Source organism: Arthrobacter sp. AOP36-C1-22 (assembly GCF_052377515.1).
Lineage (GTDB): Bacteria > Actinomycetota > Actinomycetes > Actinomycetales > Micrococcaceae > Arthrobacter_H.
In genome coordinates, this window is record NZ_JBQSWW010000001.1 from 169,645 (window position 1) to 225,048 (window position 55,404).

Consider the following 55,404-nt stretch of genomic DNA (forward strand, 5'->3'; position numbering starts at 1 on the left):
CACCGCGAGAAGCTCATCACCGTGATCGAGGATGCCTTCAGCGCCTATGCCCCGGCCGACCTGCTGGAGAAGCTGAACGAGGCAGGGGTCCCCGCCGGGAAGGTCAGGACCCTGGACGAGGTCTACGCCTGGGACCAGGTCGAATCCCAGGGCCTGCTGGTCGACGTCGACCATCCGGTGCTCGGGACGATCCAGTTGCCCGGCCCGCCGCTGCGCTTCTTCGACGCGGCCACCGCCGAGGAGACGACCCGCACCACCCATACGTCCCCTCCCCTGCTCAATGCCGACGCGGAGTCCATCCGCTCCTGGCTCGAGGAGGAGAACCCTGCCTCGTCGACCGGGGACTAGGAAGCAGTGGCCCCGGCCGCCTGTCCCGGCGGGGCAGGCGGCCGGGCCGGTCGGCCTATAACCGGCTGAAGGCCCGGTCGAGATCGGCGATCAGGTCCTCGACGTCCTCGATCCCGCAGGACAGGCGCAGCAGGTTCACCGGAACCTCCAGCTCGGTGCCCTTGACCGAGGCGTGGGTCATCTCCGACGGGTAGTTCATCAACGATTCGATGCCGCCCAGCGATTCGGCCAGGGTGAAGACCCGGGTGGACTCGGCGATCTTCCGGGCCGCGGCCTCGCCGCCGGTGAACTGCACCGAGACCATCCCCCCGAAGCCACTCATCTGGCGCGCCGCCAACTCGTGGCCCGGATGCTCCGCCAGACCCGGATAGAGGACCTTTTCCACCTCTGGTCGGCCCTGCAGCCATTCGGCGACGGCCTGGGCGTTGTGGCAATGCCGATCCATCCGCACGCCCAGGGTCTTCAGCCCACGGGTGGTCAGGAACGCATCCAGCGGACCGTTGACCGCGCCGGCCGCGAACTGCAGGAAGCCGATCTTCTCCGCCAGCCCGGCCTCCTTGACGATGACCGCCCCACCCCCGACGTCGGAGTGGCCCCCGATGTATTTGGTGGTCGAGTGGACCACCACGTCCGCACCCAGGTCCAACGGCTGCTGCAGGTAGGGCGATGCAAAGGTGTTGTCCACCACCAGCAGGGCCCCGGCGTCGTGCGTGGCCCGGGCGACGGCGGCGATGTCGGTGATCTTCATCATCGGGTTCGAGGGCGTTTCCAACCACACCAGTGCCGTCCGATGCGCGGCGATCGCGGTGGCCAGTGCCTGCGGGTCCGCCATGTCCACGGCGGTGTTGCCGATGCCCCAGTCCCCGAAGATGCCCGAGATCAGCCGGTAGGTGCCGCCATAGGCGTCGTTGCCCAACACGATGTGGTCCCCGGGGCGGGTGAGCGCACGGATCAGCGAATCCTCGGCGGCCAGACCGGAGGCGAACGTCAAGGCATGGGTTCCGTTTTCCACGGCCGCCAGCTGTTCCTGCAGCGCATCGCGGGTCGGGTTGGTGCCGCGGCCGTATTCGTAGCCGTCACGCAACCCGCCGATGCCGTCCTGGGCATAGGTGGTGGAGAAATGCACGGGGGGCACGACGGCGCCGGTGCGCGGTTCGAAGGCCTGTCCCGCGTGGATGGCACGGGTATTGAAGCCGCTCGTCGGGCTGCTCATGGGGGTTCTACCTTTCGCTGGGATGGGCTGGGTCAGTGGTTCAGGTGGTTCAGCAGGTCCTGCCGGGTCAGCACCCCCGCGGGGGCCCCATGGTGGGTGACCAGCAGGGCGTTGGCCTCCTGGAGTCGGGTTCGGGCCGCTCCGATCGTCTCTCCGGCCCCGATCAGGGGCATGGGGGCGCCCATATGCCCGGCGACGGCCTCGGTCAGGGCCGCTTCGCCGGAGAAGAGCAGTGCGGTGAGTTCACGTTCGTCGACGCTGCCGACGACCTCGCCCAGGCGCACGGGGGGCTCGGCGGTGAGCACGGGCAGCACCGAGACCCCGTATTCGTTCATGATGTCGATGACGTCGCGCACCGACTCCCCCGGGTGGGTATGGATCAGCTCCGGCAGGGCGCCGGTCTTGCCGGCCAGCACCTGCGCCACGGTCCCCTCCTCGCCGTCGGTGATGAATCCATAGGACTTCATCCAGGAGTCGTTGAAGATCTTCGCCAGGTAGCCGCGTCCGCCGTCGGGCAGGATGGCCACCACGACGGCGTCCTCGTCCAGGTCCTTCGCCGCTTCCAGGGCCGCCACCACCGCCATGCCGGAGGAGCCCCCGACCAGCAGGCCCTCCTCCCGGGCCAACCGGCGGGTCATCGCGAACGAATCCGCGTCGTCCACGGCGATGACCTCGTCGGGAATCGAGGGGTCGTAGTTGCCCGGCCACATGTCCTCCCCGACGCCTTCGACGAAATAGGGCCGTCCGGTGCCCCCGGAATAGACGGAGCCGTCGGGGTCGGCGGCGATGACCTTGACCTGTCCGGTGGCCCGATCCGCCGACACCTCCTTGAGGTAGCGACCGGTACCGGTGATGGTGCCCCCGGTACCGGCGCCGATGACCACATGGGTCAGCTTCCCGTCGGTGTCCTTCCAGATCTCGGGGCCGGTGGAGGCGTAATGGCTGGCGGGGGCGGCGGGGTTGGAGAACTGGTCGGGTTTATAGGCCCCGGGGATCTCCCGGACCAGCCGGTCGGAGACCCCGTAATAGGATTCGGGTGATTCCGGTGCCACCGCGGTCGGGGTCACCACGACCTCGGCGCCGTAGGCGCGCAGCACATCGAGCTTTTCGGCACCGACCTTGTCGGGGGCCACGGAGATCGTCTGGTAGCCCTTGGCCTGGGCCACCAGGGCCAGTCCGACGCCGGTGTTCCCCGACGTCGGTTCGACCACCGTCCCCCCGGGGGCCAGTTCCCCGGATTCCTCCGCGTCCTCGATCATCTTCAACGCGATCCGGTCCTTGATGGAGCCCCCCGGGTTCAGGTACTCCACCTTCACCAGGATGGTGGCCCGGAGGCCGTCGGTGACCTTGGACAGTTTCACCAACGGGGTGTTGCCGATCAGTTCCAGAACGGATTCCGCGTATTTCATAGGCCGACTCTACCGCCGGGCCCACGGGGCCCCCGGGTCCGGCGCAACCCGGAGTCATGGAGTGCGCCCGGGCCTTCGGCTGGGTCCTGGGGCGTCCGGGTGGGATCATCGGGGGATGACCTCCACCCCTGCTGCGGGCCTCCCGACGTCGGCAGCCCTGCTGCGTCCCACCGGCCCGGTGGACGCCCCGGATGCCCACCGGCGGTGGTCCGCCCCGGCCGGATATGACCTGGCAACGACGCTCGGAGTCCTCCAGCGTGGCACCCACGATCCGTGCACCCGTGTGGGACCGGGTCTGGCCTGGCTGTGCTTCGAGACCGGCCAGGGCCCCGCCACCTTGCTGGTGATGCGGGACCGTGGAAGCCCCCTGGAATCCGGTGGCCACGGCCCCGGACCGGAATTCTCCGTGCGGGCCTGGGGGCCCGGGGCCCAGCAGGCCGTGCTCTGCGCTCCGGCACTGCTGGGCGCAGCCGATGACTGGTCGGGCTTCGACGCCGGGGCCCGGCATGAGCTTCCACACTGGATCGCCGAGGCACGACGGCGGAACCCTGGCTTGCGCCTGCCCTCGACCGGCCGGGTCTTCGATGCCCTGGTGCCGGTCATCCTGGAACAGAAGGTCACCACCATCGAAGCACGCCACGCCTGGCGGTATCTGGTCTCGCGTTTCGGCGAACCGGCTCCCGGTCCGGCGCCCGAGGGCCTGGCCATCGCCCCCGGAGCCCACCGGCTGCGCCTGATCGGCGGCTGGGACTGGCATCGGGCCCGGGTGGATGACTCACGCCGTCGCACCGTTCTGCGGGCCGCCGAAGCGGCCGCCGGAATCAACCGGCTCGGTGCCGTGGAGCTCGCCCGCAACCCGGGCTCCACGCTGCAGTCGGTTCCCGGAATCGGCCCGTGGACCACCGCCGAGACCCTGCAGCGCAGCCATGGGCACCCCGATGCGGTATCCGTCGGCGATTTCCATCTGGCCGCCTACATCGGCCATGCCCTGGCCGGGAAGTCCACCGACGACGCCGGGATGCTCCGGTTGCTGGCCCCCTTCGCCGGGCATCGCCAACGCGTGGTCCGGCTGATCGGGCTGTCCGGATTCCGCAAACCGTCCTTCGGGCCCCGGCTGGCCCCGATGGACCACCGGGGCCGCTGAGCCGGGTCGGCGCGGCTAGTCCCCGGCCACCATCCGGATCGCTTCCTGGCGCATCTCCACCTTGCGGATCTTCCCCGAGATCGTCATCGGGAAGCTGCTGCGGATCTGCACGTAGCGGGGGATCTTATAGTGGGCGATCTGACCGGTGCAGTATTCGCGGACCGTTTCCAGGGTCATCTCCTGCGCCCCTTCATGCAGGATGATGCAGGCCATGATCTCCTCCCCGTACTTCTGGTCGGGCACCCCGATCACCTGGACGTCCTGGACATCCGGATGGCGGTAGAGGAACTCCTCGATCTCCCGGGGCGAGACGTTCTCGCCGCCGCGGATGATCAGATCCTTGATGCGCCCTTCGACGCGGACGTAGCCGTCCTGGTCCATCGAGGCCAGGTCCCCGGTGTGCATCCACCCGTCCGGATCGATGGCTGCGGCGGTCTTCTCCGGTTCGTTCCAGTAGCCCTTCATGACCGCGTAGCCGCGGGTGCACAACTCACCGGTCGATCCCCGGGGAACCACGTCCCCCGACACCGGGTCGACGATCTTGGATTCGAGCTGCGGCATGGTCCGGCCCACGGTTTGCGTGCGGCGTTCGAGGGAATCATCGGTGCGGGTCATCGTGGAGACCGGGGAGGTTTCGGTCATGCCGTAGCAGATGGCCACTTCGGCCATGTTCATCTCGGAGATCACCCGTTCCATGACCTCCTCCGGGCAGGTCGCCCCGGCCATCACCCCGGTGCGCAGGGTGCCCAGGTCGTAGTCGGCGAAGTCGGGAAGGGCGAGTTCGGCGATGAACATCGTCGGTACCCCATATAGGCTGGTGCCTCCGTGGTCCTGCACGGCCTGCAGGGTTTCATCCGGTTTGAAGGCCCGGCCCGGCAGGACGGTGGCCGCCCCGTGGGAGAGGGCCCCCAGGTTGCCGATGACCATCCCGAAGCAGTGGAAGAACGGGACCGGAAGCACCACCCGGTCGTTCTCGGTGTAGCCGAGCAGCTCGGCGATATGGAAGCCGTTGTTCAGGATGTTGTGGTGGCTCAGGGTCGCACCCTTGGGGAATCCCGTGGTCCCCGAGGTGTACTGCAGGTTGATCGCCTCATGGGGGTCCAGCGATTCCAGGATCGTTTCCAGGTGCGCCTGCGGTGTTTGGCCGGCCATTTCCAGCAAGGAATCCCAGGTGAATTCCCGTCCGGGGTTCCGGGCGGCATCCGCCGCGGGGTCTCCGCCGCGCGGTTCCATGCCCTCGGGGCGCGGCAGGTGGATCAGTTCCTGCAGGGGGTTGTCCTGTCCGGCCACGGTCCGGGCCATCGAGGTGTAGTCACTGCTCTGGTCCGACGGGGCGACGGCCAGGGCCCGCATGCCGCATTGGCCCACGACGAAGGAGAGTTCCTCCAGCCGGTAGGCCGGGTTCACGTTCACCAGGATGATCCCGGCCTTGGCGGTCGCGTATTGCAGCAACGTCCATTCGGCGCAGTTCGGACTCCAGATACCCAACCGGTCGCCGACGCCGATGCCCGCGGAGATCAGGGCCCGGGCGAGCTGGTCGGTGGCCCGGTCCATCTGGGCATAGGTCCAGCTGCGTCCGGTCGAGGCTTCCAGGACCGCCGGATGATCCGGGAACCGGGCCGCCACGGATCTGAAGTTCTCCCCGATACTCTGTTCCAGGACCGCGGGGGTGTTCCCCCCGTGGGTGTAGGAATCGGCGCTGGCTGGGTTGTCGGTATCCATCATCGACGGCACCTTTCAGGGGTTGCGGTCCAAACATCTGTGATCCACAACATATCAGCCCCGAACGGTGGCCCGACGCCCCGCGGAGGGCCGTCGCGGTGCTACTGGCCGGGGGTCTGCTCGGCGAGCTGGGCATGGACTTCCTGCATGTCGATGCCCTTGACCGCCTCGATCAGGTCATCGAACTGGGAGGACCCGATGGCCCCGGGCTGGGAGAACACCAGCACCCGGTCCCGGAAGGCCATCAGCGTGGGGATCGAGGTGATTCCCGCTGCCGCGGCCAGCCCCTGCTCGGCTTCGGTATCCACCTTGGCGAAGGTGATGCCCTCGTGCTTTTCCGAAGCCGCCGCGAAGATCGGGGCGAACTGCTTGCAGGGCCCGCACCAGGAAGCCCAGAAATCAACGAAGACAATATCGTTGTCCTGGATGGTCTGCTGGAACTGGTCTTCGGTGATGTCGATGGTAGCCATGCCTCCACGGTAGCCTTCCCCCCTGCCGCATGTCTGCCCCGGCGCCGTTCCGTGGTGGGTTTTCCACAGCCCGGGGTCCCCCCCTGTTCCGGGCCGTTGCCGCTCCCTAGGCTTGCCCCACTATGGAACCGGCGCCAAGGAAGGAACGCATATGCCACGGTGCACGCTGCTGTTCGTGATCGAAGGTGAACTCCTGCGGGAGTCCATCCGGGCCAGCTGCGAACTGGCCGACGAGTACCAACGCCTCATGCCCCAGGTGATGGAGGTGTCCAAGTCCGAGATCTTTGCCGTCGGTGAAGCCCCGAGGATCCAGCGGCGCATGCGCCTTCCGCGCCCGTTGGACGACTGCTCCTCGGCGGCCACCAGCGCCGGCCCGATCCACGCCCTCTGGTCCCCCGCCGGATGGCGGACCCCCGGCGATTGTCCTCCCGCGCCCCCGGATTCCAATGGGGCGACCGCTTGGCAATGGGCCCATTATGCGACCGTGATGAACGCCAGCCGGGAGGCCCACCTGATCCTGTGGGACCTCTATCTCAGGCACGTCGGCAACGAGCTGGCCGCCTGACGCCGTCCGGTCGGGCCACCGGAGGGAAGACCCGGCCCCGGACATGAGAAGACCCCGGACTCATGTGTCCGGGGTCTTCAGCGGTCCTGGCCGGGACCGTGGGTGGCAGATACTGGATTCGAACCAGTGAAAGCGATGCTAGCTGATTTACAGTCAGCCCCCTTTGGCCACTCGGGAAATCTGCCCGAAGTTCCGTAACGGAACGAGAAGAAACTTTACCGAAGTTCCTGCCAAGAATCGAATCGGGCCCCAAACCGGGCCCCGCCGGCCGGGCGGGCCCGCCCCCGGGGCCCGACAGGGTGCCCCGGATGGCCCCTGCCGATAGGCTGGAGGCCAATGCAGGGAAACCAACTTGAGGAGGACTTGTGGCCAGTGAATCCACATTCGATGTCGTGAGCAAGGTCGACAGCCAGGAAGTCTCGAACGCAATGAACCAGGCCCAGAAGGAAATCTCGCAGCGCTACGACTTCAAGGGCGTCGGAGCCGAGCTGGACTACAGCGGCGAGAACATCCTGCTGAAGGCCAGCTCGGAGGAACGCGTCAAGGCAGTGCTGGATGTCTTCCAGTCCAAGCTGGTCAAGCGCAAGATCTCGCTGAAGTCCCTGGATGCCGGAGAGCCCTACGCCTCGGGCAAGGAATACCGGATCGATGCCTCCATCAAGGAGGGGATCGCCCAGGACATCGCCAAGAAGATCAATAAGCAGATCCGCGACGAGGCCCCCAAGGGAGTGAAATCCACCATCCAGGGGGATGAACTGCGTGTCTCCTCGAAGTCCCGCGACGACCTGCAGGCCACCATGGAACTGCTGCGTAAATTCGAGGAAGTCGACCTGCAGTTCGTGAATTTCCGCTAGATCGTCACCTCATGGATCCCCGCGGGGCCGTAGTCCGCCACGGACTGCGGCCCCGCGGCGTTTCCGCAGCCCCTAGGTCTCGAACAGTCCCTGGCCGAGGTAGCCATCCGGCTCGGTGACCCCCGGGGGCACCGCGAAGAGCCCCGAGCCCGTATGTTTCAGGTACTCCACGAGCAGATCGTTCTTGGCCATCGCCATCTGCATCGGCACATAGTGGGTGCGCGGATCAACCACGTAGGCAATGAAGAACAATCCGGCGTCGAGCCGTCCCAACCCATCGGAACCGTCGGTGTAGTTGAATCCACGACGCAACATGCGCACCCCGGCGTTCCGGCTCGGATGGGCCAGTGCGACATGCGAATCCCCCGCAATCAGCGGTCCCGCGGAGCCCTTGAGCTCGAAGTCGGGTTCGTCGAATTCCCCGCCACCTGACAGGGGCGCCCCTTCGCGTTTGGTCCGTCCGATGTCCAGTTCCTGTTCACGCAGCGAGGTGCGGTCCCAGGTTTCGATGTGCATCCGGATGCGGCGGGCCACCATGTAGGTGCCCTCGTTCATCCACGCTTCCCCGCCCGTGGCCCCGGAGACCCACACATGCTCGGCGACGGCCTGGGTCTCCTGCGATTTGACGTTCGCGGTCCCGTCCTTGAAACCAAAGAGGTTTCTCGCCGTGACCTGGTCGGTCGAGGTGGAGGACGTGCGCCCGAACCCGATCTGGCTCCACCGCACCCGGGCCCGTCCGAAGGCGATGCGCACCAGGTTGCGGACGGCATGCACCGCAATCTGCGGATCATCGGCGCAGGCCTGGACCACCAGGTCACCATCGCTGCGTTTCTCCTCCAGGGCGTCCCCGGGAAAGTGCGGCAGCTCGATCAGCGCCTCGGGGAGCCGCTCGGACAGGCCGAACCGGCCCTTCCCGTCCTTGGTGAAGAGCGTGCGCCCAAAGCCGATGGTCACCGTCAGATGGCTCGCCGGCAGATCCAACGCCTCCCCGGTGTCTTCCGGCGGGGCATCATAGGCGCCGCCGGTGGCCCCCTCGGGGCCGCCGACCGGCTGCCCTCCGGTCATCGATTCGATGGCGGCAGTCCAATCCTTCAAAAGCGAGATCAGTTCCTCCCGCTCGGTGGTCGTGACATCGAAGGCTGCGGTATGCATCCGGTCCTGTGCTTCGGTCTCGATCCCGGCCTGGTGATCTCCCCGGAAGGGCACGATGTCCTGGTCCGCCTCCGGCGCGGAAACACGCTCCACGGCGGAAGCCCCGGTGGCACCGGCGGCCACACCGACCACCCCGCCGATGCCCGCGGCAGTGAACAGGGTCCGGCGTCGCAGCCCGGGCCGCCGCTCCTGCGGCTCCGGCACCGTTTCTCCCTCGGGCTGTTGTTCCTCCACGACTACTTCACCACCGCGGCGGTCAGCCGGGAGAGCGGTTCGGCCAGGGCGTCGACGGCCGAGGCGAGTTCCTGTTTCTGGGACTCGGTCAGTTCATCGAAGTACACGAATCCGTCACCTCGCTGGTACTGGTCCAGGAGCTTCTGCAGCGCAGTGAAGTTCTTATCGAGGCTGGCGTCGAGCTTCGCGTCGTCGCGATCGAGCAACGGCTTCAGGTCCTCGTAGGCGATGCGGGCCCCATCGACGTTGGCCTGGAAGTCCCACAGATCCGTATGGGACCAGATCTCCTCTTCGCCGGTGACCTTCCCGGTGGCGACCTCGTCCAGGAGTTCCTTGGCCCCGTTGGCCAACGCGTCCGCGGTGAACTCCGTGTCCAGCGTGCGCTCCTTCAGTTCCTGGGTGTCGTCCACCATCTGGTCGGCGATCTCCTGGCGCTGGGCGGAGCTCATGGCCTGGTAGTCGTCCTTCGGCGGCCAGAGGTCCTTCTCCGCACGGTGCCAGCCGGTCCAGTCCTGGCCCGGCTCCAGATCAGCTTCCCGGGCGTCGAGGATCGGGTCCAGGTCCCCGAATGATTCGGCCACCGGTTCGATCCGCTCCCAATGCATACGCGTCGAGGCGTAGAGCTTCCTGGCCTGATCCGTCTCACCGTCGGCAAAGGCCCGGGCGAATTTCTTGGTGCCCGCCAGCAACTGGTCGGTCTGGTCCTTGACGTAGGCGCCGTACTGCGTCGTGGCCGTGTCCTGCAGGGCGGCCCGGTCGGCGCTGATCTCCTGGCCCTCGGGGACCGGTCCCACGGCGAAGTCCGCCCGGATCCCGTCGCCGACCATGCCCGGCTTGCACGCGGTGGCATATTTTCCTTCGGGGGCCACGACCACCAGATCCCGGCTCAGGCCCGGGCCGATGTTCTCCACCTCCCCGACGATGCGCAGGCCGTCGTCGGCTAGCAGGTAGAACTCGGTGACCTGGGACCCCTCGTTCTTCACCGAGAACTTGAGTGTCCCGCCCGGCACGGTATCGGTGCTGACCTCGCAGGTGTCATCGGTGCTGGTCACCGCGATGCTGCCGTCCCCGCCATCGGCGGTCGCATTGTTGTCGGTGCACCCGGCCAGGGCCAGCGCGGCCAGCGCCAGGGCGGCGACGGTGGGTAATGTGCGGTTCGGGGTCATGGGGTTCCTTGGTGGGTCGGGCGGAATCGCGGGGACGGCGGGGGGATTCAGGCGTTCGAGTCGACGACGGTGCCGGCAGAGGCCCCGGTCCGTGCCTCCGGGGTGCCGCGGCGCAGGCCGCGGAAGTAGAGGTAGAACACCGGGATGATGTAGCCGGTCCAGGCGATGGCCTCGAGCCAGGTGGTGGCCGGGGAGAAATTGAAGACCCCCTTGAGCACGGTGCCGTACCAGCTCGAGGGCGGGATGACGTGGGACACGTCGAAGGCCAGCCGATGCAGCCCCGGTAGGATGCCGGCTTCTTGTAGGTCGTGGATGCCATAGGCCAGGACCCCGGCAGCAACGATGATCAGTGCCGCCCCGGTCCAGCTGAAGAACTTGGCGAAGTTGATCTTGACGGCACCGCGGTGGATCAGGGCGCCCAGGACGACGGCGACGGCGAGTCCGAGCCCGGCGCCGGCGATAGGCTCCCAGGTCTCCCCCGTGGCGCGGGCCGCGGCCCAGATGAACAGGGCGGTTTCCAGGCCCTCCCGACCGACGGCCAGGGCAGCCACCAGGACCAGCATCCAGGCCTTCCCGTCGGCGGCACCATCGACCTTATGGCGCAGGTCGGTGGCCATGGACCGCGAGGTCCGGGCCATCCAGAAGATCATCCACGTCACGAATCCGACGGCGACCAGGGACAGGGTTCCTCCGATGGCCTCTTGCGCTTCGAAGGTCAGGCCGCGCGGGCCGAAGGTCAGCAGTGCCCCGAAGGCCAGTGACACGGCGACCGCGACACCGACGCCGGCCATGACCCGCGGCACCAGATGGGTCCGTCCGGTCTTGCCCAGGTAGGCCAATAGGAGCACCACGATCAGGACGGCTTCAAGCCCTTCCCGCAGGCCGATCAGGAAATTCGCGATCATCGTGGAGCTTCCGGGTGGACGTCAAGGTGTCTAGGTAAGCCTTACCTATGCTCATGACGATACGCAAGCCTGACCCAATGACCAAATGGGTGGTGCGCGGCCGCTTCTACTCCAGCGGCCGGCCCGCCATCTTCTCCAGCCGGGAGATGCGGTCCGCCATCGGCGGGTGGGTGGCGAAGAGCTTCTTCGCTCCGCCGAGGAAGGGGTTGGCGATCATCAGGTGGGAGGTGTTGACCAGGCGCTGATCCTCGGGCAAGGGCGCCCGCTGAACGCCGGTTTCGAGTTTGCGCAAGGCCGAAGCCAGGGCCAACGGGTCATTGGTCAGCGTCGCGCCGTCCTCGTCGGCGTCGTATTCACGGGTCCGGCTGATCGCCATCTGGATCAGCGCGGCCGCCAGCGGCGCCAGCAATGCGGTGGCGATCATGGCCAGCGGGTTGGCGTTGCGGCGGTCTCCGCCACCGAAGAAGAGCATGAACTGGGCCACCGAGGTCACCACGCCGGCGACGGCGGCGGCCACGGAGGAGGTGAGGATGTCCCGGTTGTAGACGTGCATGAGTTCATGGCCCAGCACTCCTCGCAGTTCACGCTCGTCGAGCAGGTTCAGGATGCCCTCCGTGCAGCACACGGCGGCGTTGCGCGGGTTCCGTCCCGTCGCGAAGGCGTTGGGGGCCGCGGTCGGGGAAACGAACAGCCGCGGCATCGGTTGACCGGCGCTGATGGAGAGCTGGTTGACGATCCGGTACATCGCCGGTTGTTCCTGTTCGGTGACCGGGTAGGCCCGCATCGAGCGGATGGCGATCTTATCGCTGTTCCAGTACCCGTAGGCGGTGGTCCCCACACCGATCAGGGCGAAGATCCAGATGAACGAGGACCTGCCCGTTCCGGAGGCGATCAGCGATCCGATGACCAACAGCAGGCCGAACAGGCCGCCGAGCAGGGCGGCCGTCTTGAGGCCGTTGTAATGATTGCGCACCGGGTGTGGCTCCTTGCTACTGCCTCTGCCCCTCGACCTGACGGGCGGGATATCTGCTTAACGTCCGCCTCCTGCCCGGGGTTCCGGATGAGCCGCGGATCACGGCGCCGGAGGAACGGACGGGATGGGGCTCCTCGACCCACCATTCTATGGCACGGCCCGGGGCGCCCCCATCCGGACCGGTGGCAGCCGACTTAGTCTGCCCTATCTTGACTTCATCAAAATAGGGAGTTGAATAGGGGTATGGATCACACGGAGCGGCTACACGAATTGGGACTGCGCGTGACACGCCAGCGCCTGGCCGTGCTGCGCTTCCTGGAAACGACTCCGCACTCCTCGGCCGATACGGTGGCCTCCGGAGTGCGTGACGAGTTGCCCGAGGTGTCCATGCAGTCCGTCTACAACGTGCTGAACGACCTCACGGCGCTGGGGATGCTGCGGCGGTTCACTCCGCCCGGTTCCGCGGCCCTGCACGAGACGCGCGTGGACGACAACCACCACCACGCGGTGTGCATGACCTGTGGACGGATCGAGGATGTCGAGTGCGCGGTGGGCCATGCCCCCTGTCTTTCCCCCTCCGATACGCATGGCATGAACATCCAGATCGCTGACGTGGTCTATCAGGGGGTATGCGCTTCCTGCAGGGAATCGGCGCATGCCACCGAGGGTGGCGCTTCCGGGGCCCAGCCCCGGGAGAGCGTTGCCTGAGACCGCCCAGTCATCGACCAGCAAACCATCACCTGAAGGAGAACCTCTTGTCTGAGAACTTCACCACCACACAAAGCGGTGCCCCCGTCCCCAGTGACGCACACTCGCTGACCACCGGCGCCAACGGCGTCACGGCCCTGCACGATCGTTACCTGGTCGAAAAGCTGGCCTCGTTCAACCGCGAACGCGTCCCGGAGCGCAACCCGCACGCCAAGGGCGGCGGAGCCTTCGGCGAACTGACCATCACCGAGGACGTCTCGAAGTACACCCGGGCCGCGGTCTTCCAGCCGGGCGCCAAGTCCGAGACGCTGGCACGCTTCTCCTCCGTCGCCGGCGAGCAGGGCTCCCCCGACACCTGGCGTGACGTGCGTGGTTTCGCCCTGCGTTTCTACACCACCGAAGGCAACTACGACATCGTCGGCAACAACACCCCGGTGTTCTTCATCCGCGATGGCATCAAGTTCCCTGACTTCATCCACTCGCAGAAGCGCCTGAACGGCTCTGCCCTGCGTGATGCCGACATGCAGTGGGATTTCTGGACCCTTTCCCCCGAGTCCGCTCACCAGGTCACCTACGTCATGGGCGATCGTGGCCTGCCGACCTCCTGGCGCGAGATGAACGGCTACGGTTCACACACCTACCAGTGGATCAATGCCGAGGGCGAGCGCTTCTGGGTCCAGTACCACTTCCAGTCCCGCCAGGGCGTCCACAACATGAACAACGACGAGGCGGAAAAGCTCGCCGGCTCCGACGCCGACTTCTACCGTCGCGACCTGTACGAGAACATCGAGGCCGGCAACTTCCCGACCTGGGACGTGTTCGTGCAGATCATGCCGTATGAGGATGCCAAGACCTACCGTTTCAACCCCTTCGACATCACCAAGGTGTGGCCGCACGCCGACTACCCGCTGGTGAAGGTCGGACACTTCACGTTGAACCGCAACCCGCAGAACTTCTTCGCCGAGATCGAGCAGGCCGCCTTCTCACCGTCGAACATGGTTCCGGGCACCGACATCAGCCCCGATAAGATGCTGATGTCCCGCGTGTTCTCCTACCCGGATGCCCAGCGCAACCGCATCGGCACGAACTACAACCAGTTGCCGGTGAACCAGCCGCGCGCTGCCCATGTGAACACGTACATGCACGAAGGCAACATGCAGTACCACTTCAACGACGCCACCACGCGCCCCTACACGCCGAACTCCTACGGTGGAGCGGCAGCCGAGCCGGAGCGTGCCGGCGAAGGCAGCTGGGAAACCGACGGGACGCTCGTCCGCGCCGCACAGACCCTGCGCAGCGAGGACAGCGACTTCGGCCAGGCCGGAACGCTGTACCGCGACGTCTTCAGCGCCGAGTCCAAGGAGCGCTTCCACGACAACCTGCTTGGACAGGTTGCCGGCATCACCCGTGATGACATCCGCGAGCGCTTCTTCCAGTACTGGACGAACGTGGACGAGAACCTCGGTCAGATCCTGCGCGACGGCCATGCTGCGGGCAACCAGGGCACGACCGATGGCGCGTCGGAGCAGTCCGGCAAGGCCTAGGCAGCCCGTCCCCGGCACCCGCCGGTGACCGACAGAAAAGCCCGGGATCCCTTCGAGGGGATCCCGGGCTTTTCCGGTGGCGGCTCCGAACTACGGCTGCTGGGAGATCCGCACCATCTCCTCGCGCTCGACGACCTTGACCCGCTCACGGGATACCGGTCCACGGCTGGTTTCCACGGCACCTGCCGCCTCCCCCAGGGAATGCTCGTGCGCATCCAGGGCGACCCAGCCCTCCCACGTCGTGAAGGCGACTTCGCGTTGCTTGAGCAGGTCGATGATCGCCTGTTCATCGGGATGCACCGCAGCCGGCAGCTCCAGCCGGTCCTCCAGCAGGTTGCCGATGGTCTCGAGGGCATCGCCCTTGGTGCTACCGATCAGGCCCACCGGACCGCGCTTGATCCACCCGGTGGCATAGAGCCCGGGAATCTTCTGCCCGTCATCGTGCAGGACGCGTCCGCCCTCGTTGGGGATCACGCCACGGTTCGGGTCGAAACCGATCTCGGCCAGCTCGGAGCCGAAGTAGCCGATCGCCCGGTAGACGGCCTGGACACCGTAGTCCACCAGCTCCCCGGTCCCGCGCACGTTGCCGGTCCCGTCCAGTTCCTGACGTTCGAACCGGATGGCCTCCACGGACCCGTTGGACCCGGTGATCTCCACCGGGGCGTGCAGGAAGTGCAGATGCAACCGCCGCGAGGCCGGGGTCCGAGTCCCGGCGTCCTCGGCCTCCTCCCGGTCCTCCTGCTCGACCAACCAGTTGGTGAGTGTATTGACCATCGTCTTGGCCTGGTTGTTCGTCTTGATCGCCTCATCGGAGGCATCGTCGAACTCGAAATCCTCCGGGTAGAGGACGATGTCCACATCCCTCGAATGTGAGAGTTCGCGCAACTCCAACGGGGTGAACTTCACCTGGGCGGGGCCCCGCCGGCCGAAGATATGCACATCGGTCACCGGTGAGGCGGCCAGGCCCGCATGGACGTTGTCCGGGATCTCGGTGACCAGCAGGTCCTCGGGATGCTTGGAGAGCATCCGGGCGACGTCCAGGGCGACGTTGCCGTTGCCGATGACCGCGATCTGCTGCGCGTCCAGGGGCCAGGTCCGCGGCACATCGGGGTGCCCGTCGTACCAGGACACGAAGTCCGCGGCCCCGTAGGCGCCCTCGAGGTCCATGCCCGGGATGTTCAGGTCGGCGTCCTTGATCGCCCCGGTGGCGAAGATGACTGCGTCGTACATGTCACGGATGTCGGCCAGGGTGATGTCCTGGCCGTAGTTGACGTTCCCCAGGAAGCGGATGTCCCCGCGGTCCAGGACCTTATGCAGGGCCTTCACGATGCCCTTGATCCGCGGGTGGTCCGGGGCGACGCCGTAGCGGATCAGCCCGTAGGGGGTCGGATACCGGTCGAAGAGGTCGATGCTGACCTCGAACTCGCGTTCGGCCTTGGTCAGGATGTCCGCGGCATAGACGCCCGCAGGACCGGCGCCGATGATGGCGACTCGCAGCGGACGATCAGCAGCTGGGTTGGACACTGTTTTTCCTTTCGGCGGTACTCCTGGGATGCGTCATTCCGGAGAATAATTAACACACGGCCACCTAGTCTAATTGCCAGAGCGCCGGCCCGCGCATTTGTGTGGGAGCGCACACACCAAGGGGGCGGGTGGCCGGCCGGCCACCCGCCCCCTTGGGACGTCGATCGCAGCGTGGTGCACCGCGATCCATCAGCGGATCAGCTCCAGATGCCCTGGACCTTCCCGCTGGCGTCCTTGGCCGTCACGGAGTTCTCGCCCAACAGCTTGCGCGCCCTGTGCACGAGCTGGAGGGTTTCGTTGGCGGCATCGATCCAGTCCTTTTCGACGCTGGAATAGGCATCTCCCGAGTTGTTGTCCTCCCAGTTGTCCTTGACGAACTTCGTCTGGGATTCGCGGTCGCCGATGATGCTTTCGATGCGTCCGGCAATGCGGATGATGTCGCCTTCGGTACGCGAGGCGGCGTCACTGTCAAACTGAATGAGGCCTTCTTGCATGTTCGATTCCTTTGCTGCGGGTCCGTGTCGGACCGGTATGTCGGGTTGGTGGGGCGCTGGTGCGCGTGGACAGCCCCCGGAGGCGCTGCGCGGTAGTGGCTATTTGGAGAAGCTGAAGCCCGAGGTCTTGGCTCCCGCAGCCTGTCCTTCGGCTTGCTTGCCTTCGGCATCGAAGGCGTCATCCATCTGGACGTAGTGCTTGGCGCTCTCGGCCTGACCCTGCGAAATACCCGACAGTGCCTTGATCAGGTCCTGCTGGACCCGCTGGGACTCGACCATGAAGTTCTGGTAGGAGACCGCCCCCTGGCCCTTGAAAGTGGTCTTCAAGTCCTCGACGCCGTCGACGAGCTCCTCGACCAGTCGCACCAGCTCATCGCCGGAGCCGCTGGACTCTTCAGCCGCCTTGTTCATGGCGTTGACGTCCATTTTTCCCTTGAAACTCATATCCCGCTTCCCTTCATCGATGCGTGGCGGTGGCCTCGCTGACCGTGCTTTGCTTGCTACCAGCTAACGGCAAGGCAACAAACAGGGTCAAGCGTCCTGCATGGGGAGAACTACCCATGCCCCCGGTTTCCTGCCATTTTTCGTCCATCGACCTGACATGATGGACTCACACCACCACATTGTTAGACCGAAAGGGCTCCATGGCGACTGAATTCGACAACCAGCTCATCGAGTCGGTCGCCGTCCGTCGCAACCGGGTCACCGATGCCCTGCTCTATGGCGAGAACCCGACCGAGCGCCGTTGGAAGGCCACGACGAAGCAGTTCCTCTTCAGCCTCGTCGCCGCGGCCTTGATCACCGCCATCTGCATCGGGATCTCCTTCGTCTCCAACATGCTTGCCACCCGAGCCGAGGAAAAGAAGCAACGGCAGGATCAAATGCAGAGTTCCGCCGCCGCCTTCATCGGGCCGACCCAGTCGGCCTGGTCTTCGTCCAACCCGAGCCCGAGCCCCGGAAGGATGGGGAACTAGCCCGTCATGGCCCAGCCCTACACACGCGTGACCCTTGTGGGGGAACGCCGCAACGCCGACCTCCTGCTGCCCGCCACCGAATCGGTGGGAACACTGATGCCGCAGATCCTGGACCTGCTGGGCGACAACCCGGGCGACGCCGTCGCGACCAAGGTCCTTCTGACCGCCAGCGGGGAACCCATCCCAGCCCGGGAGACCTTGACCCAGGCGCAGGTCTTCGACGGGGCACGGCTGACCCTGCTCAGCAACAGCGAAGCCCCGCCCCCTGCCGTCGTCTATGACATCTCCGATACCGTCGTCGAGCAGTCCCGTGAAGTACGCGGTTCCTGGGACCGGACCCATCTGGTCACCGCGTCGGGGATCTTCGCCGCATTCGGGCTTTGGCTGGCGCTGGACATCCTGTTGGGAAGGTATCTGCCCGATGCCCGCTGGTGGGTCCTGCTCGCCGTGGGGGCCGGGCTGCTGGCACTGGGCGCCTCGGTCTCCGCTGCGTCCCGCCCGGTGGCCTCCGCCCTGATGGGCGCCGGATGGGGGGCGGGCATGATCGGTCTGCTGCACTGGACCGCGGCTCCCTCGTTGCGATTGCTGCTGGCCGCGGCAGGCACCGCCGTATTCGTCGCCTGCCTGGCCACGGTGCTCAAACATCCCCGGGCCGTCCTGCTGGGTGCCGGTGTCCTCGGGACGTTGGCCGGCATCTGGGCCGTGGCCCTACCCCTGGCCCGGTGGACAGCGGCCAGCACCGATACCGACCTCCTCGTCGGGGTCGGTGCCATCGCGGCGATCTGTTCGGTGCTCATCATGGGCCTGCTGCCGGCCCTGGCCCTGTCCCTGTCGGGTTTGTCCACCCTCGACGACCAGCGGGCCAACGGCACCTCGATCTGGCGCCGTGATGCCATCACCGCCATCCGTTCGGCCCACGCCGGCCTCACCCTGGCCACCGTGGCCGCAGCCCTCTCCGCGGCCGCCGGGATGTGGCTGGTTGCCACGGGCGATCGGCATCCGGTCTGGACGCTTCCCCTGCTCCTTGCTCTCGCGTTGGCAACCCTGCTGCGCTCGCGGGCCTTCCCCCTGGCCCTGGAGCGCTATTCGCTCTATGCCGCCACCGCCATCGGGGTCCTGGCCGGTGCCGGGGCCCTGACCCGGCTGAACGAAGACACCGTATGGATTGTCGGGCTGTCGATCCTGGTGCTGGCCGTGGTGATCGGCCTGGGGTTGGCCGTGGACCTTCCGGACCATATCGAGGCACGGATCCGACAGATCTGTGAACGCCTCGAAACCCTGGCCATCCTCGCCACGATCCCCTTGCTCATCGGCTACTTCGGCGTCTACGCCCAAATGCTGGACACGTTCTAGCACGGAGGACCTTCCATGACCGCACCTCAGACTCCCGGCCACCCCGCGGGCGAGCAACCACTCGACCCGTGGGGACAGCCGATCACCGATCCCTGGGCCCCCGCACCGGGCCGCCGGCGCGCCGGTTCCGTCCCGGCTCCCGGCCCTTCCGCCCCGCCTGCCCAGTCCTCCCCCGGCACCCTGGGGGCCCCGCTGGAGAACGACCGACGCCGGCTCTCCGGCGTCCGCGCCACCGGGGGGTCCTTCCCGCGGGCCCTGCAGATGTTGTTCGGCGGCAAGCACCGGGCCACGCAGGTCAGCCAGTTTGCTGCCGGCGTGCAGGCGCCGGTCACCACCGGTCGACGGATCGCCGTGGTCTCGACACGCGGCGGTGCCGGAAAGACGACTGCCTCCGCACTGCTCGCCCGCACCTTTTCCGCCCTTCGGCCCGACAGTGTCTGCGTCCTGGACCTCGACCCGGGCCACGGAAGCCTCGCCCTGCGGCTGGGACTCGATCAGGCTCCCTCGCTGGACTCCATCGTTCCCGAACTCACGAACGGCGCCCAACCCGGGGCCGCGCATCTGGCAGGGTTGCTGGCCCCGGCCGCCGAAGGCCTCTATGCAACGGGTCCTCGGTCGGGGTCGGCACAGCGAACCGGCGCCCCGTTGCTCCGCGAAGCCGCCTCCACGGTCTCGAGGTATTTTCCGATCACCCTGCTCGACTGCCCCACCGGTCTGCAGGCCCCCGAGACCCAGGCGGCGCTGGCCGATTGCCATGGGGCCCTCTTCATGGTCCCGGCGACCCTATCCGGCCTCGATGACGCGCTGGCGGCCTTGTCCAGATGGCGGGCGAACCCGCTGTTGTCCGGCTTGCCCCTGACGGTGCTCGTGATGCAGCAGGACCGTTCATCGGCCCTGCAGGCCCTCGATCAGGCGGGCCGGCTCTCCCGCCTCGGATTCGATGCCCATGCCATCGGCTACGATCGCCATCTGGCCGCAGGGGCCCTCATCACCTTGCCGTTGATGCTTCCTGCCCATCGGGAGGCTGCCACCGCACTGGCTGCCCGTAGCCTCGAACTGGCCAACGGGGTCCGGTAGCCGATGGCCCAGCGAATCATCCACCGCCCAGCGCGGACCTCGGCACCACTGCGCATCTTCCGCCCCTTCCTTCTCGACGGTCCCCCACCAGTCGAAGGCGAGGCCCCGGGGCTGAACCTGATGTCCATCGTGCCCATGCTCGGTGGCGCCGTCTCCATGACCGCCATGATGATGTTCCGCAATTCCCCGTTCGCGGCCATCGGCGCCATGATGATGATCGTGACCGTGGTGATCGCCATCTTCATGATGTTCTCCAACCGGGGCAAGGCCGTGAGGACGCGCACCCAGCTGCGCGAGAACTACATGCGCTATCTGGAACGCTCCCGGGTGAACATGCGCTCCGACGAGATCGAGGCACTCGGCGTGGCCCGGCAAAGCGCCCCACCGCCCGAGGCCCTCTTCGACATCGTCCGCACCCCCATGAGGCTCTGGGAACGCCGGCGCGGAAACGAGGACTTCCTGCACGTCAGGATCGGTTCCGGGTCCCGCCCCTGCCGGGACATCACGGTCAACGACGTCTCCGGCGCCACCCAGCAGACCGATTCCTTCATGGCCGCTGAAGCCGAAATCCTCAGGCGCCGTTTCTCCACCAGCCCCGACATGCCGGTGACGGTTCCGCTCGATTCGGTGGGGAACGTCAGCATCATCGGCGACCGCGACTTCGTCACCGCCACCACCCGGAACCTCCTGGTTTCCGCCAGCGCGTTCCATTCGCCCGAGGATCTGGGTCTGGGCATCAGCACGCCCGAGGATTTGCGGGACGACTGGCAGTGGGCGACCTGGTTGCCGCATCTGGCGGACCAGGGCCGCAGTTCGGGGGTGGAACTGGAGCGTCGGATCGGCCCCGACCTGGCGTCGTTGGCCGACATCATGGATACCGATCTGCAACGGCGGGCCAAGATCGCCGTGGAAGCCAAGAAGGTCAATAGCCGGGCCAGCCAGGCCTTGGCACGGCTCGTCGTGGTCTCGGATACCCATGGATCCCGGGCCCAGGAGCTGCCCTTGGCCGACCGGTTCCTCACCCCCGGGGATCTCGGCCTCACGGTCCTGCACCTGGTGCACGACCGGAGCGAGGAACCCAGCGACATCACCATCCGGATCACCCAGACCAGTGAGGGGTTCCAGGTCCAGGACTACCGGGCGGATCCGGTGCATCCCGACGTCTCCTCCGGATCCCTGGACCCCCTCTCCGTCGCGACGGCTGATGCGCTGGCCCATGAACTGGCTCCCCTGCGGCTCTCGGCCGACTCGCTGGAGCATGGGGGGTCCGGCCAAGGCGCCGAGAGTTTCCTCGGCATGCTCGGGCTCAGCTCGAACCTGGACCGGGCCGATATAGAGCGGACCTGGAAACCGCGTGGCGACGCCGAATTCCTGCGGATCCCGTTGGGGCCCGACGACGCCGGCCGTCCCACGGTCCTGGATCTGAAGGAGTCCGCGCAATTCGGCATGGGTCCGCATGGGTTGTGTGTCGGGGCCACCGGTTCGGGCAAATCGGAGATGCTGCGTTCACTGGTCTTCGGACTCCTGGCCACCCACTCCCCGGACGTGCTGGCCATGGTCCTCGTGGACTTCAAGGGCGGGGCTACCTTCGCCCCCTTCGAGGGGGCGCCGCAGGTCACGGGCATCATCACGAACCTCTCCGATGACCTCTCACTGATCGAACGCGTCTATGCCAGCCTCAACGGCGAGATCCTGCGCCGCCAGGAGGTCCTCAAGGCCGCCGGGAACATCGCCAACATCACCGATTACCAGGTCCACCGCAACGAACGTCTGGCCCGCGGGGAGGACATGGCCCCCTTGCCGCATCTGGTGGTCATCATCGACGAGTTCGGTGAACTGCTGACCGCACGCCCCGATTTCATCGACCTGTTCCTGTCCATCGGACGCATCGGCCGCTCCATCGGCGTCCACTTGTTACTGAGCAGCCAGCGCGTCGAATCCGGAAAGCTCAAGGGCCTGGAAACCTATCTTTCCTACCGGTTGGGCCTGCGCACGCTCTCGGAATCCGAATCGCGGACCGTGCTGGACAGCCCCGATGCCTTCCACCTGCCCCCGGTGCCCGGCTACGGCTTCCTCAAGGTCGACACCACGGTCTATACGCGATTCAAGGCCGGCTACGTGTCCGGCCCCGTGGAGGACGTCCGGCAGGACGAGGCGGATGAACTGGCCCCTGCCGAGGTCGCCGAGGTGCTCAGGGTTCCCCGCTATGCCGGGGAGGAACCCGATGGGGAGGAAGGCACCGCCAGGAAGAAGGACGTGGCCGCCAAGCGCACCACCGGGCCGACCGTGATGTCCACGCTGATGGATACGCTGCGCTCCTTCCCGCGTTCGGTCCAGGAGATCTGGTTGCCTCCGCTGCCGGCCGCCATCCCCCTGGATGCCGCAGCCGGCGGCGTCCATCCGGGGGAACATGGCCTCCAGCTGGGGGCGGGAGGCGGTTTGCGGGTGCCGATCGGTCTGCTCGACGACCCGGCCAAGCAGTGGCAGGGCCTCTGGCAGATCGATTTCGGTTCGGGCGGTGGGAACCTGATGATCACCGGAGGCCCGCAGTCAGGTCGCAGCACCTTGTTGCGCACCGTGGTGGCTTCGATGGCCCTGACCCATTCCCCCCATGAAGTCGGCATCTACTGCATCGACCTGCTCGGTTCCGCTTTGCTGCCGCTGGGAGGGTTGCCCCATGTCGGGGGAACTGCGATCCGTACCAACCGGGAGGTCGTCCGCCGCACGGTGGAGGAGCTGGTGGGCATGCTCATGGTCCGTGAGCGGGTCTTCGAACACCACCAGATCGATTCCCTGACCACGATGCGCCGGATGCACGCCGACGGGCGGCTGCCCGAACTGCCCAGCGCCGATATCTTCCTGGTCATCGACGGTTACGGGCAGATCGCCGACGACTTCGAGGAGATCCAGGAAAACGTCTTCGCGCTGATCATGCGCGGTGGGGGCTACGGCATCCATGTGGTGACCACCTTGAACCGCAATGCGGAACTGCGCATGGCCCAGCAGGGCTTCTTCGGCAACAAGATCGAAACCGCCCTCGCCGAACCCTCGGACTCGCAGATCGATCGGAAGGTGGCCCCCGGGATCAATCCGGAGGCCCCCGGACGGGCCTTGTCGGACCGCAAGCTGATCGGCCATGTGGCGCTGCCTCGGATCGACGGGGTCCACGATCCCGAGGACCTCTCCGACGGGCTGAAGGACCTGGTGGCCCAGGTGGCCGAACACACCACTGAAACCGCCATGAAGGTCCGGGTGCTGCCTCCCAGCGTCGCGTGGGACCAGGCGCCCGCAGCCTCGGGCCGGGGCCGGTTCCCGCTCGGGCTGCGCGAGGTCGACCTCGGAGACCACGTCCTGGATCTGCAATCCAAGGACCGCCACCTGATCCTGCTCGGCGACGAGGAATCTGGTAAATCCAACATCCTGCGCAACGTTATCGCCACCCTGGTCGCCCAGCACGCCCCGGATGACTTGCTGTTCGGCGTCTACGACCCCCGCAAGGGGCTCGACGACGTCGTGCCCGACGACTATCTGGGTGGTTACGCCGGCAGCGCCATCGTGGGCGAGCAGCTCTCCGGGGCCCTGGCGGCCGAACTGGAGCTGCGCAGCACCGGAGGCGACGAGGAGAACAAGCCCAGCAAGGCGAAGCTGGTGGTCATCGCCGACGATTACGACGTGTTGACGGCCAGTGGTTCCTCCCCGCTGTCACGCCTGACCCGATACCTGCCCATGGCTGATGAACTGGATCTGCATGTGATCCTGACCCGCAAGGTGCGCAGTGCCAGCCGCGGAATGTATGAATCGTTCTTCTCCACCCTGCGCGACGCCGGAACGGCCGCCCTGATCATGAGCGGGGACCGGTCGGAGGGTGGACTGATCAACAACATCCGGGCCCGGCCGCTTCCCCCGGGACGCGGCCAGCTGGTCCAGACCGGTCGACCGGTGCAGACCATCCAGACCTATTTGAACTCCGACACGGAATAGCCCCCGGAATGCGGAATAGGCCGGGCACGCCCCGGGTTGCCAGAGGTATGTCCCACCAGAGCGCCTCCGAAGCACCCGTACGTCCGGGAACGGCGGGCGCCGCACCCCGGCCGAGCCGCGCCGGATTGGGGCAGGGTCTCGGTGCCTACGGGCTATGGGGCCTGATGCCGCTGTACTTCATGACGATCGCGATCGCTTCACCGACCGAGATCGTGGCCAGTCGGATCGTGTTCAGCCTGGTCTTCTGCCTGCTGCTCATCACCATCACCCGCAGCTGGGATGACCTGGGCGTGCTCTTGCACGATCGCCCTGCCCTGCGACGGCTCTCCCTCGCCGCGGTCCTGATCACCGTGAACTGGGTGACCTACGCCTTTGCCGTGCTCAACGGGCACGCCGTGGAGGCCTCTCTGGGCTACTTCATCAATCCGCTGGTTTCCGCTGGCCTGGGAGTTCTCTTCCTGAAGGAACGATTGACCCGGCTGCAATGGACGGCCCTGGGATTCGGGCTCGCCGCGGTACTCGTGCTGACCTTCGCCTACGGTTCGGTGCCGGTGATCGCCTTGACCCTGGCCTTCTCCTTCGGCCTCTACGGCTTCGTGAAGAACCGGGTGGGACGCACCGCCACCGCCGTGACCAGCCTGACCTTCGAGACGGCATTCTTGACGGTTCCCGCACTGGTCTTCCTGGGGTGGCTGATCTCCCGGGGCGAGGCGACGGTACTGAGCAGCGGTCCCGGACACTTCTGGCTCATGGCCGCCAGCGGCATCGTCACGGCGGTACCCCTGCTGCTCTTCGGCGCCGCGGCCCGGCGACTGCCGTTGAGCACCCTGGGGACCCTGCAGTTCCTGAACCCGGTGATGCAGTTCATCATTGCGGTGGCCATCTTCGGGGAGGCCATGCCGGCCGAACGACTGGCCGGCTTCGCCCTCGTCTGGGTGGCCATCATCCTGGTGGCGGTCGACATGCTGCGCCGGCCCGGTCCTCCCCGGATGGCTCGCCGCGCGGCAACTGCCACCGCGCTTAAGCACGACGGCGCCGGACCAGCCAAGGACTGATCCGGCGCCGGCCGTCACCCCGGCCCGTCAGGCGTGCTGGCGGATGGCTGCCTCCAGCACGTCGAAGGCGTCGGCCAACAACTCATCTGAAATCACCAGCGGCGGCAACAGGCGCACCACGTTCCCGTAGGTGCCACAGGTCAGGATGATGACACCGGCGGCCAGGCAGTCGGCGGCGATCTTCCGCGTCAGTTCGGCATCCGGTGCCGTCCCGCCGGCCTGGACGAATTCAATGGCCAGCATGGCTCCACGACCCCGCAGGTCCCCGATGGCCGGCAGCTGCTGCTGCAACGGACGCAGGCGGGTGTAGAAGGCCTCCTCGATGGCGCGGGCGCGACCGTTCAGATCCGCCTCGGCCATGTAGTCCACGGCGGCCAGCCCCGCGGCGACGGCCACCGGGTTGCCACCATAGGTTCCGCCCAACCCGCCGGGATGCACGGCATCAAGCAGTTCGGACCGGCCGGTGACCGCCGAAAGCGGCAGGCCCCCGGCGATGCCCTTGGCCAGGGTGACGAGGTCGGGGACCACGGATTCGTGGTCGACGGCGAACCAGTCACCGGTACGGCAGAAGCCCGTCTGGACCTCATCGGCGATGAAGACGATGCCCTGCTCCTTCGCCCATTCGGCGATGCGCGGCAGGAATCCGTCGGCGGGGACGATGAACCCGCCTTCGCCCTGGATCGGCTCGATGATGATCGCGGCGATCTGGTCGCCGCCGATCTGCTTCTCCATCGACAGGATGGTTCGTTCGGCGGCTTCCTTGCCGGAGATGTTTGGATTCTCCTCACGGAACGGGTAGCTCATCGGCATCCGGTAGATCTCCGAAGCCAAGGGCCCGAATCCCCGCTTATAGGGGGCCGCCTTCGCGGTCAGGCCCATGGTGAGGTTGGTGCGGCCGTGATAGGCGTGGTCGAAGGCCACGACGGCGGTCCGGCCGGTGGCGACCCGGGCGATCTTCACGGCGTTCTCCACCGCTTCGGCACCCGAATTGAAGAACACGCTCTTCTTGGCGTGTTCGCCGGGAGTCAGTGCGGCCAGCCTCTCGGCCAGTTCCACATACCCCTCATAGGGGGTGACCATGAAACAGGTGTGGTTGAAACGTGCCGTCTGCTCGCTGACCGCGGCGGAGACCTTCGCATTGGAGGCACCGACGGTTGTCACCGCAATGCCGGAACCCAGATCGATGAACGAGTTTCCGTCGACGTCCACGATGACCCCGCCATCGGCATCGGCGGCATAGACCGGCACGGACGAGGCGACGCCGGCGGCCACGGTCGCCGCACGACGTTCGGCCAGGGCCAGGGAGGCCGGACCGGGGAACGCCCCGGTGATGTTGCGCTTTTGTTCGAGCCGGTATTCGATCTCCACGGCGGCTTCCTTCCATTCGATGCTGCGTCCGGGGTCAGACGTCGGCACCGAGCCTACGGTCAGGCCTACGGCCGAAGCTAGGGTGCTTGGCACAGGCCTGCCGACGATGCGTTATGCATCCGCACAGCACACGGACGGCGGCGTTTCCCGTCCCCGGAAGGGACGGGAAACGCCGCCGTTGAAGGAAGGCGCTAGTGTTCGGGTGCGGCGGCCTCGGTCAGGTCGTCCTCCGGTTCCTCGGGGTGGCGGGAGAGGTTGATCAGCGCAAGCGCCAAACCGCCCCAGACCGTCACGATGGCAATGATGAGCATGGTGATCGCAATGGGTGTCATCGCAGGGTCTCCTCCTTCTTCGCGGCCGCGTATTCGTCCTCGTCGGCCTTGACTACGTCGTATTCCGGGTCGTTGTTCGCCTTGGATTTCCTGCTCCAGGGAACGAGCGTCAGCAAGAGGGCGATGACGATCAGCGAACCGGCCATCCCCCAACCGAAGACCCCGTTGAACCAGGCAGGGTAGCCGCTGTACTGTTCGGTGGCCTTCTCCTGCAGCTCGGAGATCAGGATGTAGCCGAGGACGATGGGCGTCAGCCCTCCGAGCAGCACCCGCCACAGCCCGCCCATCTTGAGGCTGGAGGTGCGGTTGAGGTGTTCGTGCAGGGCGGGCAGCTTGGTGACACCCACGGTGACCACGATGACCGCGGCCAGGGCGACGGCCATGATGCCGAAGCTGTTCACGAACGCGTCGGTGGTATCGAGCAGCTGCAGCCCCGTGGTGGTGGGGAAGAGCACGAGCGAGATCAAGGCGATCGGCACGGTCACCACCAGCGTCGAAGCCACACGCCCCCAGGCCAGCTTGTCCTGGACGGCCGCGACGATCACTTCCAGGATCGAGATCAACGAGGTGATGCCGGCAAAGACCAGCGCCCCGAAGAACAACACCCCCAGCACCGCACCGAACGGCGCTTGCGAGACGATCGTCGGGAAGGCCACGAACGCCAGGCCGATACCGCCGCTGACGACATCGTCGATGGCGACGTTCTGTGCCTGTGCCATGAAGCCGAGCACCGCGAAGACGCCGATGCCGGCGAGCAGTTCGAAGCCCGAGTTGGCGAAGGCCACGACCGAGCCGGATCCGGTCAGGTCGGTTTTGCGCTTGAGGTAGGAGGAATAGGTGATCATGATGCCGAAGGCGATGGAGAGGGAGAAGAAGATCTGACCGTAGGCCGCGGCCCAGACTCCGGGATCCGCCAAGGCACCCCAGTTCGGGGTGAAGAAGGCATTCAGTCCGTCCATGGCCCCGGGCAGGAAGAGTGCCTGGACGACCAGGATGACGAACATGACCACCAGCAACGGCAGGAAGATGCTGTTCGCCTTCGAGATACCGCGCCGCACACCGAGCACCATGATGGCGATGATGACGGCCCAGACGATGAACAGCGGGATCAAGACCCCCGGCACGTAGTCGAAGCTCAGGCCGGGGACTTCGGCGACCTGCAGGAAATCACTGGAGAAGAACGCGTCCGCGTCGTCGCCCCAGGCCTTGTCGAAGGAGAAGATCGTGTACATCGCAGCCCAGGCGATGATGACCGCATAGTAGATGGCGATGACGAAGCAGATCAGGACCTGCCACCAGCCCAGCGGTTCGGCGGCGCGGTGCATGCGCCGGTAGGCCAGCGGGGCCGACCCGCGGTATTTATGGCCCACTGCGTAGTCCAGGAAGAGCAGCGGGATGCCTGCCGTCAGCAGGGCCACCAGATACGGGATCAGGAAGGCGCCGCCACCGTTTTCGTAGGCAACGTAGGGAAAGCGCCAGATGTTGCCCAGGCCGACGGCGGAACCGATGGCCGAAATGATGAACAACTTGCGCGAGGAGAAGGTTTCTCGTTTGTGGCTCTTGGCTGTCGCTGCCCCGGCCTGAGATGGAGTGGTCATGCCATACACCGTAAACCGCTGTTGCGCTCGTCACAATTACCCCGAGTCGCGTTCGTCACAACAACCAAAGATCCCAACTGTTGTAAGGCCGATGCACAACCACGGACTAGACTGGCGCTTATGGCGATGACGCTCTCCGGACTTTTGTCCTCCCCCACTTTGAAACTCAAGCCCCTCGCCGGGACGGACGACGCCGCAGACAGCGCGCTGTCTTGGGCGGCCGTCACCGAATTGGCCGATCCCACGCCGTTCCTGGCCGGCGGCGAGGTCCTGTTGACCACCGGGGTCCGCCAGAAGACCGTCGCCTCCCAGACCGGGTTCGTCGATCATGCCGTCCGTGCCGGGGTGCTGGCCCTGGGCTACGGCACGGGGCTGACCCACGCCAGGGTCCCCGCCGCCGTCATCCGACGGGCCACGGAGGTGGGCCTGCCATTATTCGAGGTGCCGTACGAGACACCCTTCGTGGCCATCACCCGGATCATGGCCGAAGCACTGGCCGCCGAGAACGTCGCCCGTGTGGAAGGGCTCCTGCAGGGCCACCAACGACTGGCCTCGGCACTGCTCAGCGGCGGTCTGCACCCCTTGCTGCGCGAGCTGCGCCGACAAGTCCAACGGCCTGTTGCGCTCACCCAATACGGGGCCCGGATCCATGGGCCGGCCCCCGCTGCCGAGGGATGGCAGAGCGTGGCAGTCTCCACCGGCCTGCAGGATCGATGCACCTTGTATCTGGAAGGCTCCGGGGCCGGCGGGGGCCTCATCGAATACGCCCAGTCGCTGATCAGCGTCGAGCTGGCCGGCAGGGCCCGGTTGCGCGAATCCCGCCGCACCACCAGCGGACAGGTCCTCTCCGACCTCACCCGTGGAATGGTCGAGGGCCAGGACGCCGCCCTGCGGCTGCAGTCGATCGGGATCGCCCCCCACGCCGCGCACACCCTCCTGCTGGTCGAAGCGCTCAGACCCAACAGCAAGGCGCTACCCACCCTGCCGCTGCCGCCGGGACGGGAAAAGGCGGTCTCGGCCATGGTGGAGGATCGGCTCGCGGTGGTCCTGGACGCCGGGGACGGCGAGGTTGCTGCCTCGGAATTCGCCACCTACCTCTCGGGCGCCGGCATCCCGGCCAAGGTGTCCTACGGCGGCTCCTACGCCCAGGTGACCGGCCTGCGGTGGAGCTATTTCGAAGCCGTCGAGGCGCTGCGTCATGGGGCCCGGATCAACCACCCCTCCAGGATTTCGTTGACGTCGCTGCTCCTGGCGGCCCATGACGTGCCGCTGCAGGCACTGGCAGCCGAGGCGCTGGAGCCCCTGACGGACTTTGATGCCGCCCACGGCTCCGACCTGATGCTCACGCTGCGACGGTTCCTGGAGCTCAATGGCAGCGTCGGTACCGTCGCCGAGGCGTTGGGCCTGCACCGCAACACCGTCAGGTACCGGCTGCAGCAGATCGCCGATCTCAGCGGGTACGACCCTTCGAACACCCCGGACCGGGTCCAGTTGTGGCTGGCCCTCTCGGCCCGCGACGTCTACTGAGTCCCGGGACAGATAGTATTTAGGCATGGCTGAAATGTTCGTGGAGAAGTTCCGTTCCCTGATTCCCAAATACCTTGATGACCAGTGGATTTCACAGGACGGGTTGACTTCCGAAGTGCTCCGTGACGAGCTCGCGGATGCCGGCGTCGAGATCCCCCAGGTGCTCGAGGAGTTCTACCTGGCGGTCGGGGCCTGTGATGACCTCATGGAGGCCTACTACTTCTTCTTCGATCCGGACGAGTTGGAGATCGAGGACGGGTATCTGCTGTTCATGGAGGACGAGGACGAACAGTATGTCTGGGGCTTCCGGGCCGACCAGTTGGACGTCCCCGACCCGATCGTCCATCGTCGCCGCAACGCCAACGGATCATGGGACAGCGAGGAGGGGACCTTCAGCGAATACGTACTCGATTTGTTCGAGTGGGTCTTCGAGGAACTGGAACCCGAACTGGAGGTCTAGCCCACGTGCCGGTGCACCCCCATGGAAGCCATGAGCCGCCCGGGTACCACTGCCCCTTCTGCGAACTGCTGGCCGGCGGCCCGCTGTCGGAAGACAACCTGTGCGTGCCGACCGATCTGGTCTACAGCGACCAGACGGTCGCGGTCATCATGGCCTGCGACGGATTCGGTGATTACGGCGGGCATGCGATGGTCATTCCCGCAGCCCATCTGGAGTCCCTCTACGATCTGGATGACGCCGCCGCAGCGTCGATCATGATCATGACCCGCCAACTCGCCCTGGCCATGAAACTGGCGTGGAATCCCGAGGGGACCTCCACACGGCAGCATAATGAGCCGGCCGGAAACCAGCATGTCTGGCATTACCACCAGCATGTCTTTCCCCGGTATTCGGACGATAACCTGTACCGCCAGCTACGCCACCGGGTTCCCGCTGACATCAGGGCCCGCAAGGCCCGGGAGTTGTCGGCAGCCCTTGCGGCGCTCGGCTGGGCCCCGGACCCGGGACGAGCCCGCCCTTCGGGCTAGTTCTCCCGGGAGACCACGGCATCGGCGAAGGCCGCCAGTGAGGACTTCACCGGCCCCTCCGGCAAGGGGGCCAGGGCCCCGATGGCGTCTGCGGACCATTGGCGGGCCACTGCCCAGGATTTCCGGGTGACCTCATGGGCCGCCAGGGCGGTGACGGCGCGGGCCAGATCCTCGTCGCTGGACAGATCCCCGTCCACCAGTGTCAGCACCTCGGCCGCGGAGGCGTCCCCCGCGGCGGCGGCCTCGCGCAACAACAGCACCGGAAGCGTGGGGACTCCTTCACGCAGGTCGGTTCCGGGGGTCTTGCCCGAATCCACCTGGGCTCCGGTGACGTCGATGACGTCATCGGCCAGCTGGAAGGCCACCCCGACCTTCTCGCCGTAGTCACGCATGACGTCAACGTAGTCGGCGGCCCCGCCGAAGAGGGCGCCGAAGACTCCCGAGGTGGAGATCAACGACGCCGTCTTGTCCCCGATCACGTCGAGGTAATGCGCCACCGGGTCCTCCCCGTCGCGCGGGCCCACGGTTTCGTGCAATTGGCCCAGGCAGAGGCGTTCGAACGTCTTGGCCTGCAGTTCCACGGCCTGGGCCCCGAGCTCGGAGCCGATGACCGAGGCGCGGGCGAAGATCAGATCACCGGTGAGGATGGCCGTGGAGTTGCCCCAGACCTCATGGGCGGTGGGGGCTCCGCGCCGGTAGGAGGCCGAGTCCATGACATCGTCATGGTAGAGCGTGGCCAGGTGCGTGAGCTCGACGATGGCCGCGGCCTTGATGGTCTCGGGGCCCACGCCCTCGCCCAGCAGCGAGGTCAGAATGACCAGCAACGGGCGCACCCGTTTGCCGCCGGCTTCGACCAGGTGGCGGCTGGTGGCGTCGATGAGCGGATCGGAATTGGCCACGGCGGCGCGCAGGACCTTCTCGACCTTGGCCATGCCCTGCGAAATGGCGGGGCCGAATTCTGCGTCCTCGGCGACGGCTCGGAACCCCGGTGGCAGGTTGATGCCCGCGGCGATCGCCGAGGTTTCCGCGAACAAGTCAACGGATTCGGGCACACCGTGTCCGGCGGTCGTCCAGTTGGTCGGGGAATCATTCACGGTTCTAGGACCTGCTTGTCATCTGGGTGGGTCGTTTCTCGGGCCGTGCCCTTTGTGCTTGCCGGTTTCCCGTAGGCGGGGCCAACCGTTCCAGCACATGGATCACTCTATCCTCAAAAGAGCGTCCGCCGTCGTCGGTGAGGTTGGCGAGCATCCGCACGACGAACCGCATCAGCACCGGGGTGCTCATGCCGGTACGCAGCGCCAGTTTCATGATCTTCGGGTTGCCGATGAGCCGGGCGAACATCCGGCCGAGCGTGAAGTGGCTGCCCCAGGCGTTCCTCACCACGTCCGGGTAGGAAGCCAGGAGTGCCTCCCGGGCCGCCGGCGTCGTCCCGCGCAGCCCCGACCGGGCATCGATGATCAGCTCGGCCGCCATCCGGGCCGATTCCATTGCATAGCTGATTCCCTCGCCGTTGAACGGCGAGACCATGCCGCCGGCATCGCCGAGCAGCATCAGCCCCGGGGTGTAGTGGGGGGTGCGGTTGAACCCCATCGGCAGGGCGGCGCCGCGGATCGGCCCGACCTGGTTCGCTTCGGTGAACCCCCATTCCCCCGGCATCCCGGCGGTCCACTCGCGCAGCACCTGACGGTAGTCCATCTTGCCGAACTCCCGCGTGGAGTTCAGGATGCCCAGTCCGACGTTGGAGGTTCCGTCGCCGACCCCGAACACCCACCCGTAGCCGGGTAGAGGGCGTCCGGACTTATCCGGCAGTTCGAGCCATCCTTCCATCCAGTCGTCGTCGTGCCGGGGGGAGGTGAAGTAGGTCCGGTAGGCGACTCCCATGGGCCGGTCATCGCGCTTATGCAGCCCGCTACTGACCGCTGTACGCGTTGAGTTCCCATCGGCGGCCAGCACCACATCGGCCCGGAATTCGCGCCTCTGGCCCGTTTTGCGGCCGCGCTCGTCCAGGATGTTGGCCATGACGCCGGTGACGCGGCCCGTCGCATCCCGGACCACGTCGGAAACGCCGTGGCGTTCCAGCACGCGGGCGCCTCCGGCCTGGGCATGGCGGGCCAGCGTTTCGTCGAATCCCTCCCGGGTACGGATCAACCCGTAATCGGGGAAATCGCTGAGCTCGGGCCACGGGATCTCCAATGAACGTCCTCCGGCGACCAGACGAAGCCCCTGGTTCCGCCGCCAGATGCCGTTTTCGGAATGATCGACACCGAGCCGGGCGAGTTCACGGACGGCACGGGGGGTCAAGGCGTCGCCGCAGACCTTCTCCCGGGGGAAGGAGGTCTTTTCCAGGACGGTGACCTCGATGCCGGCACGGGCCAGGTAGCTGGCTGCGGTCGAGCCGGCCGGGCCGGCCCCGACGATCAATACAGACACGGGTGTTCCTTAATCGACTGGAGGCTAGCTGGCCGGACGGGCGGCGGCCCGGGGGTCAACCGGTTTGGTGGCCCGGTGAACGGCGACGATGCCGCCGCTGAGGTTGCGGTACCTGCAGTTTTGCCACCCGGCTTCGGCCACCCACCCGGCCATGCCTTCCTGGTTCGGCCAGGCACGGATCGATTCGGCCAGGTACACGTAGGCGGCGGGGTTGGAGGTGACCTTCCGTGCAACGGTCGGCAGCGCGCGCATCAGGTATTCGGTGTAGACGGTCCTGAAGGGTGCGAAGGTGGGGTGGGAGAATTCGCACAACACCAGCCGGCCGCCCGGCTTGGTGACCCGGAGCATCTCGGCCAGGGCCTTCTTCGGTTCGCTGACGTTCCGCAGGCCAAAGCTGATGGTGACGGCGTCGAAGCTGTCATCGGCGAAAGGCAGGTTCGTTGCGTCGCCGGCCACGAAATCAATATCCGGACGCCGGCGTTTGCCGACCTCGAGCATGCCCAGGGAGAAGTCGCAGGCCACGACGTCGATTCCGGCGTCGGCATAGGGTTCCGACGAGGTCCCGGTTCCGGCCGCCAGATCCAGCACCCGCTGACCGGGCACCGCGTCGACGGCTTCGACGACGACCTTGCGCCACAGCCGTGCCTGCCCCAACGAGAGGATGTCGTTGGCCAAGTCATAACGCGGGGCAACATCATCGAACATGGCTTGGACTTCTTCGGGACGCTTTTCCAGCGATGCACGGCTCATTCCCCAAGTATCCCAAAATTCAACGTCAGGGCGAAAAGCGCCCCGCACGCCCGGGTAGGCTGGGACCATCATGGACATTGATCTTCCCGGCTCCGTCGCGCCGGAAACCGGCAGCGCGCAGACCCAGGACCCATCCCGTCCCAGGTTGCGCAGCATCACCATCGCCCGCGCTACCGGCCAGGAGAGCTCACTGTTGGACCTGCTCGTTCGCGATGACTCCCTCGTCTGGGGCCGCCGCGGCGAGGGCCTGGTCGGGTTCGGGGAGGCAGCCCGCTTCACCGCCGACGGCCCGGATCGCTTCCGTCTGCTCCGTCATTGGTGGGCCGACGTCTCGGCGGCGGCCTCGGTCCAGGACGATGTCGACTTGCCCGGAACCGGACCGGTTGCCTTCTCCTCCATCGCCTTCTCGGGCACCAGCCCCCATGCTTCACGACTCATCGTCCCGCGCGTACTCGTGGGGCGCTCCGGCGACAGCGGCTGGTTGACCCTGGTCACCGACGACCCGGAGTTCGAGCTCAGCGCCGCTGCGGCCGAGGCGGAGCTGGCCGGGTTGCTCGAGGAGGCCTCCACCGAACGCGACCTCTCCCCCGGTGGCGACCAGCTGGTGCCCGGCCGGGTCTCGGAGGACCAGTATGAGGAGTCGGTGCGCGCCGGGGTCCGGGCGATCGCTGCGGGGGAACTGACCAAACTCGTTCTGGCCCGTGATGCCGTGGCCGAACTGGGCTCTCCGCTGGCCGTTTCCCAAGTGCTCAGGGAGTTGGCGCTTCGCTACGCCGATTGCTGGACCTACTCGGTCGACGGTCTGATCGGCTCAACCCCCGAGATGCTGGTCAAGGTCTCCGGGAACACCGCGCGGGCCCGGGTGCTCGCCGGGACCCTGGACCGGGCCACGGCACCATCCGGTGACGAGGGGTACGCCGAACGGATGCTCTCGGGCAACGAGAAGCAGCGCCACGAACACCGCCTGGCCATTGATTCGCTGACGGTCCAGCTGGGGCCCCTGGTGACCGGGATGACCGCCCCCGAGGAGCCCTTCGTCCTGGAGCTGCCCAATGTGTGGCATCTGGCCTCCGACGTCGAAGCGCAGCTGCGGGTGCACGAGGACGGAACCTCCCCCTCGGCGCTGGATCTGGCCGAGGTCCTCCACCCCACCGCTGCGGTCTGCGGAACCCCGACGGTGACGGCCGATGACCTCATCCTCCGGTTGGAGAACATGGACCGCGGCCCCTACGCCGGACCGGTCGGGTGGGTCGACGCCACCGGCAACGGGGAGTTCGGTATCGCCCTGCGCGGCGGGGTCGTCGAATCGCCGACGACCGTGCGGCTGTATGCCGGCTGTGGCATCGTCGCAGCCTCCGACCCGGCCGCCGAACTGGCTGAATCCTGGGCAAAGATGCGCCCCATGCGTGAAGCGCTTAATTTGTAATCTTTTTGTCACCTAAACAACTTGTTTACCGGAGCGACACCACTGTAGCTTGTGATGAACATCTCATTGGGCCCGTTCCCGGGCTACACTGGCCATCCCGGCGAGGATGTCCGTCGGATCACTCGAGAAGGACACTTACATGCGGATTCACTCCAGCTTCACTAAGGCTCTGGCCGTTTCGGCCGTTGCCTTGATGTCATTGACGGCTTGCGGCGGCTCGGACGGCGGGGACGAACAGTCCACCTCCTCGGCCGGCGGCGACGATCTGGGGCTGGTGACCGCGGGCACCCTGACGGTCTGCTCGGATATCCCGTACAAGCCCTTCGAATATGAGGAAAACGGTGAATACACCGGCTTCGACATGGACATGGTGGGCGCGATCGCCGAGGGGATGGGCCTGAAGCTGGACGTCAAGGACGTGGGCTTCGACGGCCTCCAGTCCGGCGTTGTCCTCGCCTCGGGGCAGTGCGACATGGGGGCCAGTGCCATGACCATCACCCCGGAACGCGAGAAGAAGCTCGCTTTCACCGATGGCTACTACGACTCCGAGCAGTCGCTGCTGGTGCCCAAGGGCTCGGATATCAAGTCAATTGATGACCTGGCCGGCAAGAAGGTGGGTGTCCAGCAGGGCACCACGGGTGAAAAATACACCCGCGAGAACGCCCCCGAGGACGCGAAGATCAAGGCCTACCCCTCGGATGCCGAGCTCTTCCCGGCCGTGCAGTCCAGGGGCGTGGACGCGGTGCTGCAGGACCTTCCGGTGAACCTTGAACACACCCAGGGTGGCAAGTTCGACATCGTCGCCAAGTACAAGACCGACGAGCAGTACGGCTTCGCCGTGAAGAAGGACGGCGGCGAGGCCCTCCTCAAGGAGCTCGATGCCCAGCTCGCCGAGCTCAAGGACAACGGCAAGTACGACGAGCTCTACGACAAGTACTTCTCCACGAAGTAGTAGTAATCCAGATGGCTGTGCCCCGGGGAAGAATCCCCGGGGCGCAGCCCTGACAACGCCCGGAAGGCCACACCGTTGAAACCCTCCACTCGCAGGCGCATCTTCCGCGGCAGCCTGTACGTCATCCTCGTCGCCGCCATCGCAGCCCTCCTCCTGTCTGCGAACTGGAAGGAAATCAAATACAACTTCCTCGACGTGGAGATCGCCAAGCAGCTCTTCCCCGCGATCATCATCACGGCGGCGAAGAACACCGTGGTCTACACGGCCATCGCCTTTGCCGGTGGCCTGCTCCTGGGTCTGCTGCTGGCCCTGATGAAGCTGGCCCCGGTGGGCCCGTACCGCTGGATCGCCACCGCATACATTGAGACTTTCCGCGGTTTGCCGGCCCTGCTGGTCATCTTCGGTTTCGCTTTCGCCGTGCCCACCGCCTTCGCCTCCTGGGATCCACCCGGCGGTAGCGCCAGTAGCGGCCTGATCGGGCTGATCCTCGTCTCCGCCGCCTATATCGCCGAAACGATCCGCGCCGGCATCCAAGCCGTTCCTGCCGGACAGCGCGAGGCCGCCCGATCGCTGGGCATGGCACCGGGGTGGACCATGATCTCCGTGGTTCTTCCCCAGGCCTTCCGCATCATCACCCCACCGCTGACCAACGAACTGGTCATCATCATCAAGGACACCTCGCTGCTGTTCATCGCCGGCATGGCGCTGGGCGACCGCGAACTAACCGTATTCGCCCGAGATTCGCTGTCGCAGTTCGGCAACTCGACGCCGCTGATCGTGGCGGGACTGATGTACCTGGTCATCACGTTGCCGCTGACCCAGCTCGTGGCCAAGCTCGAACGCCACCAAAACAGAGGACGGTAAGGCCCATGAACGCACAGGAATCCGCACCGGCCCATCCGGCCATCGAGGTCCGCAATCTGCATAAGAGCTTCGGTGACAACGAGGTCCTCACCGGCATCGATTTCCATGTCGGCCAGGGCGAGGTGGTTTGCGTGATCGGGCCTTCCGGTTCAGGCAAGTCGACCCTGCTGCGCTGCGTGAACCGGCTCGAGGAACCCACCTCGGGAACGATCCTGGTCGAGGGGATCGACATCACCGACCCGGAAACGGACCTGAACAAGATCCGCACCCGCATCGGAATGGTCTTCCAGCAGTTCAATCTCTTCCCCCACCTGGACGTGCTGGACAACCTGGTGCTGGCCCAGCGCCGGGCCAAGAAACGTGGCAAGACCGAAGCCCGCCGGATCGCCCGTCAGAACCTGGAGAAGGTCGGGTTGGCCGATCGCGCCGACGCCTTCCCCTCCCAGCTCTCCGGTGGCCAACAGCAACGCGTGGCGATCGCCCGGGCCCTGTCGATGGATCCGGACATGATGCTCTTCGACGAGCCGACCTCGGCACTGGACCCCGAACTGGTGGGCGATGTCCTGGCGGTCATGCGTCGGCTGGTCGACGAGGGCATGACCATGATGGTGGTGACCCACGAGATGGGATTCGCCCGCGAGGTCGGCGACCGGGTGGTCTTCATGGACGGCGGGGTCGTCGTCGAACAAGGCAAACCGGACGATGTCCTGGGAAACCCCCAGCATGAACGCACCCGGGGATTCCTCTCCAAGGTCCTCTAGGAACACACCACCAGGACGAAGAGCGTGGCCCCTGCTTCGGTGGGAGCCACGCTCTTGCTGTGGTTGAAGGGCCCCGCCCACCGCCGGCCTCAGGTACGGGCGACGGAGGCCATGATGCGCTGGTGCAGTCCGCGCACTCCGACACGGTCGATCCGCACATCGACGATGCGCCGGCGCACCGCCGAGTCGGCCATCGGACCGGAGGCCAGGACGGTTTCCAGGGCGCGGCGGTCCTCGACCCGGACGTAGTCCACCCCGTAGGCGTCGGCCAGGGCGCGCAGATCCACCCCATGCGGGGTGGCGAAATAGCGTTCCACGGTTCCTGCATACTCCGGTTGTTCGGCCAGGGAACCATGTTCGAGCGTGGAGAAGATCGCCCCACCACCATCGTTGAGGACCACCAGGTCCATGACCGGGACCGTTTCCCCGGCGCCGACGAACAAGCCGCCGACGTCATGCAGGAAGGTCACGTCCCCCAGCAGGACCGTGGTGCGCTCCCCGACGCCGTGCGAGGTGCCCAGGGCGATGCCCGTGGCGGTGGCCAGGGTCCCGTCGATTCCTGCCAGCCCGCGGTTGGCATAGACGGCCCGCCCGGTACGGCCGGGGGTCCCGGCGAGATCGACATCGCGGATCGCATTGGAGGAGCCCAGGACCAGCGGGCCGGTATCTGCGCTCCAGACCGTCCGGGCCAGTTCCACACCGGTCAGTGTCGTCGCGGACGTCGCCTCGTCGATGATTCCGGTGGCCCGTTGCGCGGCAGCTCTCCACTCATCGAGCCACCCCGCGGGGCCCCGGCCGGCGAATCCCGCCAGTTCACCCAGTTCGGTGATGACCCGGTCCCGGCGGTGCCCGGCGTCGAACCAGGCCACCGGTTCGGGGACGTAGAGCGCCGGTGGCAGCTCGCGATGGGCCAGCAGCCGTCCCACCTGACGGTTCAACGTCGGCCTGCCGAAGACCACGACCCGGTCGATCCTGGCCTCGAATTCCGGGATCAATACCCGGTAGGGGCCGATCGCATTGGGACCGAAGCGGGCGTTGGAACTCGGCTCGGCCAGGAGCGGCAGGCCCAACATCCTGGCAAACCGTTCGGCAATGGCCGTTGCATCGTGTCCGGCGATGACCACCGTGCGTCGATTCTCCAGCTCCGCCTCGCGCAGTTCGTCCAGCACCGTGCCCGAAGACAGGTCCCCGACCGTGGCGGGATCCGGCTCGCCTGGCACACCGCTCCCGGGAGCCTCCGTCGGGTCCTCACGGCTGCCTTCGGTGTCCGGGACCAGCGGGTCCCGGAAGGCGAGGTTGATATGGATCGGTCCACGGGCCGCGAGTTGGACGGCGGGGCGCAGTGCCCTGGACGCCGGGGTGGGGGTGCTGACGTCCACCGCATGCACCCCGGCCCTGGTGGACCCTGCCAGCGGCAGCCCTTCCCCGGCCAGCAGGGCGCGCCTGACCTCCGGCGTCGGGTCCTGGCCTGCCGGGATGTCCACGCAGTAGCGGACATGCACCCCGAACAGGCCGGCCTGGTCGGTGGTCTGGTTGGCCCCGGTGCCGCGCAGCTCCTCCGGCCGGTCGGCGGAAACAACCACCAACGGCACGGCGGCGTGGTTGGCTTCCATCACGGCGGGGAGCAGCTCCCCCACCGCGGTGCCGGAGGTGGTCACGATGGCCACCGGGCGGCTCGTGGCCAACGATAGCCCCAGTGCGGTGAAACCGGCGTCGCGTTCGTCGATGCGGATGTGCACGCGCACCTGGCCCCGGGTCTCGGCCTCGGCGAGCGCATAGGCCAGCGGGGCACTGCGGGAGCCGGGACACAGGACGACTTCACGGACGCCGTCCTCGATCAGGGTCCCTACGGCGAACCGCGCCGCCTGCATGGAGGTCAGGAGGCTTTCCGAGAACGTCATGCCCCCATCCTATGGCTGGCCGGCCGCCAGGAGCCCGGCACAGCGCCGCAGGCGTTCCCTCCACCAATGCTGCCGCTCGGGGGAGGCAGCATGCCGGCACAGTAGATCCGGATCGGCCACCACGTCGCGGACCTGGAGCGAGCCGCCGTGGGCTTCATACCGGTCGAGGCAGACATCGTCGGCAAACAGCGATACCGTCCCGAGTCCGCAGGCGTATGGCAGCGCGGGCAACGCCGCGGCCAGGGCCACCCCGGTACGGATCCCGACGGAGGAATCCAGGGCCGAGGAGACGACGGCGGGCAGCCCGGCGTCGGCCACGACCCGCAGGGCGGCACGGACCCCGCCCAGGGGTTGGGCCTTGACGATGATCAGGTCGGCGGCCTCCGCCCGGGCCACCGCCAGCGGGTCCGATTCCTTGCGCACCGACTCATCCGCGGCGATCCGCACCCCCAGCCCCCGGCGCTGGACCTCCAGACGCAGCCGACGCAGCCCGTCGATTCCCGCGACGGGCTGTTCGGCGTATTGCAGGTCGAACCCGGCGAGCGCCTCGAGGCCTTCCAGGGCTTGTTCGTGGGTCCACCCCGCATTGGCGTCGACCCGCAGGGCGGCGGCGGGCAGCAGGCGACGGACCTCGGCGACGCGGGCCACGTCGTCGCGCAGGGTTTGACCGTGTTCGGCGACTTTGATCTTGACGGTGTCGGCGGCGTCGAATGAGGCGAGAACCCCCTGAACCCCTCCGGCCGGGACCGCCGGGACCGTGGCGTTGACCGGGATGCTGGTCCGCACGGGCGCGGGGAAACCCTGCCAGCCGGCCTCGAGTGCGCACCGCAACCAGGGGGCAGCCTCCGCGTCGTCGTATTCCAGGAACGGGGAGAATTCCGCCCATCCTGCTGGACCGTCCAGGAGCAGGACCTCACGGTGGGTCACTCCCCGGAAACGCACCCGCAACGGCAACGACACGACACGGGCCGAGGCCAGGATCTCCTCCACGGGGGGCAGCGCCCAGGGGGTCTTCATCTGCCTCGATGCCTGCGTGGGAACCTCGGAGGGGGATGGTGCGTTGTCCGGATTAGCCATCACACCATCGTATCGGCGGCGGTCCGCTCGAACCGGCCCGGCCCGTGGGATGCTAGGAGCGACATGAACGAGACCAGGGAAATACCCGTTCCGGGGGGACCGCCCCACCGTGCAGCCCGCAATCCGGGGTTGTGGATCCTGGCGATGCTGTTGGTCGCCGGACTGTTCGGCGTGGCCTATTGGGCCTTCGTCCTCACGGCCACGGGACAGCAGGCCGATGAAGACGCCCTGCGCGGGGCGACGGCCTTCCTTGACAGCGACACGGCCCGGGCCGCGGCCCTCTCGTTCTTGAACCAGCTGCCGTTGATCTCCGGCATCGTGGCGCTGGTGGCGCTGCTGGCTGCGGCAATCCTGCGGCGGGACCTGTATGCCCCCATCGTGGCAGCCTTGTCCTTCGGCGCCGCCATCGGCAGCACCCAGATACTCAAGCACTTCCTGCTGGTCCGCCCGAACCTGGGCATCTCGGAGGCCACCGGCAATTCCTTCCCTTCCGGGCACACCACGGTCGCCACCTCCGCGCTGATCGCGGTCTTCCTGGTGACCTCCCCCCGGTGGCGTCCCCTGATCGCGACCTGTGGCGGGCTCTATGCGGCGGTGACCGGGATCTCCACGTTTGCGCTGGGCTGGCATCGGCCCTCCGACGTGGTCGCCGCCTATCTGGTCGTCGGTTTCTGGGGGTTGCTGGCCGGCCTGATCATCCTGCGTCGGCAGCCGGAGTGGAACCGATGGAAGGGCCCGGATTCCTCCTGGTCCTCCTCCGGGATCTGGCCCACGCTCCTGTGGTTCCCGGGGATCCTGGGGTTCATCGGCGCCGCGGCGGTGTATCTGTTCGTCACGCATGTGGGCCCGACGGCGGGGACCACGGCCCGTGGCTGGTTCCTCGTCGCCGGGGCATTGCTCATCATCGGTGCCGCGGGCTGCCTGTTCGGCTTGTTGTGTGGGGTCTTTTCCCATCAGACCCGGAGCCGGGCCCCCCTGTCCTGACCCGGGCCGGACTCCTCACGAGGCCCGCATCCTGCGGGCATCCAGGCTTCCCGGTGGTGCCTTGCGCGGGATGAACCAGGCGAAGAGACCTCCCCCGGCGAAGGAGAGGGCCGCGATGGCGAAGACCCCGGTCCCCAGGCTGGCCATCGCCGTCACCGCCGAAAGGAGGACGGGCCCGGACATCACCCCCACATCCGAGATCAGTCGCCAGAAGCCCAGGAACTGCGGCCGGCCCACCGAGGGGGAATGATCGGCGCCCAAGGTCATCACCAAACCCGAGCCGATCCCGTTGCCCAGGCCCAACAACATGGCCACCAGCAGCAGGGTCCCCGGCCCGGTGGTGAAGGGCATCAAGGCCAGGGAAACACCCATGACCACCATGCACGGTACCGCGATCCACGTCCGTCCACGCCGGTCCATCACCACTCCTGCCGGGTAGAACACCAGCATGTCCACGGCCCCGGAGAGCCCGTAGACCAGCGAGGTGGCGGAGGCGTCCATGCCCAGGTGTTCGGCCCAGAGCGGGATGACCGCCTGGCGGGTGGCCCGCACGGCGGAGATCACCACGATGGCACTGCCGATCGTGGCATAGGTGCGCCAGTGCGCGGCCAGGATCGCCCGCAACGTCACCGTCGCGGTCCGCGGCACCGGGGCGGCACCGGTTTCGCCCCTTTCCGGGCGTCCCGACCCGGCAGGGGCCTGGAGTTCGGGGATGCCGATGCAGACCCCGGCTGCGGCCACCATGGCCACCAGCCCGGCCCAGTAGGCCCCCTGCAGACCAAGGAAGTGCATGGTGGCTGCCCCGACGAAGGGCCCGACGAACAGGCCCACGCGCAGGGTTCCGCCCAGCCCCGACATGGCCCTGGCCCGGTAGGTGACCGGCACCGCTTCGGTCAGGTAGCTCTGCCGGGAGAGGTTGAAGACGGAACCGGCCATGCCGATCATCAGCACCCCGGCAGCATAGGGGGCCAGGTGGCCCGCCCCCAGGCAGACGGCCATGCCGACGCTGGCCCACAGCGCGGCACCGATCATGGCGGTGCGCTCGCCGAGGCGGGCGATCAGCAGGGACGCCGGGATGTTGGTGATCAGGGAGCCGACCCCCATGAGCGTGATGACCAATGCTGCTTCGGCGACCGTGGAGCCGTGCCCACGGGCGCTCAAGGCGATGACGGGCAGGATGCTGCCCCGGCCCACGGCATAAAGCAGTGACGGGGCGTAGATGCGGAAGATCAGCGTGCGCAGCGGGGGTCCACCGCCGGGCTGCGAAGTCGAGGTGATGTCCCTACTCCTGTTCCGTCCCGGCGGTGTCCCTCACCCGCAGGAACAGGTGCCGGGACTGGACCGGGTCGTAGGGCAGGGACGGGACGACCCCGGCGGGGTCGGTGGAGGGGTGCTCGAGCACGGCACGGCACCGCTCTATGGCTGTTTGAAGCTCCTCACGTTGGGCCCGGACGAACCCCAGGTCCACGATCTTCCCGTGCCCCGGCACCACCACCGGGTGCCTCGGGCCCAGGGCCAGGATCCGTCCGAGCGCCTCGTCCCAGGCGCCGGGGAAGGAGTCCTCGAATTGGGGGGCGGCCCCCTCTTCGACGAGGTCCCCGGCAAAGAGCACCCGGCCGGAAGCGATGAGTAGATCCCCGTCGGTGTGGGCGGGGCCCAGGTGGAAGAGCCTGATGGACCACCCGCCGAGATCCAGGTCCACCCCGTCGGCCCCCACGGTCCGGTTCGGGGGGAGGATCCGGGTGTGTGGACCCCGAGGTGCCGCCATGTCCGGATCCACCTCCAACACCAGGTCGCGCTGTTCGGCGCCGCGCAGGGCGATCGTCGTGGCGGCCCGGTCGTGGGCCCAGATATCGGCGACCCCTTGGGCACGGAAGTAGGCATTGCCGAAGAAGTGGTCCCCGTGGGCGTGGGTATTGATCAGCACCAGCGGCAGGTCGGTCAGCGTGCGGACTGCGGCATGTAGTTCGGCCGCTTCGGCCGGCCCGGCCCCCGAATCGATGACAGCTGCCCGCCGATCACCGATCACCAGCCCGGCATTGACGGCGAACCCCTCCAGGCGCAGGACGTGGGTGCGTTCCCCTGCCCGCTGCCAGGGAGCGGCCGTCGCCTTGGCACTCATGATCCGTCCTTGTCCCGGCAACCGTGGGTGGGCCGCGGTTCTCCGAAGTCGCTGTCGATGCTCCGACTCTATTCCCCCGGCCCCCCCGGGGGCCGTGGGGGCCGGTCCTGGTAGGTAGGCTCGAGGGGACCAAGGCGCCGGCGAGGAACCGTCGGAACCACCCAAAGGACCGGGGGAAGCAGCGATGAAACGCATTTCGATCAAGCTCATGATCTACGGGGTCGTGATCTTCATCATCGGTGTGGCGCTGCAGCTGTTTTCGATGAACCTCATGCAGTACCTCTTCGACACGGTGGACCCGGAAGATATGGTCACCGCCAACGCCTTGAGGGCGCTGAGCACGATCTTCAGCACCGCGGTCATCCCGCTGGGCGTCGCGTTCATTGCCGCCTCGGTGGTGGTGCGCATGCTGGAGAACCATCTGCGGCTCGACGAACGGGCAACCCCGGCCGTGCCACACGGTGCCGCCGGGGACGAGGGACCCGAGGTCCCCCACGCCGCAGCCACGCCCGCCGAGGACGACGAGGCGGTGGAGACCTTCTCCGACGACTTCTACCGCCGTTAGGCCTTCCCTCCCGGCTGGCATCGGGGGCCCAACCCCACCTGTGTCGCCAGGAGCCGGATGGTTCGTTCGAAGATCTCCCCGGGGTCACCGAAGGTCGCGGGCCCATAGTGACCAAATACTTCGAAGGTGACTGCCCCGAATAGGCCCGACCAACAGCTGAATCCCCGGGCTACGAGTTCCGCGGGCATGGAGATTCCGTAGTCCTGCCTGATCGCCTCGAGGTCCCGGCCCAACCGCTCCGGGATGGCGGGCTCCTGGTCCCCGGCGGAACCACTGACCGCCGTCGTGATCATCCCGTTGGCCCACGCCTGGTCAAGAATCGTGAAGAGGGCGACCACCACCCGGGTCCCCGCGTCGTTCGTCAGCGCTGCCGGGGCCGCGTACCCCGGGACCGGGGTTCCGAACAGCAAGGCGTAGCGGGCGGCATCGTCCAGTGCCCAGCTGCGAACGGCCCGGGCCAGCGCCGTGAATCGTTCCAGCGGGTGCGCCGGGGCCGCGGCCACTGCCTTTTCGACCTGCCCACCGAGATCCGAATACGCCTCGACGATCAGCAGGGTCAGCAGTTCGTCCCGGCTGGAAACATAGCGGTAGATGGCCGAGGAGACGATGCCCAGCTGCCGGGCCACGGCCCGTAGCGACAGCGCGGCGGGCCCCTCGGCGACCAATTGGTCCCGGGCGATGCGCATGATCTCGGCCATGGTCCGTTCCCTGGCTTGTTCACGCGGCGTCAACGTCCTGGTCATGCCCTCATCAAACGACACCTCCGGGAGCACTGTCAACTTAAGAGAGCACTGCTCTTGACCACTCTGTTTCCCGGCTGTAGCTTTGCGTTAGAGAGCACTGCTCTCATTTCCGTCCAACGAAAGAGCGTGTCATGTCCCAGCATTTCCTGGTCACCGGATCCGGCCCCGTCGGATCCACCGTTGCCCTCCAACTGGCCGATGCCGGCCACACCGTGGTGATGGCCACCCGTTCAGGTGGCGGGCCGGCCCATCGGTTGATCCGCAGGGTCCGCGTCGACGCGACTGATGCCTCCCAACTGGCCGAGGCCGCCGCGGGTGCCTCCGCGATCTTCCACTGCGTCCACGCCGCCTACCGGGCCGACGCCTGGCACAAGGTCCTGCCGCAGGCGGATCAGGTGGCCCTGGAGGTCGCCGGCGCCCAGGGGATTCCGGTCATCTTCCCCGAGGGCCTGTATTCCTACTCCGAGCCGGGGGTCGTCATGACCGAAGACTCCCCCCGCCAGGCGACGGGAGGCAAACGCGGGATCAGGACCGGGCTGTTGGCCGCGCGCGAGGCCTCGACGACCGCGACGGTCAGCGTGGTCGCTTCGGATTTCTTCGGCCCCCTGGTGGAGAACGCCCATGCCGGAGCGCGCATGCTGGAGGCCGTGTTCTCGGGCCAACGGCTCTTCGCGTTCGGTCACCCGGGACAGCTCCACTCCTTCACCTTCGTCCCGGACCTTGCCGCGGCGATGATCCGGGCCAGCGAACGGCCCGAGCTGTGGAACCGGATCCTCCACGCCCCCACCGCGACCGCCACGACGCAACGGGCCCTGGCGGCGGCGTATGCCCGGGCGGGCGGGGTGGAACCACCCCCGGTTTCGGGACTTCCTGGATGGCTGGTGCGCCTGCTGGGCGTCGCCGCCTCCGGCCTCGGGGAAATGGCGGAGATGGCCTACCAATTCGATCGCCCGTTCATCATGGATTCCCGCGCCAGCCAGGAAGCCCTCGGGCTCGAGCCCACCGCCCTGCCGGCGGCCGCAGCGGCGACCGTGGACTGGTGGCGGAACTCCCGGCTGGCACCGGCCTGAAACCTTCCGCCTCCAGGGCTTCCGCCGATTCCCTCGGGACCTTCATCGCCGGCTGCATGGTCCCGCCGGGCCGGCCCGGCCTACAGGTCCGCGAGCACCGAGCCGGGATTCTCGATGGCGTCGGCGATATAACGCAGGAACCCTCCTGCGGTACCGCCGTCGCAGACCCGGTGGTCGAAGGTCAGGGTCAGCTCCGTGACCTTGCGAACGGCCAGTTCCCCGTCCACGACCCATGGGCGGTCGATGATGCGCCCGACGCCGAGGATCGCGACCTCGGGGTGGTTGATGATCGCCGCGGACCCGTCCACCCCGAAGACGCCGTAGTTGTTCAGCGTGAACGTGCCACGGGTGAGCTCGGCGGGCGTGCATTTGCCCTCGCGGGCGACCCCCGCCAGACGGCGGACCTCGGTGTCGATCTGTCGGGCGCTGAGGTCCTGGGCCCGGGCGATGCTGGGCACCATCAGGCCGCGATCCGTCTGGGCGGCGATGCCCAGGTTGATCCCCTCGAAGCCGATGATCTCCTGTCCGCCATCGGAGGCGTCCTGGATCCGGGTGTTCAGTTCCGGGTACCGCTCCAGACCGGCGACGGTGAAGCGGGCGATGAACGCGAGCAGCCCGGGGGTGTTCTGCGGATCCGCCGCCTTGAGCTTCGCCCGCATCCGCACCAGTTCGGTGGCATCGACATCGACCCATACCGTGGCCTCGGGGATTTCACGGCGCGAGGTGCTCATGGCTTGGGCAATGGTCTTGCGGACGCCCTTCAACGGTGTCCGTGAGCTAATGCCCAGCCCCGAACGGGAGTCGGCTCCGACCATGCCATCGACCGAAGCTGCAGCCGCAGCCGGGGAGGCTGCCGACACTGCCGGCGCCCCGTCCGACGAGGCGTCGATGGCCCCTTGGACGTCGGCACGCATGATCAGCCCGCTGCGGCCCGAACCGGTCAGCGTGGCGATGTCGATCCCGTGGTCCCGGGCCAGTTTGCGCACCAGCGGGGAGATCACGGTCGGTGCCGCGGTGCGGGCCTGCGTCAGAGCCGCTGCCGGGGCCGCGGTGGCGGATGGCGCCTTCGCCGCGGAGGGCGTCGAGGAGCGCGGGCGGCGGGTCCGCCGGGTCGCACCGGCCCCGCCGGGGGTGCCGTAGCCGACCAGCACGTTGCCGGAGCCCTCGCCGGTTCCGGCCCGCTCCTCCTCCCGGTAGGACTGGGCCGTTTCCACGGGGGCCGCCTCGGTGGCGACCGGGGCTTCCGGTGCCGCGTCACCGCCGTCGGCACCCTCGCCGTCGTCCACGGAGAGCAGTGCCTTGCCCACATCCATGGTGTCTCCAGCGGCACCATGGAGCTGGTGCACGGTGCCGGCGAACGGGCTGGGCACCTCGACCAGGGATTTGGCGGTCTCGACTTCGGCGATCGGCTGGTCCACGACGATCGTGTCGCCTTCGGCCACGAGCCAGTTCACCAGATCCGCTTCGGTCAGCCCTTCGCCCAGATCGGGCAGCAGGAATATCTTGATGCTCATGTCTAGTCCTCCCACTGCAGCGAGTCGACGGTGTCCAGGATGCGGTCCACGCCAGGCAGGAAGAAGCCTTCCAGCTTCGGTGCCGGGAACGGGATGTCGAATCCGGTCACCCGCAATACCGGGGCGGCCAGGGAGTGGAAGCAGCGTTCCTGCACCCGGGCCGTGATCTCCGAGGCGACGGAGGCGAACCCCGGGGCTTCGGAGATGACGACGGCGCGGCCGGTCTTGCGTACGGAAGCGCAGACGGCCTCATCGTCGAAGGGCACGATGCTCCGGACGTCGATGACCTCCAGCGAACGCCCCTCCTCGGCCGCGGCCGCAGCGGCGGCCAGTGCCGTGGAAACCGACGGACCGTAGGCGATCAACGTCGCGTCGGTGCCGGCACGGGCCACGGCGGCATGGCCCTCGGTGGGGTGTTCGCCGGCGGCGGCCGCGGCCTCGTATTCGGTGCGCAGGGCGTCCAGGTCCACCGTGTCCTTGGAGAAGTAGAGCTTCTTCGGCTCCAGGAACACCACGGGGTCGTTCGAGGCAATGGCCTCGCGCATCATCCGGTAGGCGTCGGACACCGTTGAGGGGGTCATGACCTTCAACCCGGGGGTATGCGCGTAGTAGGCCTCGGAGGAGTCGCAGTGGTGTTCGACACCGCCGATGCCCCCGGCGTAGGGGATGCGCACGACCACGGGCATGTCCACGGCACCGCGGGTGCGGTTGCGCATCTTGGCCAGATGCGAGGCGATCTGTTCGAAGGCCGGGTAGGCGAAGGCGTCGAACTGCATCTCGATGACCGGGCGCATCCCGTTCATGGCCATGCCGATAGCCATGCCGGCGATGCCGGATTCGGCCAGCGGGGTGTCGAAGCAGCGTTCGACTCCGAAGCGTGCCGTCAGCCCGTCGGTGATGCGGAAGACCCCACCCAAGGTGCCAATGTCCTCGCCGAAGAGCACGACGCCGGCGTCGGCTTCCATGGCGTCGGCCAGGGCCGTGTTCAGGGCCTTGGCGAAGGTGACCGGCCGCGGGCCTGCGGCCTCGGCCCGTTCTGCGGCGCGTTCGGTGGCTCGGGCCGTGGCGGCGCTGACGTTGCCGTTGGCCTCGGATGAAGTGGTGATGTGCGGGCTCACTTGGCGTCCCCTTCCCGGGAGAGTTCGTCCGCGAGCAGTGCGCGCTGTTCGGCCAGCTGCGGGGTCTGGGTGGCGTAGACGTGATCGAACAGTTCCAGCGGATCGATCTCCGGGTCCTGGTTCAGTCCATCACGCAGGGCCTGCGCCGTGTCTTCGGCGTGGGCGGCAATGCGTTCGGTGACCGCATCGTCGAGCAGACCCTTGTTCTTCAGGTAGGTGGTCATCCGGTTCAACGGGTCCTTCGCCTGCCAGGCCGTCACTTCCTCGTCCTCCCGGTACCGGGTGGCGTCATCGGCGTTGGTATGGGCCTGCATCCGGTAGGTATGGGCTTCCACCAGGAGCGGGCCGGAGCCGGTGCGGGCCAGTTCCACGGCGCGTCCCAGCACGGCCATGAGCGCGACCAGGTCGTTGCCGTCCACGCGTTCGCCGGCCATGCCGTAGCCGACGGCCTTATGGGCCAGCGACGGGGCCACCGACTGTTGGGACAGCGGCACGGAAATGGCGTACTGGTTGTTCTGCACGAAGAAGATCACCGGCAGGTTGAACACCGCGGCGAAGTTCAGGGCCTCGTGGAAATCGCCTTCGCTGGTCGCCCCATCGCCACACATCGCCAACACGACGGTGTCCTCGCCACGCAGCTTGGCGGCATGGGCGACACCGACCCCGTGCAGCAACTGGGTGGTCAGCGGGGTGGATTGGATGCCGACCTTGTACTGGCGGGGGTCGTAGCCGCCGTGCCAGTCTCCGCGGAAGAGCACCATCGTCTCCACCGGGTCCACTCCCTTGGCCATCACGGCCACGGAGTCCCGGTAGGTGGGGAACATCCAGTCGTTCTGGCCCAGGCAGAGGGCCGCTGCCACCTGGCAGGCCTCCTGGCCATGGCTGGAGGGGTAGACGGCCATGCGGCCCTGGCGGACCAGTGCCGAGTTCTGGTCGTTGGCCCGGCGGCCGATCACCAGCTGCTCGTAGGCCTTCAGCAGCGTCTCGTCGTCGGGAAGCGGGTATTCATGGCCCGGCTCGGTCCCCTGGTCCTCGGCGGGGCGCAACGAACCGCCCTCGTCGACGATCTGGATCTGGCCGCGCGAGGGCAGCAGGTAGTCCTCCACGGAAATGCCGAAGTGGCGGCAGACGCTGTCGAGGTCGGCGGCTTCGGCGGCTTGCGACTCACCTGGCACGGCGCTCATGATGTACTCCTTCGTAGAATCCCGGCGCCCGACGGGCCGCATCAGCACGGCAGCGTCGAAAGCACTTCGTGACTCAAGTATGCGAAGCGGGAGCGGATCGTATCCAGTTAAGGACAAATGCCTAGAAAATAGGGAATAAATACTCTATTCTTGAAGACAGAACGTCACTGTGAGTGACGTTACATCGTCTTTCGTAGACATCTGTTCCGGAGGAGACCATGGACTCGATCCCCGTGAAACTCGACGACGTCGATCACCGCATCATTGCCGAGCTGACCCGTGATGGCCGGCAGTCGGTGACCACCGTGGCCCAGAACGTCCACGTCTCACGCGCCCACGCCTACTCGCGCATCAACCGGTTGCAGGACGAAGGGGTCATCACCCGGTACATGGCCGTCGTGGACCCGGTGCGGGCGGGACTGCGCTCCTCGGCCTATGTCACCTTGAAGTTGCGCCAACACTCGTGGCGTGAGCTGCGTGAACGGCTCGCGGCCCTGCCGGAGGTCCACCACATCGGACTGGTGGGCGGGAACTTCGACGTGATCCTGCTGGTCCGGGCGAAGGACAACGTGGATCTGCGCCGCGTGGTGTTCGATAACATCCAGTCGATGCCCGGGGTGCTGGACACCCAGACGTTCCTGGTCTTCGAGGACGTCGACACCCGCTAACGGGCACGGACCGGGCGGATGCCGCCCGGACCGGCTCAGCCCTTGAAGTCGGGCTTGCGCTTCTCCTGGAAGGCCTTAAAACCCTCGGCGTAGTCGGCGGTGGCGCAGAGTCCGTCCTGGGCCCGGTTCTCGTGGGCCATGGACTCCCAGAGCCCGAGCCGCTGGTCGCGCACCTCGGCCACCAGCGCCTTGGAGGCCACGAAGGCCCGGGTGGCCCCCTGGGCGACCTTGCCCACGATTCCCCGCGTGGTCTCCAGCAGGTCATCGGCGGGCATGGACCGGCTGAACAGCCCCGAGCGCACCGCTTCCACCCCCGAGATCAGCTCGGCCGTGTAGATCATGTCCAGCGTCCGGTGGGCACCGAGCCGTTCGGTGAACAGCCAGTGGCCGCCCGAATCCAGCGTGGCCCCGAGATTGGCGAAGGGCGAACCGATCTTGGCGTTCTCCGCCACGTAGACGACGTCGGTGGCGATGGCCAGGCCCAGCCCGACGCCGAGGCAGGCGCCCTGCACCGAGGCGAAGGTCGGGGCCGGGAACTCGGACATCCGGCGCAGCAACGGCTGCACCAGACCGCCCAGGTAGCCCTGGACGTCGTCCTCCGCCGGGTCGACGTCGGAGATATCGCGTCCGGCGCAGAATCCGCGTCCTTCACCGCGCAGCAGCAGGGCCCTGACCTCTCCGGAGTCCGCGGCCCGGGCGGCACGCCCGTAGACCTCGGAGAGTTCGCGTAGGGCGTCCTCGTTGAGGGAGTTCATCTTCCCGGGTGCGTTGAGCACGACTTCGGCGATGCCGTCGGAGATCTGCAGATCGATCATGCGGTGCCTCCTAGGCGTCGTAGTTCACGGACACGGCGTCCGAGGTCGGGTGGGACTGGCAGGTCAGGATGTAGCCGGCTTCGATCTCCTCGGGTTCCAGCGCATAGTTCTCTTCCATCTCCACGGTTCCGGTGACCAGCTTGGCGCGGCACGTGCCGCAGACCCCGCCGGCACAGGCGAAGGGGACATCCGGGCGGACCCGCAGGGCGGCGTTGAGGATCGTCTCGCGGGCGGAGAGCGGGGATTTCACCTGGCCCTGAAGTCCGTCCAACCGGAATTCGATGTCGTAGTTCTCACCGGAGTCATCGACTTCCACTGCCCGGCCGATCTGGCCTTCGGGACGGTTGGGCCGGCCGGTGGTGAAGAGTTCGTACCGGACCTTCTCCGGCGATACCTCTTGTTCGGTCAGGTGGTCACGGACCAGCTGGACCAGCTCGAAGGGTCCACACAGGAACCATTCGTCGATCTGGTTGGTGCGGATGACCGAGCCCAACAGCGAGGTGAGCTTCTCGGCGTCCAGGCGTCCGGACAGCAGCGGGGAGATCCGTTGTTCACGCGAGAGCACGTGGTGCAGGGCGAAGCGGGAGGGGTAGCGGTCCTTCAGATCCGCCAGTTCCTCCAGGAACATGACGTCCATGGCGGCCCGGTTGGCATAGATGAGGTCGAAATGGACGCGCTCGTTGGCGGACAGCACGGTCCGGGCGATGGCCATGACCGGGGTGATCCCCGACCCGGCGGCGACGGCGACGAAGTTATGGCTGACGTTCGTGTCGATCGATGTCGGGTCGTTCAGCGCGGTCATCTTGTGCTTGGAGATGAAGGCACCCGAGGGGCTCATCACTTCCATCGTGTCGCCGGCACGCAGCGATTCGTTGGCCCAGGAGGAGAAGAGGCCACCCAGATCGCGTTTGATCGCCACCTTGATCTCGCCCGGCTTCGGCTCGGCACAGATGGAGTAGCTGCGCCGGACCTCGGAGACGTTGCCCTCCTCGTCGGGCAGGTCCTTGCGCAGGGCGACGTACTGACCCGGAAGGTAGTCGTACTCCCCGATCAGGTCTTCCGGGACGGCGAAGGTGACCTCGATGGCCGCGGCCGTCAGGCGGCGGACCTCGCTCACCTCGAGGGTATGGAACGCGGCCCGGCGGCGCGAGGAGGTCCCGATCCCGGAATCCTCCGGCATATCGGTGTCGGCTGCCTCGGGCAGGGGGGTCGTTTCAGTCATGAAAGCACCTTGAAGTAGTCGAAGGGTTCCAGGCACTCCCGGCACTGGTACAGCGCCTTGCAGGAGGTGGACCCGAAGCGGGAGAGTTCCTTGGTATTGAGGCTGTGGCACAGCGGGCATTTCACGGCCAGGCCGAGGGTGACCGGACCGCGGTGACCGGTTCCGGTCGGCGGGGCGATCCCGTATTCCTCGAGCTTGAGCTTGCCGGATTCGCTCATCCAGTCGGTGGTCCATGCCGGGGAGAGCACCAGGTCGACGGTGACGTCGCCGTAGCCCTCGGCGTGGAACGCCGTCTGCAGGTCCTCGCGGATGGCGTCCATGGCCGGGCACCCCGAATAGGTCGGGGTGATGACCACCCGCACACCGCCGTCCTCGGCGAGTTGGACATCACGCAGGATGCCCAGGTCCTCGATGCTCAACACCGGGATCTCGGGATCACAAACCTGCGCGGCGATGGCCCACAGGGTCGTCGTGCTCGTGCTCATGGCTTGCTCCTTACCAGCTGGCGCCGGGGTGCTTGCGCGCCAGGACCTGCATTTCCGCCAATAAATGGCCCAGGTGTTCGGAGTGCTCGCCGTGGCGGCCGCGGCAGAGCGCGAACGGGCCGGTCGGGACCTCGAGATCGGCCGACTCGAGGACGGCGGCGAATTCGGTGTCCCACCGTTCGCGCAGGCTCGAGGGCCGCACCCCGGCGTCGCCGAGTTCGTCGTAGAGGTCCTCGTCTTCGAAGAGTTCGCCCACATAGGGCCAGAGGACCTCGAGGGCATGGCGCATCCTGCGGGCCGATTCCTCGGTGCCGATGCCCAGCCGGCGGGTCCACATGATGGCGTGGTCACGGTGGTAGTCGACCTCCTTGACCGCCTTGGCACAGATCGCCGAGATGGTCTCATCGGAGGAATCCAGCAGCTCGGTGTAGAGCAGGTGCTGGTAGATCGAGATCATCAGCTGGCGCATGATGGTGACCCCGAAGTCGCCGTTGGGCTGCTCGAACAGGTGCAGCGAGCGGAAGTCCTCCTCCTCGCGCCAGTAGGCCAGATCGTCTTCGCTCTTGCCCCAGGCCAACCCGGCATAGGACAGGAACGAGCGGGCATGGCCGAGTTGGTCCAGGGCGATATTGCCCAGGGCGATGTCCTCTTCGATTTCCGGGCCGCGCGAAATCCAGTTCGATAGGCGCTGGGCCAGCACCAGGGCGTCGTCGCCCAGACGCAGGGCATACTGGGCCACCGCTTCGCCCGGTGCCCCCTGCTGCAGCTGGATGTCTTCCGGGCGCAGGGCGTTGCCGGGGGTGATGCGGGTGGCCGAGGCGGTGGAGTCGCCGTAGCTCTCGGTGGTCTCGGTGGCGCTCACAGGTGCTTCACGCCTTCGCTCTTCTTGTAGTACGTGGCGTGCCGGTAGTCCTTGCCCTGGGGGGATTCGAAGAACTGGCCCTTGGAATCCGGGTCTGAGGCGATGATGTCCGTGGAGGCCACGACCCAGAGCGAGACGCCCTCATTGCGCCGGGTGTACAGGTCCCGGGCATTGCGCACCGCCATTTCGGAATCCGGTGCGTGCAGCGATCCGGCGTGCACATGCGACAGACCGCGGGCGGAGCGCACGAAGACCTCCCACAGGGGCCATTCGCGGGTGGCGGGGGCCCCGGCGTCGTGCTGGTTCTTTTCCTGGGCCACCTAGGCCACCTCTGCTTCCTGTTGCATCTTCTCGGCATATGCTGCGGCGGCCTCGCGGACCCAGGCCCCTTCGTGGTGGGCATCGCGGCGACGCTGCAGGCGCTGCGCGTTGCACGGTCCGGCCCCGGCGATCACTGCCTTGAACTCGGCCCAGTCCAGGTCCTTGTGGATCCATTTGCCGGTTTCCTCGTCGAAACGCAGTTCCGGATCGGGCAGGGTCAGCCCCAGCACCTTGACCTGCTCGGCGATCATGCCCACGAAGCGCTGGCGCAGATCGTCGTTGGTGAAGCGCTTGATCTTCCACTTCATCGTCTGCTGCGAGTTCGGCGAATCCCCGTCCGGAGGACCGAACATCATCAACGAGGGTCCGTAGAAGCGGTTGATGGCATCCTGCGCCATCTGCTTCTGGGCCTCGGTGCCGGCGGCCAGCTCCATGAGGATCTCGAAGCCCTGGCGCTGGTGGAAGGATTCCTCCTTGCAGACCCGCACCATGGCCCGGCCGTAGGGCCCGTAGGAGGCACGGCACAACGGAACCTGGTTCACGATGGCGGCACCGTCGACCAGCCAGCCGATGGCGCCCATATCTGCCCAGGAGCGGGCCGGGTAGTTGAAGATCGAGGAGTATTTGGCCTTGCCGGAGATCAGCTGCTCGGTGAGCACGTCCCGGCGGGTGCCCAGGGTCTCGGCGGCCGAGTAGAGGTAGAGACCGTGGCCCGCCTCGTCCTGGACCTTGGCCATGAGGATGGATTTGCGCTTCAGGCTCGGGGCGCGGGTGATCCAGTTGGCCTCGGGCTGCATGCCGATGATCTCGGAGTGGGCATGCTGGGAGATCTGCCGCGTGAGGGTCTTGCGGTACCCCTCCGGCATCCAGTCGCGGGGCTCGATGCGCGAGTC

53 protein-coding genes and 1 tRNA gene (2 of these 54 cut by a window edge) are annotated in these 55,404 nt (G+C 67.0%); 22 read left to right on the forward strand and 32 right to left on the reverse strand.

Annotated features, from left to right (window positions below; genetic code table 11):
- Positions 1-348 carry the 3' end of a CaiB/BaiF CoA transferase family protein gene (locus tag ACT3S6_RS00905; RefSeq protein WP_443384147.1) on the forward strand. Its footprint begins 882 nt before the window's first position, so the window shows 348 of its 1,230 coding nt (coding positions 883-1,230); its start codon lies off the left edge, out of view; it ends in the stop codon at positions 346-348.
- A 55-nt stretch (positions 349-403) separates the two neighbouring features.
- Here the strand turns inward: ACT3S6_RS00905 and ACT3S6_RS00910 are convergent, their stop codons facing one another.
- Both ACT3S6_RS00910 and ACT3S6_RS00915 read right to left on the reverse strand, forming a co-directional pair.
- A complete protein-coding gene (locus tag ACT3S6_RS00910; protein ID WP_444553339.1) occupies positions 404-1,561 on the reverse strand; it encodes a cystathionine gamma-synthase in 1,158 nt (385 codons plus the stop codon).
- 32 nt (positions 1,562-1,593) lie between these two features.
- A complete protein-coding gene (locus ACT3S6_RS00915) occupies positions 1,594-2,970 on the reverse strand; it encodes a cystathionine beta-synthase (RefSeq protein WP_443384149.1) in 1,377 nt (458 codons plus the stop codon).
- Between the two features lie 115 nt (positions 2,971-3,085).
- Between ACT3S6_RS00915 and ACT3S6_RS00920 the strand changes: the two genes are divergently transcribed.
- A complete protein-coding gene (locus ACT3S6_RS00920; RefSeq protein ID WP_444553340.1) occupies positions 3,086-4,114 on the forward strand; it encodes a DNA-3-methyladenine glycosylase family protein in 1,029 nt (342 codons plus the stop codon).
- A gap of 15 nt (positions 4,115-4,129) precedes the next feature.
- Here ACT3S6_RS00920 and ACT3S6_RS00925 read toward each other — a convergent pair whose 3' ends face one another.
- Both ACT3S6_RS00925 and trxA read right to left on the reverse strand, forming a co-directional pair.
- Complete coding sequence (locus tag ACT3S6_RS00925; protein ID WP_444553341.1) at positions 4,130-5,839, reverse strand: AMP-binding protein; 1,710 nt, start codon at positions 5,837-5,839, stop codon at positions 4,130-4,132.
- A gap of 98 nt (positions 5,840-5,937) precedes the next feature.
- The gene (trxA, locus tag ACT3S6_RS00930; protein ID WP_443384152.1) at positions 5,938-6,306 is read right to left on the reverse strand and encodes a thioredoxin; all 369 of its coding nucleotides are present in this window, start codon (positions 6,304-6,306) and stop codon (positions 5,938-5,940) included.
- A 151-nt stretch (positions 6,307-6,457) separates the two neighbouring features.
- Between trxA and ACT3S6_RS00935 the strand changes: the two genes are divergently transcribed.
- Positions 6,458-6,871 carry a hypothetical protein gene (locus tag ACT3S6_RS00935; protein ID WP_443384153.1) on the forward strand — a complete coding sequence of 138 codons (414 nt, stop codon included), beginning with the start codon at positions 6,458-6,460 and terminating at the stop codon, positions 6,869-6,871.
- Between the two features lie 103 nt (positions 6,872-6,974).
- Here the strand turns inward: ACT3S6_RS00935 and ACT3S6_RS00940 are convergent.
- Positions 6,975-7,056: transfer RNA gene (locus ACT3S6_RS00940), tRNA-Tyr, on the reverse strand.
- 180 nt (positions 7,057-7,236) lie between these two features.
- Here ACT3S6_RS00940 and ACT3S6_RS00945 point away from each other — a divergent pair.
- Positions 7,237-7,725, forward strand: coding sequence for a YajQ family cyclic di-GMP-binding protein (locus ACT3S6_RS00945; protein WP_443384154.1), 489 nt, complete (start codon positions 7,237-7,239; stop codon positions 7,723-7,725).
- A gap of 72 nt (positions 7,726-7,797) precedes the next feature.
- Here the strand turns inward: ACT3S6_RS00945 and efeB are convergent, their stop codons facing one another.
- The 4 genes from efeB to htpX all read right to left on the reverse strand — a co-directional run bounded on the left by efeB (position 7,798) and on the right by htpX (position 12,155).
- Positions 7,798-9,111 (reverse strand): iron uptake transporter deferrochelatase/peroxidase subunit, encoded by a 1,314-nt coding sequence (gene efeB, locus ACT3S6_RS00950; RefSeq protein WP_443382573.1) that lies wholly within the window; start codon positions 9,109-9,111, stop codon positions 7,798-7,800.
- 2 nt (positions 9,112-9,113) lie between these two features.
- Complete coding sequence (gene efeO, locus ACT3S6_RS00955; protein WP_443382571.1) at positions 9,114-10,277, reverse strand: iron uptake system protein EfeO; 1,164 nt, start codon at positions 10,275-10,277, stop codon at positions 9,114-9,116.
- A gap of 47 nt (positions 10,278-10,324) precedes the next feature.
- Complete coding sequence (gene efeU / locus ACT3S6_RS00960) at positions 10,325-11,182, reverse strand: iron uptake transporter permease EfeU (protein ID WP_443382569.1); 858 nt, start codon at positions 11,180-11,182, stop codon at positions 10,325-10,327.
- Positions 11,183-11,288: 106 nt separating this feature from the next.
- Complete coding sequence (gene htpX, locus ACT3S6_RS00965; protein ID WP_444553342.1) at positions 11,289-12,155, reverse strand: zinc metalloprotease HtpX; 867 nt, start codon at positions 12,153-12,155, stop codon at positions 11,289-11,291.
- 243 nt (positions 12,156-12,398) lie between these two features.
- On the opposite strand from htpX, the gene ACT3S6_RS00970 reads away from it, so the two are divergent.
- Together ACT3S6_RS00970 and ACT3S6_RS00975 are read left to right on the forward strand one after the other, a co-directional pair.
- Complete coding sequence (locus ACT3S6_RS00970; RefSeq protein WP_443382563.1) at positions 12,399-12,863, forward strand: Fur family transcriptional regulator; 465 nt, start codon at positions 12,399-12,401, stop codon at positions 12,861-12,863.
- Positions 12,864-12,910: 47 nt separating this feature from the next.
- Positions 12,911-14,407, forward strand: coding sequence for a catalase (locus ACT3S6_RS00975; protein WP_443382560.1), 1,497 nt, complete (start codon positions 12,911-12,913; stop codon positions 14,405-14,407).
- Between the two features lie 90 nt (positions 14,408-14,497).
- Here the strand turns inward: ACT3S6_RS00975 and ACT3S6_RS00980 are convergent, their stop codons facing one another.
- The 3 genes from ACT3S6_RS00980 to ACT3S6_RS00990 form a co-directional block, all read right to left on the reverse strand.
- Positions 14,498-15,931: an FAD-dependent oxidoreductase gene (locus ACT3S6_RS00980; RefSeq protein WP_443382557.1), complete on the reverse strand. Its 1,434-nt coding sequence runs from the start codon at positions 15,929-15,931 to the stop codon at positions 14,498-14,500.
- 197 nt (positions 15,932-16,128) lie between these two features.
- The gene (locus tag ACT3S6_RS00985) at positions 16,129-16,425 is read right to left on the reverse strand and encodes a hypothetical protein (RefSeq protein WP_443382555.1); all 297 of its coding nucleotides are present in this window, start codon (positions 16,423-16,425) and stop codon (positions 16,129-16,131) included.
- Positions 16,426-16,524: 99 nt separating this feature from the next.
- On the reverse strand, positions 16,525-16,869 hold the full coding sequence (locus tag ACT3S6_RS00990; RefSeq protein ID WP_443382552.1) for a WXG100 family type VII secretion target: 345 nt from the start codon (positions 16,867-16,869) through the stop codon (positions 16,525-16,527).
- A gap of 200 nt (positions 16,870-17,069) precedes the next feature.
- On the opposite strand from ACT3S6_RS00990, the gene ACT3S6_RS00995 reads away from it, so the two are divergent.
- Genes ACT3S6_RS00995 through rarD form a run of 5 tightly spaced genes read left to right on the forward strand, consistent with a single transcriptional unit; the run spans position 17,070 to position 24,865 of the window.
- Complete coding sequence (locus ACT3S6_RS00995) at positions 17,070-17,399, forward strand: hypothetical protein (protein ID WP_443382549.1); 330 nt, start codon at positions 17,070-17,072, stop codon at positions 17,397-17,399.
- A gap of 6 nt (positions 17,400-17,405) precedes the next feature.
- Positions 17,406-18,752, forward strand: a complete 1,347-nt coding sequence (eccD, locus tag ACT3S6_RS01000) for a type VII secretion integral membrane protein EccD (RefSeq protein ID WP_444553343.1) — start codon at positions 17,406-17,408, stop codon at positions 18,750-18,752.
- Between the two features lie 15 nt (positions 18,753-18,767).
- Positions 18,768-19,829: a nucleotide-binding protein gene (locus ACT3S6_RS01005; RefSeq protein ID WP_443382543.1), complete on the forward strand. Its 1,062-nt coding sequence runs from the start codon at positions 18,768-18,770 to the stop codon at positions 19,827-19,829.
- A 3-nt stretch (positions 19,830-19,832) separates the two neighbouring features.
- Positions 19,833-23,810: a type VII secretion protein EccCa gene (gene eccCa / locus ACT3S6_RS01010; RefSeq protein WP_443382541.1), complete on the forward strand. Its 3,978-nt coding sequence runs from the start codon at positions 19,833-19,835 to the stop codon at positions 23,808-23,810.
- 47 nt (positions 23,811-23,857) lie between these two features.
- Positions 23,858-24,865, forward strand: a complete 1,008-nt coding sequence (gene rarD, locus ACT3S6_RS01015; protein WP_443382538.1) for an EamA family transporter RarD — start codon at positions 23,858-23,860, stop codon at positions 24,863-24,865.
- Between the two features lie 27 nt (positions 24,866-24,892).
- Here the strand turns inward: rarD and gabT are convergent, their stop codons facing one another.
- The 3 genes from gabT to ACT3S6_RS01030 all read right to left on the reverse strand — a co-directional run bounded on the left by gabT (position 24,893) and on the right by ACT3S6_RS01030 (position 28,163).
- A complete protein-coding gene (gene gabT, locus ACT3S6_RS01020; protein WP_443382535.1) occupies positions 24,893-26,281 on the reverse strand; it encodes a 4-aminobutyrate--2-oxoglutarate transaminase in 1,389 nt (462 codons plus the stop codon).
- A gap of 143 nt (positions 26,282-26,424) precedes the next feature.
- Positions 26,425-26,565 (reverse strand): methionine/alanine import family NSS transporter small subunit, encoded by a 141-nt coding sequence (locus ACT3S6_RS01025; RefSeq protein ID WP_443382533.1) that lies wholly within the window; start codon positions 26,563-26,565, stop codon positions 26,425-26,427.
- Entirely contained in the window at positions 26,562-28,163 is a 1,602-nt protein-coding gene (locus ACT3S6_RS01030) for a sodium-dependent transporter (RefSeq protein ID WP_443382530.1), read from the reverse strand. Before ACT3S6_RS01030 ends, ACT3S6_RS01025 begins: the two co-directional genes overlap by 4 nt.
- Before the next feature lie 120 nt (positions 28,164-28,283).
- Between ACT3S6_RS01030 and ACT3S6_RS01035 the strand changes: the two genes are divergently transcribed.
- Genes ACT3S6_RS01035 through ACT3S6_RS01045 form a run of 3 tightly spaced genes read left to right on the forward strand, consistent with a single transcriptional unit; the run spans position 28,284 to position 30,677 of the window.
- Positions 28,284-29,690 carry a PucR family transcriptional regulator gene (locus tag ACT3S6_RS01035; RefSeq protein ID WP_443382527.1) on the forward strand — a complete coding sequence of 469 codons (1,407 nt, stop codon included), beginning with the start codon at positions 28,284-28,286 and terminating at the stop codon, positions 29,688-29,690.
- Between the two features lie 25 nt (positions 29,691-29,715).
- Entirely contained in the window at positions 29,716-30,150 is a 435-nt protein-coding gene (locus tag ACT3S6_RS01040; protein ID WP_443382525.1) for a hypothetical protein, read from the forward strand.
- A 5-nt stretch (positions 30,151-30,155) separates the two neighbouring features.
- The gene (locus ACT3S6_RS01045) at positions 30,156-30,677 is read left to right on the forward strand and encodes an HIT family protein (RefSeq protein ID WP_443382522.1); all 522 of its coding nucleotides are present in this window, start codon (positions 30,156-30,158) and stop codon (positions 30,675-30,677) included.
- Here the strand turns inward: ACT3S6_RS01045 and ACT3S6_RS01050 are convergent.
- The 3 genes from ACT3S6_RS01050 to ACT3S6_RS01060 are packed head-to-tail and all read right to left on the reverse strand — an operon-like array spanning position 30,674 to position 33,857.
- Positions 30,674-31,771, reverse strand: a complete 1,098-nt coding sequence (locus tag ACT3S6_RS01050; protein WP_443382519.1) for a polyprenyl synthetase family protein — start codon at positions 31,769-31,771, stop codon at positions 30,674-30,676. The two genes, ACT3S6_RS01045 and ACT3S6_RS01050, sit on opposite strands and share 4 nt — an antisense overlap.
- A 4-nt stretch (positions 31,772-31,775) precedes the next feature.
- Entirely contained in the window at positions 31,776-33,107 is a 1,332-nt protein-coding gene (locus ACT3S6_RS01055) for a geranylgeranyl reductase family protein (protein WP_443382517.1), read from the reverse strand.
- 24 nt (positions 33,108-33,131) lie between these two features.
- On the reverse strand, positions 33,132-33,857 hold the full coding sequence (locus ACT3S6_RS01060) for a demethylmenaquinone methyltransferase (RefSeq protein WP_443382515.1): 726 nt from the start codon (positions 33,855-33,857) through the stop codon (positions 33,132-33,134).
- Positions 33,858-33,927: 70 nt separating this feature from the next.
- Between ACT3S6_RS01060 and ACT3S6_RS01065 the strand changes: the two genes are divergently transcribed.
- The 4 genes from ACT3S6_RS01065 to ACT3S6_RS01080 all read left to right on the forward strand — a co-directional run bounded on the left by ACT3S6_RS01065 (position 33,928) and on the right by ACT3S6_RS01080 (position 37,860).
- On the forward strand, positions 33,928-35,283 hold the full coding sequence (locus ACT3S6_RS01065; protein ID WP_443382512.1) for an isochorismate synthase: 1,356 nt from the start codon (positions 33,928-33,930) through the stop codon (positions 35,281-35,283).
- A gap of 139 nt (positions 35,284-35,422) precedes the next feature.
- Positions 35,423-36,235 (forward strand): basic amino acid ABC transporter substrate-binding protein, encoded by an 813-nt coding sequence (locus ACT3S6_RS01070; protein WP_443382509.1) that lies wholly within the window; start codon positions 35,423-35,425, stop codon positions 36,233-36,235.
- Positions 36,236-36,310: 75 nt separating this feature from the next.
- On the forward strand, positions 36,311-37,099 hold the full coding sequence (locus ACT3S6_RS01075; RefSeq protein WP_444553344.1) for an amino acid ABC transporter permease: 789 nt from the start codon (positions 36,311-36,313) through the stop codon (positions 37,097-37,099).
- 5 nt (positions 37,100-37,104) lie between these two features.
- On the forward strand, positions 37,105-37,860 hold the full coding sequence (locus ACT3S6_RS01080; RefSeq protein ID WP_443382504.1) for an amino acid ABC transporter ATP-binding protein: 756 nt from the start codon (positions 37,105-37,107) through the stop codon (positions 37,858-37,860).
- A gap of 89 nt (positions 37,861-37,949) precedes the next feature.
- Here the strand turns inward: ACT3S6_RS01080 and menD are convergent, their stop codons facing one another.
- Together menD and ACT3S6_RS01090 are read right to left on the reverse strand one after the other, a co-directional pair.
- Positions 37,950-39,761, reverse strand: a complete 1,812-nt coding sequence (gene menD, locus ACT3S6_RS01085) for a 2-succinyl-5-enolpyruvyl-6-hydroxy-3-cyclohexene-1-carboxylic-acid synthase (RefSeq protein WP_443382501.1) — start codon at positions 39,759-39,761, stop codon at positions 37,950-37,952.
- A 9-nt stretch (positions 39,762-39,770) separates the two neighbouring features.
- A complete protein-coding gene (locus ACT3S6_RS01090) occupies positions 39,771-40,778 on the reverse strand; it encodes an o-succinylbenzoate synthase (RefSeq protein ID WP_443382582.1) in 1,008 nt (335 codons plus the stop codon).
- 123 nt (positions 40,779-40,901) lie between these two features.
- On the opposite strand from ACT3S6_RS01090, the gene ACT3S6_RS01095 reads away from it, so the two are divergent.
- Positions 40,902-41,822 carry a phosphatase PAP2 family protein gene (locus tag ACT3S6_RS01095; protein WP_443382498.1) on the forward strand — a complete coding sequence of 307 codons (921 nt, stop codon included), beginning with the start codon at positions 40,902-40,904 and terminating at the stop codon, positions 41,820-41,822.
- Between the two features lie 15 nt (positions 41,823-41,837).
- Here the strand turns inward: ACT3S6_RS01095 and ACT3S6_RS01100 are convergent, their stop codons facing one another.
- Positions 41,838-43,100 (reverse strand): MFS transporter, encoded by a 1,263-nt coding sequence (locus ACT3S6_RS01100; RefSeq protein WP_444553423.1) that lies wholly within the window; start codon positions 43,098-43,100, stop codon positions 41,838-41,840.
- Positions 43,101-43,104: 4 nt separating this feature from the next.
- A complete protein-coding gene (locus ACT3S6_RS01105) occupies positions 43,105-43,944 on the reverse strand; it encodes an MBL fold metallo-hydrolase (protein WP_443382496.1) in 840 nt (279 codons plus the stop codon).
- A gap of 184 nt (positions 43,945-44,128) precedes the next feature.
- Here ACT3S6_RS01105 and ACT3S6_RS01110 point away from each other — a divergent pair, with 184 nt between their 5' ends.
- Positions 44,129-44,509, forward strand: a complete 381-nt coding sequence (locus ACT3S6_RS01110) for a hypothetical protein (RefSeq protein WP_443382494.1) — start codon at positions 44,129-44,131, stop codon at positions 44,507-44,509.
- Here the strand turns inward: ACT3S6_RS01110 and ACT3S6_RS01115 are convergent.
- Entirely contained in the window at positions 44,506-45,252 is a 747-nt protein-coding gene (locus ACT3S6_RS01115; RefSeq protein ID WP_443382491.1) for a TetR/AcrR family transcriptional regulator, read from the reverse strand. The genes ACT3S6_RS01110 and ACT3S6_RS01115 overlap by 4 nt on opposite strands.
- Before the next feature lie 131 nt (positions 45,253-45,383).
- On the opposite strand from ACT3S6_RS01115, the gene ACT3S6_RS01120 reads away from it, so the two are divergent.
- Positions 45,384-46,322: an NAD-dependent epimerase/dehydratase family protein gene (locus ACT3S6_RS01120; RefSeq protein WP_443382489.1), complete on the forward strand. Its 939-nt coding sequence runs from the start codon at positions 45,384-45,386 to the stop codon at positions 46,320-46,322.
- A gap of 80 nt (positions 46,323-46,402) precedes the next feature.
- Here the strand turns inward: ACT3S6_RS01120 and ACT3S6_RS01125 are convergent, their stop codons facing one another.
- Genes ACT3S6_RS01125 through pdhA form a run of 3 tightly spaced genes read right to left on the reverse strand, consistent with a single transcriptional unit; the run spans position 46,403 to position 50,138 of the window.
- A complete protein-coding gene (locus tag ACT3S6_RS01125; protein WP_443382487.1) occupies positions 46,403-47,836 on the reverse strand; it encodes a dihydrolipoamide acetyltransferase family protein in 1,434 nt (477 codons plus the stop codon).
- A 2-nt stretch (positions 47,837-47,838) separates the two neighbouring features.
- On the reverse strand, positions 47,839-48,954 hold the full coding sequence (locus tag ACT3S6_RS01130; RefSeq protein ID WP_443382484.1) for an alpha-ketoacid dehydrogenase subunit beta: 1,116 nt from the start codon (positions 48,952-48,954) through the stop codon (positions 47,839-47,841).
- Positions 48,951-50,138: a pyruvate dehydrogenase (acetyl-transferring) E1 component subunit alpha gene (pdhA, locus tag ACT3S6_RS01135; RefSeq protein WP_443382482.1), complete on the reverse strand. Its 1,188-nt coding sequence runs from the start codon at positions 50,136-50,138 to the stop codon at positions 48,951-48,953. Before pdhA ends, ACT3S6_RS01130 begins: the two co-directional genes overlap by 4 nt.
- A 218-nt stretch (positions 50,139-50,356) precedes the next feature.
- Between pdhA and ACT3S6_RS01140 the strand changes: the two genes are divergently transcribed.
- Entirely contained in the window at positions 50,357-50,806 is a 450-nt protein-coding gene (locus tag ACT3S6_RS01140; protein WP_087000797.1) for an Lrp/AsnC family transcriptional regulator, read from the forward strand.
- Between the two features lie 35 nt (positions 50,807-50,841).
- On the opposite strand, the gene ACT3S6_RS01145 is transcribed toward ACT3S6_RS01140, so the two are convergent.
- The 6 genes in view from ACT3S6_RS01145 to paaA are tightly spaced (at most 38 nt apart) and all read right to left on the reverse strand, a layout consistent with a single transcriptional unit that may run on beyond the window.
- The gene (locus tag ACT3S6_RS01145) at positions 50,842-51,621 is read right to left on the reverse strand and encodes an enoyl-CoA hydratase/isomerase family protein (RefSeq protein ID WP_443382480.1); all 780 of its coding nucleotides are present in this window, start codon (positions 51,619-51,621) and stop codon (positions 50,842-50,844) included.
- A 10-nt stretch (positions 51,622-51,631) separates the two neighbouring features.
- Positions 51,632-52,801 (reverse strand): 1,2-phenylacetyl-CoA epoxidase subunit PaaE, encoded by a 1,170-nt coding sequence (paaE, locus tag ACT3S6_RS01150; RefSeq protein WP_443382578.1) that lies wholly within the window; start codon positions 52,799-52,801, stop codon positions 51,632-51,634.
- A 38-nt stretch (positions 52,802-52,839) separates the two neighbouring features.
- The gene (paaD, locus tag ACT3S6_RS01155) at positions 52,840-53,328 is read right to left on the reverse strand and encodes a 1,2-phenylacetyl-CoA epoxidase subunit PaaD (RefSeq protein ID WP_443382478.1); all 489 of its coding nucleotides are present in this window, start codon (positions 53,326-53,328) and stop codon (positions 52,840-52,842) included.
- Between the two features lie 10 nt (positions 53,329-53,338).
- Positions 53,339-54,190, reverse strand: coding sequence for a 1,2-phenylacetyl-CoA epoxidase subunit PaaC (paaC, locus tag ACT3S6_RS01160; RefSeq protein WP_443382476.1), 852 nt, complete (start codon positions 54,188-54,190; stop codon positions 53,339-53,341).
- Positions 54,187-54,510 (reverse strand): 1,2-phenylacetyl-CoA epoxidase subunit PaaB, encoded by a 324-nt coding sequence (gene paaB, locus ACT3S6_RS01165; RefSeq protein ID WP_443382474.1) that lies wholly within the window; start codon positions 54,508-54,510, stop codon positions 54,187-54,189. The genes paaC and paaB overlap by 4 nt, the downstream gene beginning before the upstream one ends.
- Positions 54,511-55,404, reverse strand: partial view of a 1,2-phenylacetyl-CoA epoxidase subunit PaaA gene (paaA, locus tag ACT3S6_RS01170; RefSeq protein WP_443382472.1) — the 3' portion only. It continues 96 nt past the right edge of the window; the window shows 894 of its 990 coding nt (coding positions 97-990); the start codon falls outside the window, past its right edge — the gene reads right to left on this strand; the stop codon is at positions 54,511-54,513.

What these genes read in the sequence shown, in the direction of transcription:
- ACT3S6_RS00910 (WP_444553339.1), bottom strand. Translation starts at nt 1,561, where the DNA reads ATGAGCAGCCCGACGAGCGGCTTCAATACCCGTGCCATCCACGCGGGA.
- ACT3S6_RS00915 (WP_443384149.1), bottom strand. Translation starts at nt 2,970, where the DNA reads ATGAAATACGCGGAATCCGTTCTGGAACTGATCGGCAACACCCCGTTG.
- ACT3S6_RS00920 (WP_444553340.1), top strand. Translation starts at nt 3,086, where the DNA reads ATGACCTCCACCCCTGCTGCGGGCCTCCCGACGTCGGCAGCCCTGCTG.
- ACT3S6_RS00925 (WP_444553341.1), bottom strand. Translation starts at nt 5,839, where the DNA reads ATGATGGATACCGACAACCCAGCCAGCGCCGATTCCTACACCCACGGG.
- trxA (WP_443384152.1), bottom strand. Translation starts at nt 6,306, where the DNA reads ATGGCTACCATCGACATCACCGAAGACCAGTTCCAGCAGACCATCCAG.
- ACT3S6_RS00935 (WP_443384153.1), top strand. Translation starts at nt 6,458, where the DNA reads ATGCCACGGTGCACGCTGCTGTTCGTGATCGAAGGTGAACTCCTGCGG.
- efeO (WP_443382571.1), bottom strand. Translation starts at nt 10,277, where the DNA reads ATGACCCCGAACCGCACATTACCCACCGTCGCCGCCCTGGCGCTGGCC.
- efeU (WP_443382569.1), bottom strand. Translation starts at nt 11,182, where the DNA reads ATGATCGCGAATTTCCTGATCGGCCTGCGGGAAGGGCTTGAAGCCGTC.
- ACT3S6_RS00970 (WP_443382563.1), top strand. Translation starts at nt 12,399, where the DNA reads ATGGATCACACGGAGCGGCTACACGAATTGGGACTGCGCGTGACACGC.
- ACT3S6_RS00985 (WP_443382555.1), bottom strand. Translation starts at nt 16,425, where the DNA reads ATGCAAGAAGGCCTCATTCAGTTTGACAGTGACGCCGCCTCGCGTACC.
- ACT3S6_RS00990 (WP_443382552.1), bottom strand. Translation starts at nt 16,869, where the DNA reads ATGAGTTTCAAGGGAAAAATGGACGTCAACGCCATGAACAAGGCGGCT.
- ACT3S6_RS00995 (WP_443382549.1), top strand. Translation starts at nt 17,070, where the DNA reads ATGGCGACTGAATTCGACAACCAGCTCATCGAGTCGGTCGCCGTCCGT.
- eccD (WP_444553343.1), top strand. Translation starts at nt 17,406, where the DNA reads ATGGCCCAGCCCTACACACGCGTGACCCTTGTGGGGGAACGCCGCAAC.
- ACT3S6_RS01005 (WP_443382543.1), top strand. Translation starts at nt 18,768, where the DNA reads ATGACCGCACCTCAGACTCCCGGCCACCCCGCGGGCGAGCAACCACTC.
- eccCa (WP_443382541.1), top strand. Translation starts at nt 19,833, where the DNA reads ATGGCCCAGCGAATCATCCACCGCCCAGCGCGGACCTCGGCACCACTG.
- rarD (WP_443382538.1), top strand. Translation starts at nt 23,858, where the DNA reads ATGTCCCACCAGAGCGCCTCCGAAGCACCCGTACGTCCGGGAACGGCG.
- ACT3S6_RS01025 (WP_443382533.1), bottom strand. Translation starts at nt 26,565, where the DNA reads ATGACACCCATTGCGATCACCATGCTCATCATTGCCATCGTGACGGTC.
- ACT3S6_RS01030 (WP_443382530.1), bottom strand. Translation starts at nt 28,163, where the DNA reads ATGACCACTCCATCTCAGGCCGGGGCAGCGACAGCCAAGAGCCACAAA.
- ACT3S6_RS01035 (WP_443382527.1), top strand. Translation starts at nt 28,284, where the DNA reads ATGGCGATGACGCTCTCCGGACTTTTGTCCTCCCCCACTTTGAAACTC.
- ACT3S6_RS01040 (WP_443382525.1), top strand. Translation starts at nt 29,716, where the DNA reads ATGGCTGAAATGTTCGTGGAGAAGTTCCGTTCCCTGATTCCCAAATAC.
- ACT3S6_RS01060 (WP_443382515.1), bottom strand. Translation starts at nt 33,857, where the DNA reads ATGAGCCGTGCATCGCTGGAAAAGCGTCCCGAAGAAGTCCAAGCCATG.
- ACT3S6_RS01065 (WP_443382512.1), top strand. Translation starts at nt 33,928, where the DNA reads ATGGACATTGATCTTCCCGGCTCCGTCGCGCCGGAAACCGGCAGCGCG.
- ACT3S6_RS01070 (WP_443382509.1), top strand. Translation starts at nt 35,423, where the DNA reads ATGCGGATTCACTCCAGCTTCACTAAGGCTCTGGCCGTTTCGGCCGTT.
- ACT3S6_RS01080 (WP_443382504.1), top strand. Translation starts at nt 37,105, where the DNA reads ATGAACGCACAGGAATCCGCACCGGCCCATCCGGCCATCGAGGTCCGC.
- menD (WP_443382501.1), bottom strand. Translation starts at nt 39,761, where the DNA reads ATGACGTTCTCGGAAAGCCTCCTGACCTCCATGCAGGCGGCGCGGTTC.
- ACT3S6_RS01090 (WP_443382582.1), bottom strand. Translation starts at nt 40,778, where the DNA reads ATGAAGACCCCCTGGGCGCTGCCCCCCGTGGAGGAGATCCTGGCCTCG.
- ACT3S6_RS01095 (WP_443382498.1), top strand. Translation starts at nt 40,902, where the DNA reads ATGAACGAGACCAGGGAAATACCCGTTCCGGGGGGACCGCCCCACCGT.
- ACT3S6_RS01105 (WP_443382496.1), bottom strand. Translation starts at nt 43,944, where the DNA reads ATGAGTGCCAAGGCGACGGCCGCTCCCTGGCAGCGGGCAGGGGAACGC.
- ACT3S6_RS01110 (WP_443382494.1), top strand. Translation starts at nt 44,129, where the DNA reads ATGAAACGCATTTCGATCAAGCTCATGATCTACGGGGTCGTGATCTTC.
- ACT3S6_RS01115 (WP_443382491.1), bottom strand. Translation starts at nt 45,252, where the DNA reads ATGACCAGGACGTTGACGCCGCGTGAACAAGCCAGGGAACGGACCATG.
- ACT3S6_RS01120 (WP_443382489.1), top strand. Translation starts at nt 45,384, where the DNA reads ATGTCCCAGCATTTCCTGGTCACCGGATCCGGCCCCGTCGGATCCACC.
- ACT3S6_RS01125 (WP_443382487.1), bottom strand. Translation starts at nt 47,836, where the DNA reads ATGAGCATCAAGATATTCCTGCTGCCCGATCTGGGCGAAGGGCTGACC.
- pdhA (WP_443382482.1), bottom strand. Translation starts at nt 50,138, where the DNA reads ATGAGCGCCGTGCCAGGTGAGTCGCAAGCCGCCGAAGCCGCCGACCTC.
- ACT3S6_RS01140 (WP_087000797.1), top strand. Translation starts at nt 50,357, where the DNA reads ATGGACTCGATCCCCGTGAAACTCGACGACGTCGATCACCGCATCATT.
- ACT3S6_RS01145 (WP_443382480.1), bottom strand. Translation starts at nt 51,621, where the DNA reads ATGATCGATCTGCAGATCTCCGACGGCATCGCCGAAGTCGTGCTCAAC.
- paaE (WP_443382578.1), bottom strand. Translation starts at nt 52,801, where the DNA reads ATGCCGGAGGATTCCGGGATCGGGACCTCCTCGCGCCGCCGGGCCGCG.
- paaD (WP_443382478.1), bottom strand. Translation starts at nt 53,328, where the DNA reads ATGAGCACGAGCACGACGACCCTGTGGGCCATCGCCGCGCAGGTTTGT.